This is a genomic window from Microbispora sp. H10949 (assembly GCF_014161435.1).
In the GTDB taxonomy this organism is placed as follows: Bacteria; Actinomycetota; Actinomycetes; order Streptosporangiales; family Streptosporangiaceae; genus Microbispora; species Microbispora triticiradicis.
This window is the reverse complement of record NZ_JABBWZ010000011.1, coordinates 112,419-168,285: the sequence shown is the minus strand read 5'-3', so window position 1 is coordinate 168,285 and position 55,867 is coordinate 112,419. Positions and strand designations below refer to the sequence as shown.

Below are 55,867 nucleotides of genomic sequence, written 5' to 3'. Positions count from 1 at the left end.
TGCCACTGCGCGCCCATCGCCAGGGGATGCGGCGGCGGCAGGGAACCGCCGGGGGGTGGTGTTCCGCGTGGGGGGCTGTCCCGGGGCTCTGGCAATCCGGCTCCTGCTGTCGAGATCGGCACACACTATCGTCTCGTTGGACGAACGGGACAGTCTGGTCCGAGGTTCCGGATCGGGGCACGCGGCGCCGGGTAGCGTGCCCGGTGTGGACCCAGTCGAGGCGCTCAAGCGCATCGCCTTCCTGCTGGAGCGGGCCGGCGAGCCGACCTACCGCGTGCGCGCCTTCCGCGGCGCCGCCGCCGCGATCGAGGACCTGCCCCGGGAGGAGCTGGTGCGGCTCGCGCGCACCGGCGGCCTCACGGACCTGAAGGGCGTCGGCAAGGTCACGTCCCTCGCCGTCGCCGAGGCGCTGGACGGCGCCGTGCCGACGTACCTGCGGCGGCTGGAGGACACCGCCGGCACCGACCTGGACGAGGCCGCGCGGGCCCTGCGGTCGGCGCTGCGCGGCGACCTCCACAGCCACTCGGACTGGTCCGACGGAGGATCGCCCATCGAGGAGATGGCCGCCGCGGCCCGGGAGCTCGGCCACGAGTACCTGGCGCTGACCGACCACTCGCCCCGGCTGACGGTGGCGCACGGGCTGTCCGCCGACCGGCTCAGACGGCAGCTCGACGTGGTCGCCGAACTCAACGAGCGGTACGCGGGGGACGGCGGCCCGCCGTTCCGCGTCCTCACCGGCATCGAGGTGGACGTCAACACCGACGGCTCGCTCGACCAGGAGCCCGAGCTGCTCGGACGGCTCGACGTCGTGGTGGCCAGCGTCCACTCGCTGCTGCGGATGGACGCCGGGGCCATGACGCGGCGGATGGTCACGGCGGTGGCCAACCCGAATGTGGACGTCCTCGGGCACTGCACGGGCAGGGTGGTGAAGGGCCGCGGACGGCCCGAGTCGAGCTTCGACGCCGAGATCGTCTTCGAGGCGTGCCGGAGGTTCGGGGTGGCCGTGGAGATCAACTCGCGGCCCGACCGGCTCGACCCGCCCAAGCGCCTGCTGCGCCTCGCGTACGAGATCGGCTGCGACTTCGCGATCGACTCCGACGCGCACGCCCCGGGCCAGCTCGACTGGCAGAGGTTCGGCTGCGAGCGGGCGGCCCTGTGCGGCATCCCGGCGGAACGCATCCGCAACACCCGGCCGTGGGGCTCTTGGGGTGATAGGGCTGTGGCCTCTGGGTGAGGGGTGTTGTACCGGTCTGTCCGGACCGATCGACGTAGCGTCGAATCATGAAACGCCGCGACGCGCTGGTGAAGGAGCTGGAGGCCGGCGGCTGCCTGCCGGCCCGCGAACTCGCCACGCGCCTCGGGGTCAGTAAGAGCACGGTCGTGCGCGACGTGGCCAGACTCCGGGAGGCCGGCGTCCCCATCCGGCTCGACCAGGGCGGGTACGCGCTCGCGGGGCCGGACACGGTGAAACGGGCGATCGACCGGGCGCTGCGCGGGCGGCATGTGCTGCGCCTGGAGTACGCCGACGGCAAGGGCGTGCCGACCGTCAGGGACGTCGAGCCCAGCGTCTGTCTCGGCGGCAGGGGCGGGCACTGGTATCTGGTGGCCTGGTGCCGGCTGCGTGAGGACGTGCGGGTCTTCCGGCTCGACCGGATCTCCTGGGCGGAGGTCGCCGAGGAGCGCTTCCCCGAGCCGGGCCGCGACCTCCTGGCCGAACTCGCCGAAGCCGCCGGCGGGTGACCGGGGCACCGGCCGGGACCTGATCGTCAGGTCGGGGAGCAGGCCCGATGCGGTTCGAAGCGGAGCCGGGGACGGCCGGAGTCGAACGGGTCAGCGAGAAATGTCGGTGGGGTGGCCTACCTTCGAGGGCGTGAACCGTACCGACCGGCTCTACGCGATCGTCGAGGACCTGCGGGCGATCTCCCCGCGCTGCCGGTCCGCGCGTGAGCTCGCCCAGCGTTTCGAGGTGAGCTCGCGGACCATCGAGCGGGACATCTCCGCGCTGCAGCAGGCCGGCGTGCCCATCTACGCCGAGGTCGGGCGCAGGGGAGGATACGCGCTGGACAGGAGCATGTCCCTGCCCCCGCTCAACTTCACCCCCGCCGAGGCCGTCGCGGTGGCGATCGCCCTCAGCCGCACCGAACAGCAGCCCTTCGCCGACGAGGCGCGCAGCGCGCTGCGCAAGCTCGTCGCCGCCATGCCCGGTCCGGAGGGGGAGCGCGCCCGTCAGCTGGCGGCCCGCGTCCAGATCCTGACCGACGAGAAGCCGGAGTCGCGGTACACCGGGTCCATCGGGCGGGTCATCGAGGAGGCCCTGCTCAAGGGCCTCGTCCTGCGCATCCGGTACGCCGACGCCCAGGGCGTGCTCACCATCAGGGACGTCGAGCCCGGGGCGTTCGTCGGCGGGCGGAGCGGGTGGTGGTATCTGGTGGCGTGGTGCCGCCTGCGCGACGCCGTCCGCGTCTTCCGGCTCGACCGGATCGCGGACGCCGCCCTCACCGAGGAGCCGGTGCCCGGACGGCCTCTGGAGGCCTTTGACGCCGACATACCGCACATGATCGCGCGAACTCCGGCACTGGACTGAGAGAATTCGAAAAAATGTTCGTGAGGAAGTGGAAACACCGACAGGGGGGTGTCGCGAGGCGCTGGGAGTCTCTACTCATGCGAACGGCGCACCGGTCCCGGCCCGATCCGGCCCGATCCGGTCCGTCCGCCCGCATCGCTCGACCCGCCGCCCGGCGTGCCCGCATGGAAACACGTGCGCTCGCACGGAAGCACGTGCGCTCGCATGGAAACACGTGCGCAGCAGCACCGGGAGGAGGCGCTGAGCGGCTCGACAGCACTCCACAGGACTTCGCAGGACTTCACAGGAAGAGAACGGACGATGACGACTCCCGCCGAGCCCGCAGTCAACACGGTCGCCTGGTTCGAGATCGCGAGCGACGACCCCGAGGGCGTCCAGCGGTTCTACGGCGACCTGTTCGGCTGGCGCTTCCGGACCGACGAGAACTCCGCCGCGATGGGCATGGACTACCGGCTCATCAGCTACGCGGGTGACGACGAGGTGCAGGGCGGAGTGTTCGCCACCCGTGGCGACATCCCCGGCCACGCCGTCTTCACCGTGCTGGTGCGGGACGTCGTGGAGACCTGCCGGCAGGTGGAGGCCCTCGGCGGAAAGGTGCTCAGCGAGGTCGTGGGCAACGAAGGCGGGCCCGACTTCGCCTACCTCCACGACACGTCGGGCAACCTCTTCGGCGTCTTCGCCCCCGCCGCCTCCTGACCACCCTCATGTCCACGCTCCCGGAGACGGGCGGCCCGGCGCCTGCGCATCGCCGCGGGATCCGCACCTCCCGGCAGGCGATGCCTGGCCGGTGGCCGACAGTGACGGGTGAGTGAGTGCCGAATCAGTGAGCTTCGCGACGGCCGGTGAGACCGGCCGGAGCGTACCGAGGCCGTCCGGACGCCCGCCGGGACTTCGTCCCGTGCTTCCCCTGCGGCGCCTTTCCCCCCGGGTCCTTCCCCTCCGGGCCGTCAAGGGCGCACGGACGGCCCTTCCCCGCCCCGGCCGCGCCTTCCGGACGGGCCGGGCGGGCTCGCCGGTCGTCCGCACGGGGTGCCCGTGCGGACGGCCGGCGGAGGCTTCACCTCGCGTGCCCGGCGGAGCTGAGGGCGTGGGGAAGACGCCCTCCTGCCCGGCGCGTCACGCGTCCGGCTGACGGTGCTGCAACTGGCGGCGCAGCTCGGCGATCTCCCGCTCCAGGTCGGCGACCTGGGGAGCGTCGCCGCCCGCGGGGGCCTGCGCCGGGCCGGCCTGAGACGGCTGCGGGCGGGCCGGCTGCTGCGCGTACGGCGAGGGAGCGGGGCGCACGTACTGCGTCGCGCCGTCGGGCCGCCGGGGCTCCGCACCCTCGCCCGGCCGCTGGGTGTCGTACCCGCCGGGACGCGGGGGCTCGTAGCCGCCGCCGGGGCGCTGGGCGTCGCCGCCGGCCGGCGGCAGGCTCTGCGGCTGCCAGCCCTGGGGCAGCACCTGGCCGTTCACCGGCTGCTGTCCGTAGCCGCCGCCCACCTGCGCCGGGTAGGAGGCGCCGTTCGGGCCGGGGAAGGGGCCCCCGCCGTACGAGGGCGTGGGCGCCTGGCCCTGCGGGGAGGCGGGCGCCTTCCCGCGCCTGCGCAGCACGAGCAGCAGCAGGAGGCCGCCGCCGACCACGACCAGGGCGCCGGCGCCGATCGCGAGCCACACCCACATCGGCTGCGGGGTCTCGTCCTTGCCCGACGAGATCGCCTGCTGGGAGTCGGTGATGTACTTCGCGACGTACGGGTGCGATGGGAACAACGCCTGGACCTCGCGGAACTTCGGCAGCGCGTCCTTGTAGTGCCGCAGGAAGAAGTCGTCGAGCGCCTCGTTGTACTTCGTCGTGGTCATCGACGCGGAGGGCCTGATGTTCTTCTCGTTGAGCTTCTCCTTGATGACCGAGACCGGGAGCACGAAGCTCTCGTTCTCCGACGCCTCGCCGTTCTCGCTGACGGTTCCGGCGATCAGCATGCCGACGACTTTGCCCGCACGGCTGAAGACCGGGCCGCCGGAGTTGCCGTGGTAGGAGGGCGCCTGCGTCTGGATGTACGGCACGCCCTCCTGCGTGGTGCGCTTGGCGTTGTACGGCCCCTCGGTCAGCGCGGGGTCGAGCTTCGACTCGACGCTGAACCACGGGGTGTTGGTCACCAGGCCGGGGAATCCGCTGATGTAGAGCGTGTTGCCGGTCTGCACGTCCGCGTCGTCGCCGAGCGGGACCGTCGGCAGGTTCTGCTGGCCGTTGACCTTGAGCAGGGCGAAGTCCTTGCCCGGGTAGCTCTCGCCCACCGACACGAGCTCGGCCGGGACCTCCTTGGCCGTCTTGTCGACGCCGCCGCCGGGGAGGCTCTGCAGCACCGACAGGCTCTTCTGCAGGCCGCGGATCTGCAGGTGGTTGGTGTTGAAGGTGACGTAGACCTGCTGGGCGAGTTCGAGAAGCTCCTTGTCGGCCTCGATGCCCTGCAGGCCGTTGATGATCTCCTTGGCGTCCTGCTTGTTGAACTTCTGCAGCGCCTGCTGCGCGAAGGTCTGCGTCAGTTCGTCGTCGCTCATCTCGACGCAGTGCGCGCCGGTGACCATGTAGCCGTCGGGGGTCACCCACCAGCCGGTGCACATGCCGCCGACCTGCGCCTTGGCGGTGCGTTCCGGGGTGACGGGCTGGAGGTACCGGTCGACGTCGGCCGCCATGCGCTGGAACAGGAATTTGGCGATGCTGCGTTCGTCGGAGGGGATCTTGCCGGAGATCACCGCCTGGGTGGCCTCGTCGACCAGCTGCTGGAACGGTCCCTGCTTGACCTGGCTGGTCGGGACGACGACCTCACCCGAGTAGGTGAGGCTGGTGAGCTGGACGGCCGGGTGCGTGCGCGCGGCCAGTTTGGTGCCCACGGGCACCTCGTCTGCGGTGTCTGCCGAAGCGGGAGCGGCGGTGACGACCACGGCGACGGCCGCCAGCGCGGCCATCCCTCCGGTCAGTCTGCCGAGATATTTTCTGAACGTTCCATCCACGGCAGCAATCGTGGAGGTTTGGTCTTGTTTCTTGCTTGGAGGTGGCTTGGGACTGCTTGGAACCCCTCCCGGAAGCCAACTGCAAGCCTGCCACACAGCGGCCGGTCGTCGCGCACGCGCCGGTGACACGCCGACGGCCCCCGCCGGGGGCGGAGGCCGTCGATCGTCGTTGTCGCGTCAGCCGTCGCGTCAGACGCCCATGGACTGGGTGTCGTTGGTCTCCGGCGTCTGCTGGGCCGTCACCTCGGTCACCCCGTTCTTGAGGTGATACCGGGCGATGGCCTCCTGCAGCGTCTCGGCCTTCACCTCGCCCCGCCGGGCGAGCTGGGTCAGCACCGCCAGCGTGATCGAGGCCGCGTCCACGTGGAAGTGGCGGCGCAGCGCCGAACGCGTGTCGGACAGGCCGAACCCGTCGGTCCCGAGCGAGGACCAGTCGCCGGGCATCCACTGGGAGATCTGGTCGGGGACGGCGCGCATGTAGTCGCTGACCCCCACGAACGGTCCCGGCACGCCGGACAGTTTGGTGGTGACGTAGGGCACCCGCTGCTCGGCGTCGGGGTTGAGCAGGTTGTGCTCCTCGACGGCGAGGGCGTCCCTGCGCAGCTCGCTCCAGGAGGTGGCCGACCAGATGGCGGCCGACACCCCCCAGTCCTCCGCCAGCATCCGCTGGGCCTCCAGCGCCCACGGGGCGGCGACGCCGGACACGAGGATGTTCGCCTTCGGCCCCTCGCCGGCGGCGGGAGCGAAGAGGTACAGGCCCTTGAGGATGCCCTCGACGTCGACGTTCTCCGGCTCGGCCGGCTGCGGGTAGGGCTCGTTGTAGACGGTCAGGTAGTAGAAGACGTCCTCGGGCCGCTCCCCGTACATCCTCCGCAGGCCGTCCTTGACGATGTGCGCGATCTCGAACGCCCACGCCGGGTCGTACGACACGGCCGCGGGGTTCGTCGAGGCGATCAGCGGGGTGTGGCCGTCCTCGTGCTGCAGGCCCTCGCCGTTCAGCGTGGTGCGGCCGGCCGTGGCGCCGAGCAGGAAGCCCCGTCCCATCTGGTCGCCGAGCTGCCACATCTGGTCGGCGGTCCGCTGGAACCCGAACATCGAGTAGAAGATGTAGACCGGGATCATGTGCTCGCCGTGCGTGGCGTAGGAGCTGCCGGCCGCGATGACCGAGCCCATCGAGCCGGCCTCGCTGATCCCCTCGTGCAGGATCTGGCCCTCGGTCGACTCCTTGTACGACAGCAGCAGCTCGCGGTCGACCGCCTCGTACGTCTGCCCGTGCGGCGAGTAGATCTTGGCGGTCGGGAACATCGCGTCCACGCCGAAGGTGCGGGCCTCGTCCGGGATGACCGGCACGAACCGCGCGCCGATCTCCTTGTCGCGGATGAGGTCCTTGAGCAGGCGGACGAACGCCATCGTGGTGGCGACGTTCTGCTTGCCCGAGCCCTTGCGCAGGCCCGCGTACACCGGGTCGCCGGGGAGCTTGAGCGGCTTGGCGCGGACCACCCGCTTGGGCAGGTAGCCGCCGAGCGCCGCCCGGCGCTCCTTCATGTACGCGATCTCCTCGTTGTTCTCCCCGGGGTGGAAGTACGGTGGGATATCGGCGTCGAGGTCCTTGTCCGGGATGGGCAGGTAGAGCCGGTCGCGGAACTCCTTGAGCTCGGCCTTGCTCATCTTCTTCATCTGGTGCGTCGCGTTGCGCGCCTCGAAGTCCTTGCCGAGCGTCCAGCCCTTGATCGTCTGGGCCAGGATGACGGTCGGCTGGCCGACGTGCTCACGGGCCGCCTTGAACGCGGCGTACACCTTGCGGTAGTCGTGCCCGCCGCGCGACAGCTTGCGGATGTCGTCGTCCGACATGTGCTCGACCATCTTGCGCAGGCGCGGGTCGCCGCCGAAGAAGTTGTCGCGGATGTAGCCGCCCGACTCGACCGAGTAGGTCTGGAACTGGCCGTCGGGGGTGGTGTTCATCTGGTTGACCAGCACGCCGTCGACGTCGGCCGCCAGCAGCGGGTCCCAGTCGCGGCCCCAGACGACCTTGATGACGTTCCAGCCGGCGCCGCGGAAGTACGACTCCAGCTCCTGGATGATCTTGCCGTTGCCGCGTACCGGACCGTCGAGCCGCTGCAGGTTGCAGTTGATGACGAAGGTGAGGTTGTCGAGCTCCTCACGGGCGGCCACGCCGATCGCGCCGAGCGACTCGGGCTCGTCCATCTCGCCGTCGCCGAGGAAGCACCAGACATGGCTGCGGCTGGTGTCCTTGATCTTGCGGCTGAGCAGGTAGCGGTTGAACCGCGCCTGGTAGATCGCGCCGATCGGGCCGAGGCCCATCGAGACCGTGGGGAACTCCCAGAAGTCCGGCATGAGCCGGGGGTGCGGGTAGGAGGGCAGGCCCTTGATCCCGTGGGACAGCTCCTGGCGGAACGCGTCGAGCTGGGCGGCGTCGAGACGGCCCTCCAGGAACGCGCGGGCGTAGATGCCCGGGGCCGCGTGGCCCTGGATGAAGATCTGGTCGCCCGACTCCCCGTGGTCCTTGCCGCGGAAGAAGTGGTTGAAGCCCACCTCGTACAGGGACGCGGCGGAGGCGTACGTGGCGATGTGGCCGCCGACGTTGGTCCGCGCGTTCGCCCGGGTCACCATGACCGCCGCGTTCCAGCGGATGTAGGCCCGGATGCGGCGCTCGACGTACTCGTCTCCCGGGAACCAGGGCTCGCGCTCGGGGGGAATGGTGTTGATGTAGTCCGTGCTGCGCAGGCCGGGTACGCCGACCTGGTGTTCCCGGGCGCGCTCGAGCAGCCGGAGCATCAGGTAGCGGGCGCGGGTGCGGCCCTCGGTCTTGATGACGTTGTCGAGCGATTCGAGCCATTCGTTGGTCTCGCTCGGATCGACATCAGGCAACTGGCTGGGTAGGCCGTCACTGATGATCGAAAAACGCTGGCGTCCGGAAGCCACTGGGTCTCGCCTTCCGAGAATGGACTTGGTCTCGTCGGATCTGTTACGTCGGTGTTGCCTGCAGCGATGCGCTCAGCGCTTGGTCGCGGCGTTGCGGTCGTCTTCCATCCTGTCTCGTCCCACCGGAAAGCGCATCTCTACTTCCCGGTAACCGAGTCGTCCCCGCTGGCAGCGGGTGCGGCTTGGCCTAGACCACCGATGGTAGGACGATTTTCGCAGACTGCACATTCCTTGTTGCCCCGGGGTTTCCCCCTGAGCGTACGAGCGACGTTCCCCCTGGTCACCCCAGGCGCCGTCCGCTGCCCCCTACCCCCTCCTGCGCCGCTTCACCCGGGCCGGCCGGTACGGGCCCGGCGAGGGGTGGATGGGCACCGTCCCAGGCGTTCGCCCCGGTCATGGGGAAGGCCCCGGCCGGTCTGTGGGTTTACGTAACGTTTTGGTATGAGTTGTCCCACCCTCTGTGGAGGGCAGGGTTTCTCCCCTTTCCAGGCGGCGATAGCCGTACCAGGCTCTGGAGAGAGGGAGGAGCGAGATGCAGGCAGCGGTAGGGGACCGGCTCGTGGTGCACAGCGCCGTCGTCGGCGAGCACGAGAAGCACGGCGAGATCATCGAGGTCCGCGGTCCCGAGGGCGGCCCGCCGTTCCTGGTGCGGTTCGAGGACGGGCACGAGGCGCTCGTCTTCCCCGGGCCGGACGCCGTCGTCGTCGCAGCTCAGCGTGGATCGTAATATCACGGTGTGAAATCGACGGTGATCGAGGTGCGGACGGGCGCGCGGGAGCGCGTACACGACATCACACAGGAGTGCGCCGGCTTCGTCCGCGACTGCGGGGGAGACGGGCTGCTGCACGTCTTCGTCCCGCACGCGACCGCGGGCGTGGCGCTGCTGGAGCTCGGCTCCGGCAGCGACGAGGATCTGCTGGCCGCGCTCGGCGACCTGCTCCCAGCGGACGACCGGTGGCGGCATGCCCACGGCTCCCGGGGGCATGGAAGGTCGCATGTCATGCCCGCACTCATTCCGCCGTACGCCACGGTTCCCGTCCTGGGGGGCCGTCTCGCGCTGGGGACCTGGCAGTCGGTCGCCCTGGTCGACCTCAACGTCGACAACCCCGACAGGCGGGTCCGTTTGTCGTTTTTGACCGATTAAGAGATAACGGTGCGGGTCACCCGTCGTGGCGACCGTTGACGACGACCGGTCGCAGCGTGTGGACTGTGCCGAAGCATGGCTCTCAATGAGCCGCGACAACCGCAGACATGGGCGGGGTCACCCCAAGCAGGAGGGATGAACGTGAGCGCGACCGCGGGTCAGGCGCAAGGCGAGCGCGGCCTGGCCGAAAGACTCGGCCTCAAAGCCGGTCAGGTGGTGCAGGAGGTCGGCTGGGACGAGGACTGCGACGAGGCGCTGCGCCAGTCCATCGAGGACCTGACCGGCAACGAGCTGGTGGACGAGGACTACGAGGACGTCGTCGACGTCGTGCTGCTGTGGTGGCGCGACGGGGACGGAGACCTCTTCGACGCCCTGAGCGACGCGATGACGGCACTCGCCGACGGCGGCCAGATCTGGCTGCTCACCCCGAAGGCGGGGCGCGACGGCCACGTGGAGCCCAGCGACATCGGTGAGGACGCGGCGACCGCCGGGCTTTCCCAGACGAGCAGCGTGAGCGCCGCGAGGGACTGGTCGGGCACGAGGCTCGTCGCCCCGAAGGCCCGCCGCTGAGCGTCGCCCTGCCGTACGGTTCGGGGATGCCGTACGGCAGGCTGATGGGCGGACACCTGGGAGGGACTGCTCATGACGGTTGAGGTCGGGCAGCGGGCTCCGGACTTCGCGCTGAAGGACCAGCACGGCGTCCCCGTACGGCTCTCCGACCTGCGGGGCAGGCGAGTGGTGCTCGTCTTCTACCCCCTGTCGTTCAGCCCCGTCTGCCACGGCGAGCTCGCGGCGATCCGCGACGGATTCGCCGGCTCCCTGCCCGCGGACGTCCAGGTGCTGGCGGTCTCGGTCGATTCGATGTTCACCCAGCGCGCCTGGGCCGACCAGGAAAATTTCACGTTTCCTCTGTTGTCGGATTTCTGGCCCCATGGTGAGGTCGCACGGGCGTACGGTGTCCTCGATGAGGACAGGGGGCTCGCCCTCAGGGGCACGTTCGTCATCGACGCCGAGGGCGTCGTGCGCTGGAAGGTCGTCAACCCGATCGGCTCCGCACGCGACCTCGACGAGTATCGCAAGGCGCTCGCGGCAGTCTGATCGTTTCATCGCCTGACTCCGGGCATTGACATATACGGTTCCGTCCCCCCCAACTCGCCCCATTGGAGGCCACGATGCCCTGCTACAGGTGCGGGGCCCGGCAGATCGACCCCGTCCGCGGCGCCAGCCCCTGGAAGCGCGCCGTACGCCGCGAGGCGCAGGTCCTCGTCTGCCCGGACTGCCAGCGTGTGCACGACCTCGACCTCGACACGTGCGCCTCGTGCGGCTCGATCGCGTTGATCTGCCGCCTGGGAGAGATCGAGTGCCGCTCCTGCGGAGAGATACGGCTCGCCCGCGCGGGTGAGCCCCTCGTCGCCGCCGGCTCCTCCGGCCCGCCGGGAGCTACCGGGTCTCCGGGCCCGTCCGGCCTGGCGGCGGAGGTGGAGGCCGCGCTCAGCCGCGTGCTCGGGCGCCCGTGACACATCCGCCCGTGACGTACGTGGTCGCGCTCGACGTGGGCGGCACCTCGATGAAGGGCGGGCTCGTCACCCGGACCGGCGAGGTCACCGTCCTCGCCGGTCGTCCCACAGGCCGGGAGAACGGCCCGGAGGCGGTGGTCGAGGCGGTGCGCGCCTACGTCGGCGAGATCGCCGGACTCGGGCGGTCGCGGTACGCGGGTCCCCCCGCCGGGGTCGGTCTCGCCGTCCCCGGCATCGTCACCTCCGCCACCGCGGTCTACTCGGCCAACATCGGCTGGCGGGACGTGCCGGCCGAGGCGTTCGTGCCCTCCGGCGTGCCCGTGCGGCTCGGACACGACGTCCGTACGGGAGGGCTGGCCGAGAGCGTGTTCGGCGCGGGGCGCGGCGTCGCCGACTTCCTGTTCCTGCCCATCGGCACCGGCATCGCCGGAGCGGTGGTGCTGCGCGGCGAGCCGTACGGCGGGGCGCGCGGCTGGGGCGGCGAGATCGGGCACGCGCCCGTCTGGCCCGCCGGGGAGAAGTGCGCCTGCGGGCAGATCGGCTGCCTGGAGACCTACGCCTCCGCCTCGGCCCTGGCCCGCCGCTTCACGGCCCGTTCCGGCCGTACGGCGACCGCCAAGGAGGTGGTGGAACTCGCGGTCGCGGGGGACGCGGCCGCCGCCGAGGTGTTCGGCGAGGCGATCGAGGCCCTGGCCATCGCCCTCGCGTCGTACGTGCTGCTGCTCGACCCCGCGTTGATCGTCCTCGGCGGCGGCCTCTCGGAGGCCGGCGCGGCGCTGCTCGACCCGCTGCGGGAACGGCTGGCGGGACGACTGACCTTCCAGGAGCCTCCGCCCCTGCGCCCGGCCGCCCTCGGCACCCGGGCGGGCATGCTCGGCGCGGCCCTGCTTGGCTGGCAGGCGGCGGGGGAACATGACGTGGGCGCGGACTGGCCTATCGATGTGCTCAGAGGCGGGTCCGTGTCGTAAGGTGTAGACCGGTCCGGGCGGTTAGCTCAGCGGTAGAGCACTCGCCTTACAAGCGAGGGGTCACTGGTTCGAACCCAGTACCGCCCACCAGCGAAAACGGCCCGTCCCCAAAATCGGAGACGGGGCCCGCTTGTCAAACTGCTTGACTAAGACTCCCGCTCGGCAAGCGGGAAGATGGCGTCCATCGCGGTCGCGCCCTCCTGGATCACGGGTCTGATCTGGTGACGGTAGACGGTCTCCGTGACCACCGTGTTGGAGTGCCCCACCAGGCGCGAGATGTCTTCGAGCGCGATGTCGTGGTCGGAGAGCAGCGACACGAAGCTGTGCCGCAGCTCCCTGGGCGCCCACTCCTTCCCCGTCAGGCCGGCGCTGTCGAGCACCTTCCGGAAGTCGCGGCGCATGTTGTGCGCCGACACGGGCGAGCCGCTTTCGGTCGAGAACACCAGCTCGCGCTCGTCGTCCTGAGCCGACTTCAGTGCCTTCAACGCCTCAACGCAGCGCTTGGGCAGGGCCAGGCTGCGACGGGACTTCGGAGTCTTGGTGTCGCCCTTCTTTCTCACGGAACGCCAGACGTAGAGGGCGAACTCGCTGTGATCCCATCCCGCCTCGGTGACCGGCGCCAGGCCTTGGCCTTCTCGTCGTATGAAACGAAGTGGCGCACCGTCTTGATCTACTTCCACCCGACATTCCTCGTGCGATGCCGGAACGTAAACCACGTTCCTTGGAAGAAGTGATTCGGATGTGCGAAGGGGCCTTGCTCTTGATCCGTGATTTAATTCTCGCAACTGCCGAAAATATCAAAGCAATCAGGCGAGTCGAATAAAATGAGCTCGCTCGGGCCCGGCGGCTGCTGACCCATCCCGAGGAGACCGAGTCAAGCATCGCGAAGCTTCTCGGGGTGTCCCGGGCGACGCTGTACCGCTATATTCCAGAACTCGGACTAGGAGCCGCCGGGGCGGGCGATGTAGACGCAGGCGAGGAGACCCCCTAGCCAGCCTGCTCGTCGGATATCTCGACACCAGCCTCTTCGGCCCAAGCCGTCATTAGGTTGCCGAAAGGCTGCCGAGACCAGTAGCGACGGCGAACCTGGCCGGCGTAGGTGATCTGGTAGGCCTCCGGAACTCCAAACCCCTGAAAGATCTCGGCCGACAGAAGCGCCGCGGCGGCAACCAGGCCCTGGCCATCTTGGAGGGAGTCAAGTGGCGCCGCTGCCTGAGCCAGCCGAATGTCGATCTGATTGACAGACTCGCTGAGCGCACCTGGGAACCCGTGGTTGCGGTCGTGGTAGAGCGCCCACTCTCGTCCAAGCGGGCCCGCCATGGAAACCTGCAGCGCTGCAGCGCCCGAAGCTCCGGCGGTTTCGCGCGCGTGGTTGCCGAGGAAGCGTAGGCCGGCCAGGATCGCGACGACCAACCCTTCATCGCTGATTCGGAGAGGTCCTGTATCAGGGTTGTGATGGAAGAGTGATACAGCCACCGCTATGACACCAGCACCATCCGTATGTAGATCGGCAGCCAGGTTGTGAGCGGTCCGCCCTTCTCTAAACGAGGCATCCAGCAGGAAACGGCGATGCCCGAGCCTCACCCGCTGCCAGGCGTACGGATACCCGATGAGCGGTCTGGTTCCCTGGCGGGCTGCCCTGAACGCCGAGAAGGTCGGCGCGTCGATGACGAGTTCACCTGGCTGATCCGGGACGAGCGAAACGATGACCCATGTGTCGTCGTCGCTGAGCCGGTCACGGATAAGGTTCTCGATCTGCGCGCAGCGGTCTTCTTGCTCCCTGCGGGCAGCGTCGCGGCGCCGGTACGCAGTCTCGATCTCGGGCTCGGCCATGTAGCCGGTCGTCGTGCCGGTGCGGCGGGGGTAACGGTAGCCCTCGTTGATCAGAACGCCATACGGGAACTGGGGACCTGCGGCGACAGCGATGACGTAACAACCCGCCCCTGGCTGGTTGGGGTTCTCCACAGGGATGATCTCGAAGCGTGGCCGGGGCGCAAGGCCAGAGACGAGCGTGGAGGTCATCCGTGTCACTTCGTCATCCGACAGGGACACTCCCGGTAGATCAGCGGCACGGCCCTGATCGTCCTCGTCGGCGCCCACAATGAGGACACCTCCACGTGTGTTGGCGAGCGCGGCGACGTCACCGCACAGGCTCTTCTTGCCTTTGTCGTTCCCCTCGTACAAGTCCCGTTTATAGTCCAGGTCTTCCGCTTCAGGGATCTGCCCGGCCACGAGTAGCGCGAGGTGCTGAAATGCCAACTCACCCGTCGTGATCAACGCCCCACCGAGGAGAGCCTCTAGGCGGCTGGAACGGAGAACGGTCAGTGCAGCGTAGCCACAATCGAGCCGCATCGCCTCACCGCGAACTGGCCGGCACTTTAACTGCCGTTGACCTGCTTGTTTCTACGATCAGCCCTATGCGGTGGGTCGGCGTGGACGGCTGGGAGGTAGAGGTCGTTACCCTGAACGGCCTCGCCCGGTACCGCGTCCGGCACCTCGGCTATCACATCGCGTACTGCCGAAGCGTGCGGGAGGTCGCCACTCATGTGGAGCTGGCCGATTCGGTCGAGGTAGTCACTCTCCCCGCGCGGCGCGCCTAAGCGCCATCCCGGCCTCATACCGGTTGCCGGCCTCGCCCCACCAGGGGTGGTGGTCCGCCCTGCCGAGGCCCCACCGGAGACGTCGAACAGCCGGAACTCGGGGCCAGGTCTCTGCGACCATTCGGCTATGTCGGAGAAAGCACCCACCACCCGAGGGACTGCGCCGGCTGATCGCTCAGCCCAAGCAGGTGGCGGTCTCCCAGCCGACCGTGGGGCCGCCGGTTCATCTTGCGGCGCGGCCGGCCACGGCGGTCGTCCCGAGCCCACGGGACCGATAAATGTCACAGACGCGATCCGCCAGTGGGCGAGCCAGGCGTCAGATACCTGGCAGAGGGACCTGGAGGTGCCCGTAGCCAGAGTCTTGCACCTGGCCATGCGCGCGATGAGGTTTGCACGGACATTGCCTGACAGACCGATCCGTCCGCGTCGGCGTTCCCCTGCATACAGGAACGCGGTGATGGCGTTCTATCGGTCGCGCCGCTTGGTCCTGGACGATCAGGCTGCCCTCGCCGGGGACGGGCTCGCCAGGTTCACCGAACTCGCGAGGCAATATGGAGCCAGCGAACGGGCCAAGTCCCGCGCGTTCGCGATCGTGATAACCCCGTGTATGGCGATTGTCCTCGCGGTGCCTTTCGTAGTCGGCATCCGAGTCTTCGACCTTGGATTCATAGGGTCATTCAGCTGTCTCTACATCGCGGCCGTTATCCCGGGAGCCGTAGAGTTCGCGGGCCTCGTGCGCACGTTCAAGCATCTGGCGATGTATCTGATCTCACTCATATTCGTTACCTTTATAGGCCTGATGCTTCTGGCGATAGGCCTGGCCTTATCAGGCGGTGTAGTCTCTATCGCGTCGCGACCGTTCCCGTGGATGGAGGCGGGAATAACCTCCGCCTCCTACTATATCTCGATGCTGCTCGTGGTGCTGGTCGGCGTCCCCCTGCAACTGATGGCGGAGATCCTGATAAACCGCAGATGGCCCGAGGCCATCGCGTTGCGGCAGATCCTATGGGCACTGGAGACGATGTCCGCGACACCCCATCGGGGACCGGACGAGCGAAAATATCTGTCCCAGATTTTCGGTCGAATCTCCCATCTGATCCGCCTGCACCTCCCCGCTGTCCTGCCTTCCTCCCGCCGGGCCGGTCACGACATGCTCAGGTCGCGGTGCAGGCTGGCGGCGCAGGCGGTGCGGGAGTACGAACTTGACGCCATCCTCGCCACCGGCGCCACCAGGGCAGTGCTCCAGGAGAACCTAAGGAAACTGGCCCTCGTGATCATATATGCCGACTATGGGGACCTCCCGCTGCCGAAGAACGAACCACACGTGACGACGAGGGGAGTGCTCAATTTCCTGGTCCGCACTCTCCGCCTCGTGTGTGTGGGACTGCTGGTCCCGGCGGCCGTGTGGGCGGCCGGCCGGATGCCGATGCCCGCCTGGTGGGATGCCTACCGTGACGGCGCCACAGTGGTTGCGGTCGCATGGGTGGTGACCACTCTCTTCGTGCTGCTCAACCCGCACTACAAAGATCCGCTGGAAGTGGCGAAGGAGTTTCTGTCGATGTTCTCCTCGAACCGGAGACAGGAATAAAGAGCTGACCGGCCTCCGACGTAGGTGTCGGGGTTGATCGACATCGGAACGGCGGATGGCGGCGGGTGTGCCCCAGGGGCGTTCGGGGTCTTGGCCGAGGCCGGCCGCCGGGAGCGCCAGCGGGAGGCGACGGCGTTGCCGTGACGGCGGCGCGTGCGGCCCGTCTTCGGGCCGCCTTGAAATGTACGGAAGGTGCGCCCGGGCGATCCGCTCCGCAACCGCGACAAGATCCCGTTGATAACCTCGCGGTGATCACACCAGGGCCGTCCCCTGCCGTCCGTCTCGGGCAGCAGGGGCTCGATCCGTTGCCAGGCCTTGTCGGTCAGCTCGCCTCGTCGCACCACGAGCGATTGTCTAGCCGCATCCACCGTGATCATTTGTCAGCCAGGCCTTAGTTGCGTCACCACTGTCGGGTTGATCAGTTCGTCCATGGTGCCCATGGCTGGTCCCCTGTTCATGGCCGGGCAGCCCTCAGGCCACCCCGGCCTGTGATGAGTCAGACGGGGTCGATCGCGAGGTCGGTGACCTGGTCGTCCTTGATGCCGAACACGAACGCGAAGGACAGAGGCCCGCCGGGGAACTCACCGTCCCCGGAGGCCACCAGACGGTCGCCCGCGAACGAGGTCGGCGTGATCACGATCTTGGGGTTGATCAGGTGCCCCTGGATCCACTCGCGGATCTCGGCCTCGCCGACGTAGGTCGTCCCGTCATCGCGCACGGTGGCCCCGTCGGCGAAGACCGCGGCCAGCGCGTTCGCGTCGTGCGCGTTGGTGGCCGCGATGAAGTTCTCGACAGCCTTGGGAAGGGTGATGTCGTCCATTTCTGCTCTCCGGTCTTCTCGGGTGACAGGACGCGGGCGCGTCCTGGTACGTTCCTGCAGCACCTCAGCAGCACGATGACGATGCGGACGGCGATCCACCACAGGCCGTGCAGCGCGGTGACCAGCTCGAGGTGTCGAGCAGGGGTCAAGTCGGCATAGACATGCGCGGGGCGCATACTGACGAAGGATTCGTCGGGTCGGTTGTGTGTGGTAACTCAATCCACCCCGACGAGGCTCCTCACGTTCCGGCAACAGGCTTAGAAGTCCGCACCGCGCGAGAGCTTTTCGTTCGCGCGCAGCTCCGCGAGTGCGTTCTCGTGCATCGCAACAACGACGTCGTAGCCAGAGTTGCCGAGCACGATCCGTTGCGGCGGAACGGGTGCGTTCATCGCGCTGATCACGGCCTGCACTCCGCGTTCGGGGTCACCCTCTTGCTTGCCGTTATGTTCCACGAACGCCGCCTTGACGCCCTCGACCAGCGGCACGTAGGCATCGACGGTCTCGTTGACGGGCTCGTTTTGGAAGCCGGCGAAAGCCTTGGTTCGGAACGCTCCCGGCTCTACGACGAGCACGCGCACACCGAACGGCTCAACTTCATGGCGCAGTGTCTCCGACAGTCCTTCGAGCGCGAACTTCGCCGCTGAGTAGTAGCCGAACCCCTGTGCGCCGACGAGGCCTGCCACCGATGACATGTTCACGATCCAGCCGTCGCCGCGTGCCCGCATACCAGGCAGGACCGCGCGTATCACCTCGACCACGGCGAATAGGTTGAGGTCGAACGTGCGGCGGATCGTCTCGTCGGGGGCCCCCTCGACCGAGCCGAACCAGCCACGGCCCGCGTTGTTGACGAGCACGTCGATCCCGCCAAACCGCTCCTCTGCCGTCTTGACCGCCGCACGCACCTGCTCGGCATCGGTGACATCGAGCTGGAGAATCAGCACACGGTCGCCGTGCGGTTCAGCCCATTCCTGCAGTTCAGATGGCCGACGTGCTGTCACCACCACCTGATCGCCCTGTCTCAGTGCAGCCTCGGCATAGACCAGGCCGAACCCTCCGGGTGTCCCGCCAGTGACGAACCAAGTCCTCATGGGCTTCTCCTATCGCTATACCAAGCAATGTAGCGCTATATGGGCTACTGTAGCAAGCATGCAGAACGCACGGGATCGACTCCTGCTCGTCGCGGCGGAATTGCTGGAGAGCGGCGGCACGGTGTCCACGAGGGCGGTGTGCGAACGCGCCGGGGTGCAGGCCCCGACGCTGTACCACCACTTCGGCAGCAAGCAGGGCCTGATCGACGCTGTGCTGAACCACGGCTTCACCCAGTACACCGCGGTCGAGAGCTCTGGCGACCCGCTGGACGACCTGCGCGAGGGCTGGGACAGGCACGTGCGGTTCGGGCTGGAGCACCCGTCGTTCTACGGGTTGCTTTACGGCCGCGCCGAGCCGGGAAAGCCCTGCGCCGTCACCGCTCCAGCGCACGCCGCGTTGCGCGAGCGGTTGACCGCCGCCGCCGCCCAGGGCCTGCTCAAGGTGCCAGCAGACGATGCCGCCGAACAGGTGCTTGCCGCCAACGTCGGCATCACGCTCACCTTGATCAGCCAGCCGGAGCCGGACTTCAGGCTGTCCGGACGCGTCCGCGAGGCCGCGCTGGCCGGAGTCCTGCACACTCCCTCCGCCGACGCCCCCGCGACCCGTGCGAGCGCCGCACTGACGTTGCGTGCGCTGGTCGGCAACGACCCGGGCGACCTCACCCCTGGCGAACGCGCGCTGCTCGGCGAGCTGCTGGACCGCCTGGCCCGCTAGGTCCTGTTTCTCGGATCTCCTGATGTGATCACGGTGTGGCTCCCACCCTGGTGGGTGTGGGAGGCCGAGGGGACTTGACCAACGCGGAGTGGGAGCGGCTGAAGCCGTTGCTTCCACCCGCGGGAACACGCGGTGGCAGGTGGAGTGATCACCGCAAGGTCATCAACGGCGTGCTGTATCGGACGCGGACCGCAGTGCCATGGCGGGACCTGCCAGAACGCTTCGGGCCGTGGCTGACGGTGTACAAGCGGCATCGCCGCTGGTCAGCTGGCGGAACCTGGGCGCATCTGCTCGCGCAGGTCCAGGCCGTCCAGGATGTGAGTGACCGTTATCCGTGGCCAGTTGCCGTACCCGTATGCCGTCTAGGACACCGGAAGGTGACCACCACCTCGCCCGGAAATCAGTAGCTGATGTTGACCTGTGCCCTGTGGTGGTCGCCTTTCTCGATCAGATCGACGAACCCGAGGGCGTAGTCGCCGGCGGAGATCGCGCCGCCGTCCTCGGGCTGAACTGCGACGTCGTCGCCGAGCCGATAATGGCCGAGTCGTTCGCCGGGCACATGTGCGCCGAACCTGAGCGCGGGGCTCACAAAGACCCAGTCGAGTGTCGCGGGCGTAGCTGGGAGGTCCTCGATGATGAGCGCCGCCCCGGCGCGGATCTCGTCATGAAGCTCTGCCGGGATGTCGCTGAGGTCGGTTACGAAGCGAGCCGCCCCGGGCGCAGGGCGCAGCGACGAGTAGCCGCCGACGACGTACAGGGGTACGCCTGCGCCATCTGCCAGACGCGCGAGGGTGCGGTAGACGTCGCGGAAGATACCGGCCAGCGGGCCGCGTGGGGCGAGTGCGGCCACCAAGACATCCGCACCCTCAATGGCTGCCGAGAGCGTTGCTTCGTCGGTGGCGTCACCTTGGGCATAGGTCACGTTCGGGATCGGCGCGTCGGGGAGCGAGCGGCTCAGTGCGGTGACCTGATGACCGCGAGCGGCGGCCTCCGCGACGATCGCAGAACCGGCATAGCCGGTGCCGCCGATGACGGTGATGCGAGACACGAGGTGCCTTTCCATGGGTCGGATGGCGTCGGACGACGCTCTGCGATTACCGTATGAGTGCAGCTCTCCTATCGGAAGAAGGCACCTTGTGGTAACCACCCAGGGCGAGTCGGTGCTCCGCGGTAGCCCCTACCGCGCGGACTGTCCGACCCGCCACATCCTGGATCGCATCGGCGACCGTTGGACGGTGCTCATCGTGGGTGCCCTCTGGGACGGCAGCGCCCGCTTCTCAGAGTTGCGCCGACGCATTGAGGGAATCTCGCAGAAGATGCTCACCCAGACTCTCCGCGGCCTCGAACGGGACGGGATCGTGCGCCGCACCGTCTACCCCGAAGTTCCTGTCCGCGTCGAGTACGCACTTACCGAGGCGGGCCGCTCCCTGCGCGAGCCCCTGCGCGCGCTGGAGGAGTGGTCGATCGCACACCTCGGCGACGTGTCAGCGTCGCAGGAAGCCTACGACCGCGCGGATTGAGCCTTTCCGGGCGAGCTAGTGAGGTTTCTCAGCGAAATGATCTTCGCGGGGGCTGTGAAGTGCTCGTGAGCGCTACCTGCACGAAGGCATCAGCATCCTCGCCGAGAAGGCCCCGGACCTGCACGACGTGCTCGACCACTGCCGGCGGGAAGGCATGACACACGTCATCCTGGACGGCACCCTCATCGCCTCCGACTGCCTGGCGGGCGTCCGCGACAACGGTAACGACCTGTGGTTCAGCCAGAAACACAAGGCGTTTGGAGGCAATGTGCAGTTCCTGTCCGCTCCCCGCACTCAAACACCTCACTCTCAGCCCGAGCCGGATCGGCGACATCGCCCGCGCCGCACTCGTCCTCAATGCAACTTGGAAGTGATCTGCACTGAGAAAACGTCAGTGACCACTCGCCTCGGCCGGTAGGACTTGCGCGATCTTGTGGTCTGCCTCCGCCTTGCGGTGCTGGCAGAACATCGCGGTGCGCACGCTGTTGTGGCCCACGCATGCCAGGTCGCGGTGAGCTGCTTGGCGACCGCGTCGACCGCTGCCCGCGCGATGGCTCTCGGATGGGGTCATCACCAGGCGGCGTTCGGGGAGTCGCCCTCGCCGGGGTGCTCATCGGTCTTGATCGGCATCGGCGTGGTCGAACCATCGGCAAGATCGACTCGAAAGCCCCGCCATCGGTGCACGTAGAGCAGGTATCGGCCGCTCCCATCAAGGCTGAAACGGAGGGTGAGTGACGCGTCGGCCGGCAACGTCACCCGCGCGAGAACCCGCGGTTCCTCCCCGCCCTCGATCTTGTGGTGTCGGATACGTCGTCAAGGTCCAGGAATCGCATGCAGAGTAGGTAGGGTATTGCGATCTGAGCATCCGGTTTTGTGCAGCCCGTGAATTGCCTGACGTTTCTGTCTACGAGCGATGGCAAGCAGTGCAAAAGAGGGGCCATACCAGCAACCTGGGGCTCCTGTTACGGCACTTCGCCTCTCATGCGGCTGCCCGGCCGAGCGAGCTCAGTCGCTCTGACGGTCCTCACCGACCTCATTTGGGCCGGGCTACGCCCAATACTTGGACCTGATTGGGTTTGAACCCTGGGCAGGTGGCCGACGAGATGGGCGCGACGGCGGTCTAGGCGTCGCGCTTCCGCCAGGCCGGGCGCCAGATGTTGACGGGTCGGCGGCAGCGCGGATGATTCAGATGCCTCCTGGTCGCATGCCTACCGACCGAGATCCCACATCAAGACCTTCTCGGCTTTTCCCCCGGCAAGCACGACGGTGTGCCCGTTGACGTAGCCGAGCGCCATGACGACCAACCGGTTGTGAGCCCTTAGCGGATCGCCGATCTGCCGTCCGTCGAGCAGGTTCCACACACGGATTTCGCCGCCCAGGGCGGCGGTCACCGCGATCGGGATGTCGCCGAGCCGTCCAGTCAGGATTTGGAGGACGCGTGTGCCATGCCCCCGGAGAGTGGGTGTCAGTCTGCGACCGGTCCGCAGATCCCAGAAATAGAGGCGACCGCTGCGTCTGGTGAGGACACCGGTCGTACAGCGTACGCGGGCCACCGCGATCGGGGATTCACTGGAGCTGACCCCGCTCACCTCGCCGAGGAGGTGGCCGCTCTGGAAGTCCAGAATGCGGGTCGTTCCCTTCAGGCTGACGAGGAGAACCGGCCTGCCGTCGATTTCGGCCAGAGTCGTGAGCTGTAGCGGAGTAGTGGCACCGATCTTCACCGGGGCTCCGATTCCCGCACCCGTGGCGAGGTCCTTGATCCATGCTCTGGCTCCATCCCTGCCGAACAGCACGGTGCGATCACCGACCTGGGTGACCCACGGCGCTGTCCTTTCGTCCCTGGTGCGGAGGGCCTCCTCCAGGCTGGAGGCGACGAGATCCCGGAATCGTCCGCCTCCCGCTCGGTCCGCGACGACAGTGCGATCACGCAGGCGATCGGCCGGGATGTCTTCGAGGGAGCCGTAGGTGTCTGGCGGTGGAGCGGCGACCCTCCGACCCGTGGCGAGATCCCATTGGATCGTCTGGCCGTCCCAGCCCTGGGTGATCGCCACCGGTCGGCCGGCCGACTCGCTGACCGCGATCGCCAGAATGGAGTCGGTGTGACCGGGCGGAACGGTCGCGGCAAGCTGCCGGGCGGTGCCGAGGTCCCAGAGCCGGACGGTGTTGTCACCGCCTCCGGTGATCGCGATCGGCCGGCCGGCCAGTTCTCCCACGGCCAGTGAGACCTCGATGAAGGCCGGCCGCGAAAATCCGTAGGATTCGCCGCCCAGAGCACTGGGTGCCGGTGGATTGCCGGGCAGGAGCCCGATCTGCTTGCGCGAGACGGGGTCCCATATGGAGATGCTGCCCGCGGGCCGGTTGACGGTCAGAAGTACGGTCTTCCCGTTCACCCTCGCGTTTCGCACGGTGGTGAAATCACCGTCGATTCCCACGAGTCGTCTACCGCTGGCCAGGTCCACGAAACGAAGGGGATCCGGTCCCGGTTCGTTCTCGTCACCGCCGTTGTCGTTGACCACAGCGGTGAGTCTGCCGTGCAGAGTGACGAGTTCGAGCGCGTTGACTCCGTTGTCCTCTCCCAGCAGGATGCGCGGCCCGATCTCCCGCCCGGTCCCCGCGTCGACCACGTGGAGCTCGTCACCAGCGGTGACCTTCACGGTGCGACCGTTCAGGCGGCCGATCGCGGCACCTTCGGCGTCCCCGCTGGTCCCTCTGAGCGGCTGCCCCTGGAACCGTCGTACGATGATCGTCTTTTCTGAACGGCCCACCTTGACGAACAGCGTCAGTGGGTGTTCCGGAAACGAACTCGTAGTGATCGCCCTGATCGGTCCACCGACCTTGACCGGCTCTCCGATCGGGGCGAGGGTCGGAAGGTCCCAGACCCGCAGACTGCCTTCGTCCCCGGCGCTGACCGCGACGGGACGCGACCCCAGCAGGCCGATGGCCACCCCCGTCACATTGGTGTGCCCGTCACCCCCGAGGGCCACCGGAGGCCCGAACGAGCGAGGAACAGGCGTTCTGGCCGTCTCCTCGCACGGTTTCGACGCGTACGGCCATTTCGGCGGTCCAGCCGCTGACGCATGGAGTGCGGGTCCGGCCAGCAGCAGGCAGAGGACCAGCAACAAAGGCCTGCGAATCGCACTCAACCTCAGCAGCTCCCCATAAACGGAGGGTTCGACACATCACGGTAGGGCTTTCCCCCAGCGAACATCGAGTGAGTAGGAGCTGAGGCCGGCGCTGAGCGGGCGGGACAAGGGCGGGAATGCCAGGATGGCCGTACCTGACAGAAGATCGGAGCCGGGATGGGCATTCGCGCGGAGGTGGAGTGGGTGGACTCACGGGAGAGGCTGCCGGGGGACGGCGTGCCCGTGGCCGCCGCGATCACGGGCCGTTTCGCGTCCGACGATGCGGACGAGCGCGATCCGGGCGCCGGGCAGGAATTCTGGCTGGTGAGGCCGATGTACTTCACCACCCGTCACTTCGCCGAGGACGGGCGTGAGTACCGCGACTGCTTCGTCGACTCCGATGGTGTCGTCCGCCTGCCCTACGGCCGGGATCGTGATGAAACGCTGGAATTCGACGATCCGATCACCCACTGGGCGGAGCTGCCCACTCTGCCGGGCACGAACGTGCATTACCTGCTGGGCGAGAAGGCGGAGGCCGCTCGCGCGAACGCCTTGCGTGAGGGGACATGACGGCGTGACCCACGCCTCGCGCGAACGGCAGGGAAAGCGCGGGCGAGGTCACCGAGGCCGGTGGCCCTTTCTTTTACGGCTGGCCGGTACGGCACGGCGGCCGGAGCCGTTCTGTACGGGTTTCTGTGCCTGCCGCCGTGCCGGTTTCGCTGCTTGGGAGTCGGGGGTACGACCCCGCGAGCTGTTCACCGTCCGGCCGCGGACGATGCCGATGAAATCCTCCACCAGGTCGGTGGTCGCGTCCGTGGGCCAGGCCAGCGCGACCTGGGACTGCGGCGCGTCCGGCACCGGCCGGTACGTGAGGTCCCTGCGGTGGTGGAGGCGCGCCAGCGAATGCGGGACCAGGAGGAGCCCGGTGCCGGCCGCCACCAGTTCGACCGCGTCCGCCGTCGTGGCCGGGCGGGTGAACGCGGGCAGCCCGGGCCGGTCCGTCCACTCGATGGTGTCGTCCAGAGGATGGAGCACCTCGTCGTCGGTCAGGTCGGCGGTGGCCACCTCGTCGACGGCGGCCACCGCGTGGTCCTTGGGCACTACGACGACCGTGGTCTCCACGTAGAGAGGGATCACGCTGAGCCCGCTCCGGTCGACCGGCAGCCTGACGAAGCCGGCGTCGGCGCCGCCGTCCCGCAGGAGGTCCACCACCTCGGCGGCGGGAACCGCGACCAGGTCGACCGGCACATGGGGCATCCTCTCGGTCCAGATGCCGACCCATTTCGCGGGTGTCACCCCGGGCACGTACGCCAGCCGGAACACCCTGCCGGTCTCCCCATCATTCACTTGCCCAGGGTATCGATGTCAGGGGAACCCGTTCCGACTGACTACGCTTGGCGCCATGACCTCGTCCAGACCGAAGACCATCCAGACGATGAAGCCCGCGACCGCGGCCAAGAAGCTGGGTGTTCTCCTCTCGGCCACTCCCGCCGAGTTCCAGGCGGGTGTCGTCTCCAGGGACGAGCTGAACGAGTTGCAGTCGACGCCACCCGCTTGGCTCACCGAACTGCGCCGCAACGGCCCGCACCCCAAGCAGGTCATCGCCGCGAAGCTCAGGATCTCCATCTCCGGCCTGATCAGAGGCGGGATCACCGGACCGCTCACCACCGCTGAGATCGAGGCGCTGAAAGCGGAGAACCCACCGTGGCTGGAGCGCGAGCGGGCCATCCAGGCCGAGACCCGCAAGGAAGCGCTCCGCCTCAAGCAACGCGACGGCTGAGACCCTGCTCGTCTCTACCCCGAGACGAGCCCCTGGCATCTCGGCGTGATGGTTCAGTCGAGGATCTGGACGTACCCGTCGGTTCCGCGGACGCGGATCCGCTGGCCGTCGCGGATCAACCGGGTGGCCTGCTCCACTCCCACGACGGCCGGCAGGCCGTACTCTCGCGCGATCACCGCCCCGTGCGTCATGAGGCCGCCCACCTCCGTCACCAGTCCGGCGACGGAGACGAACAGGGGGGTCCAGCTGGGGTCGGTGTAGGTGGTGACCAGGATGTCGCCCGCTTCGAGGTCGGCCCGCGCCATGTCCGTGATGACACGGGCACGGCCTTCGACGGTCCCGGCCGAGACCGGGAGGCCCACCAGCGCGCCGGGCGGGGCGTCGTCGCGCAGGTACCGGCCGGTGACGACCTCGCCGTCCGACGTGAGGACCCGGGGCGGCGTGAGCGCCTCGTACGACCGGAACGCCTCCCGTCTTTCCAGGATGAGTTCGGCGTCCACGGCGCCGGTGCGCACGACCTCACGCAGCTCCTCGAACCGGAGGAAGAAGATGTCGTCCTTCTCCCGCAGGACGCCGGCCTGGACGAGGCGATCGGCCTCCCGCAGCAACGCCTGCTTGTAGACGAAGTAGCGGCTGACCATGCCGTACTTGGGGTACTCGCGGTATCCGGCGAAGGTGCGGACGCGGTCGATCATCCGCTTGGTCTCGTCGGCCTTCTGCTCCCCGTCGGGCAGGGCGCGCAACCGCGTCAGCAGCTCCTCTTCCTTCCGCAGTGACTCCTGGAGTCCTTGTTCGAAGCGCCGCTTGCCGGCGCCCGGCTCGAAGTTCCTGACGTTGCCGAGGATGCTGGGCACGAGCGTGGCGGGTTGCTCGCTCCAGCGCGTCCTGGTGATGTCGATCTCACCCGTGCAGCGCATGCCGTACTCGTCGAGGTAGCCCCGGATGGCGTCACGTGCTTCCCGTCCGCCGGGCAGCCCGGCCAGCTCGTCCAGGAAGCCGTCTCCCTCCCGGCCCTCGTCCGCGACGCGGTGCAGGAACGCCACGACCTCCGCGTGCGGCCGGACCGCGTCCGCGACGTCGAGGAGCGCCAGCCCCATCTCCGACGTGACGTTGTGGGGGACGGATTGCGTGAGCACGTCGGCCGCGTTCTTCTCGCCCAGCCATGCCTCGAGCTGGTCGTTCAGCCACCAGGCCGCCTCCATCCCCGCCATGATCACCTGGAAGCCCCGCCGGTCGAACAGAAGGCGCCTCAGCTCTTCGATGTCGGTGCGGATGAAGTCGAGCAGCGCCGGGCCGGAGAGGCCCTGGATCTCGCGACGCAGGGTGGCGACGGACGTCTGGTTGTTCCGGATCAGCTCGGTGACGACGGCCGGATCGGTCTCGATCGGAGCGGGCGCGTCACCGGCCGGTGCGGGGCCGGCGTCCTCGTCGGGAATCAGGCGGAGGAAGTCGCCGCGGTCGACGACGGTCTGCAGCGCGTCCCGGATCAGCGGGTCGGACCTCCCCAGCGTCCCGATGAGGTTCGCGCGGCCCGCGGACGTCGCCAGGACGGGGGCGACGTCGACGAACAACCGTCCGCCCGCCTCGTGCATCGGCCGGGGGGTCGTCAGCTGCCACAGGGACAGTCCCAGCGGCTTCATCGCGTCGGTCATCATCTGCTGGTGACCGACGGAGACGTAGAGGTGGTTGTCCTGGTCGTCGGTCGCGGGGACGGGGAACAGGGTGGTGATCGGCCGGCTCTGGACGATGTGGAACTCGTCGCCGGCCAGGCACCACTCGATGTCCTGGGGCCGGCCGAAGTACGCCTCGATCCGCCGGCCCAGCCGCACCAGACGTACGACCTGCGCGTCCGTCAGAGCCGGCTGCGTCTGCCGCTGCGGCTCGACCGGTGCGTCCTGGGTGCCGCCGCCGGGTGACGCCCGGACGATCCGCGGCTTGGTGGCGATCGTTCTGGTGACGACCTGGTCGTCGCGCACCGCGTAGACGTCGCCGGAGACCAGGCCGGAGACGAGCGCCTCGCCGAGCCCCCAACCGGCTTCCACGGTGGCGATCTTCCGGTTCGAGGTCACGGGGTCCGCGGTGAACAGGATCCCGGCCGCGTCCGGGAACACCATCCGCTGTACGACCACGGCCATCCGTACCTTCCGGTGGTCGAAGCCGTTACGGCGCCGGTAGGTCACCGCCCGTTCGGTGAACAGCGAGGCCCAGCACCGCCGGACGTGCCGGAGGATCTCCGCCAGGCCCACGATGTTCAGGTACGAGTCCTGCTGGCCGGCGAAGGACGCGGACGGCAGGTCCTCGGCCGTCGCGCTGGACCGTACCGCGTAGGCGTCCTGCTCGCCGAGCCGGGCGAGCGATTCGCCGATCGCCGCCACGAGATCGCCGGGCATCGCGACGTCTTCGACGACGCGGCGGACGTCCGCGCTCAGGGCGCGGATCGCCGCGCGGTCGTCCGGTTGTACGCGGGACAGCAGATCAAGCTGGGCGTCGATCGACGGCACCTCGGCCACGACCCGCTGGAAGGCATCCGTCGTGACGCAGAAGCCGTCCGGCACGCGGACGCCGTCGATTCGCGAGAGCTCCCCAAGGTGCACCCCCTTTCCGCCGACGTTCCCGACATTCGCCGAGTCGATTTGCTCGAAACCCATCACGTAGCGCATTTCCGCTGCTCCATCGCTCGTCGGATCGGTTCGCAACGGGCAGTATGAAGCAATTTTTTGCGCCTCATGAGGTCCGCGGATCTGATATACAGTGAAACTGGAGGGGAGTGGTGGTGCGCATCTCATGCGCGGTCCGCCCCGACCTCCTCCGGCACCCGCACCGAACCCCCGGTGCTGACCGGTCCGAGAGCCTCGGACATCTCATGCGGTGACCTCGCTTGACCTTGACACAGTGGCAGGGCCTTCACTGTGGCCGAGGAGGTGGTCCCGATGACCATGCCCGAAGAGGACACGAACACCATGCGAGCTCTCCAGGGGCTGGAGAACGGCAGCGCGTCGGTGCGGCTGCAGGCGGTGCTCGCGGCCGGCACGACCCCGGACCCGAGGTTCATCGACAGGCTCGTCGAACGGTGCGCGATCGAGCCCGATTTCTACGTGCGTGACATGCTTACCTGGGCACTCACCCGCCACTCGTCATCGATCACGGTTCCAAAGCTCGTCGACGAACTCCGCTCGGAGCGCGTGCAGGCACGAAGCCAGGCGTTGCACACGCTGTCCAAGATCGGGGATCGGCGGGCGTGGCCGGCGATCACACGAGGCCTGCTGACCGACGGCGACGACGAGGTGGCGCGGAGCGCCTGGCGAGCGGCGGTCGTACTCGTGCCCGAAGGCGAGGAGTCCGAATTGGCGGGAGTGCTGGCGACACAGCTCGGACGCGGCGAGCGTGAGACGCGGTTGAGCCTCAGCCGGGCGCTGGTCGCGCTCGGTGAGGTGATCATGCCGATTCTGCGCGTCGCGACGACGGATCCCGACCCTCGCGTGCGTCAGCACGCGATCGCCACGGAACGGCTGCTGCGCGACCCCGACGCGGGATTCGAGTTCGCGATCGAGGAGGCGAAGCGCGTCGCGGTCCTCGGCGCGCCCGGCCAGGAGGGGTGACAGGCGGTGCTGATCGGGGATGTGGCTCGACGGTCCGGGGTCAGCGCCCGGATGCTCAGGCATTACGAGTCGCTCGGCCTGGTGCGGCCGACGGGCCGCACCGAGGCCGGCTATCGGGAGTACTCCGCAGAGGACATCCGGCGGATCTTCCATGTCGAAAGCCTGCGGTCGTTGGGGCTGTCGCTGCGTGAGGTCGGGCGTGCGCTGGACGATCCCGGCTTCACGCCCTCGGAGCTCGTCGAGGACCTCATCCGCCAGTCGCGAGAACGTATCGCGGCCGAGACGGAACTGCTCACGCGGCTGCGCCGGATCGGTGCCGCGGAACCCTCCGGCTGGGAGGACGTCCTGCGAATCGTGGCGCTCCTCCAGGCTCTGGGGTCGGACAGCGCCGGAAAGCGCCAGCGCGCGGCCCTGTCCTCGGCCGACGAGGTTGCGGTGCCGGTGGAAGCCCTGGCCGAGGCCGTGTTGAGCGAGGCGGACCCGAACGTCGCCGGAGCCCTTCGATGGGCTCTGGCGCGATCGGGCGACGGCGCGCTGGGACTGCTCGCGGAGGGCCTCGGCTCACCGGTGGCCGAGGTGCGGCGACGTGCCGTCCAGTCCATCGCCGAGATTCCGGACGATGCGGCGACCACATTGCTGCGGGACGCCCTCACGAGCCCCGACGCCGTGGTCCGCGGGTGCGCGGCTCTGGCGCTCGGGGCACGTGGAGTGGCCGACGCGGTTCCGGCACTCACCGACATGGTCGTCGAGGGGACGAACGACGTCGACGCGGCCGATGCGCTGAGCGCCCTTGCGGCTGATCCCGCGCTGGCGGATCGGATCGCCACCGGGCTCGCCGACCGCATCGCCCACGGCACCCAGGACGCGCCCGTACGTCTACGGCTGGCGCAGGCGCTCGCGGACATCCCGGGACCCACGACGTCACGCGTCCTCGCGGACCTGTCCCATGACGACGACCGTGCCGTCGCGCTCACCGCGGCCTACGTTCTCAAGCTGCGCAACGAGACGGGGGACGGCTGCTGACTGCGGAGTGCGATTCGCGCCGCCCACGCCCTGGCTCGCACAGCGGCTCACAGGTGGGCCAGCAGTGCGTCCAGTGGGCGGGGGACGCGAGCGGGGTCCAGCGCCGCGACGAGCGGGCCCGAGTAGCGGATCTTGCGGCCGCTGCCTGATCCCATGAAGCGGCGTAGCTGGTCGTGCGTGCTGCGCCCGCGCCACCCGGGTTGCTTCTGGAGCGTCCGGAACGAGCCGAGCTCGCCTCCGGCGTCGATGACGCGTTCGACCGCGGCGGTGCCGAGGGCGCGGATCAGTTCGTCCTCCAGGTCGGCCACGCAGACGAAGAACCCGAGCGCCTCCAGGTCGCTCCGGTCGAGACCGGACCCGAGGCCGGCACGTTCGAGCGCCCTCTGGAAGGCGCCCACTTCGCCGGCGTCGCACAGGCCGGCCAGCCGCAGGTCGCGCCCGGAAGGGCCGAACCTGCCGATGTACGTCCCGATGTTCGTGGCGCCACCCATCGCCACCAGCGAGATGCCCTCGGCGTCGAGGTCCCGGCCCCGGCGGCCGGCCAGGGCTTCGACGGCCGCCTTGTCGCTGAGCCCTTCGACCAGGACCACGGTATGCGTACGGGTCATCCGCCCAGCCTCGCACCCCGTGTGGGGGGTTTCGTAGCTATTTTCCAGGCCAACGCGCAACCGATGGCTGGTCTCCCGCACGCGTCATGCGGATCGCCGAGGCGATCCGGCGCACCCGGCAGGAGTGACGAGCGGCGGGCGGGCCGGGCGCCGGCGTCCCCGGCCCGCCCGCCGTACGACGGGTCGCGGCCGACGTCAGCGCAGTGCGGGCAGGACCTTGGCGCCGAAGGCGTCGATGAACGGCAGCAGGTCCTGGCCCACATGGTGCAGGTAGACGCGGTCGAAGCCGAGGTCGGCGTAGCCGCGCAGCCAGTCGACGTGCCGGTCGAGGTCGGCGGAGACGTTGACCACACCGCGCACCTGCTCGACGGTGACGTGCTCGGAGACGACGTCGAAGTGCTCCACCAGTTCCAGGTCCCAGGAGACGGGCGGGCCGAAGACGTTGCTGCGCCACTGGTCGTGGGCGATCGCCTCCGCCTCCTCCTCGGTCGGCGCCCAGCTCAGGTGGACCTGCAGGCAGACCGGTCCGCGTCCACCCGCGTCACGGTACGCCGCGATCATCTCGCGCAGGTGGTCCTCGGGGGCGTTGACCGTGACCAGGCCGTCCGCCCACTCCGCGCACCGGGCCGCCGTACCGGTGCTCACCGCCGCGCCGATCAGCGGCGGCGGGGTGTCCGGGCGGGTCCAGAGGCGGGCACGGTCGACGGTCACCAGGCCGTCATGGGTGACCGTCTTCCCGTCGAGCAGGTCGCGGATGACGTCCACGCACTCGCGCAGGCGGGCGTCGCGGACCTCCTTGCGCGGCCACTGCTCGCCGGTGATGTGCTCGTTGCTGTACTCGCCGCTGCCGAGCGCGGCCCAGAACCGGCCCGGGAACATCGCGCCGAGGGTCCCGATCGCCTGGGCGACGATCGCCGGGTGGTAGCGCTGCCCGGGGGCGTTCACGACGCCGAAGGTGAGGCCGGTGGCCTGAAGCGCGGCGCCGAGCCAGGACCAGGCGAAGGCCGACTCGCCCTGCCGTTCGCTCCAGGGGGAGAAGTGGTCGGAACACATGGCGGCGTCGAAGCCGGCACGCTCGGCGGCGATCATCGCGGTGAGGAGGTCGGCGGGCGGGATCTGCTCGTGGGAGGCGTGGATTCCATACTCCGTCATGCGCCACGCTGCTACCCAGGCGGAGGCGAGGCCAACCGCCGCCGGGGCCACTGTGGGCTGACCGGCTAACCGGCGCAGTGGTTCTCGGCCATGGCCGTGTTCCCCGCGGTGCTGCCGAGGGACGCCGCCGTGTTCCAGTCGGCGCACGCGGCGCGGGTGTCGCCCAGGCGCGACTCGGCCACCCCGCGCTGGTGATAGGCGTCGGCGTATCCGGGAAACAGTCCGATCGCCGTGTTCAGATCGGATACGGCTCCCCGCGGGTTGCCCAGCTCGGTCCCGGCCACACCGCGGAGGTAGTACGCCTCCGCCAGTTGCGAGTCGTACTGGACGGCGGCGGAGAGGTCCGCGTACGCCCCCTGGTAGTCGCGCAGGGCGATCCTGGTCTTCCCGCGCTCGTTGTAGCCGGCGGCGAAGGTCGGCAGTCGCGACACCACGTTGTCGAGTTCGGCGAGCGCCCCCGAGTAGTCGCCGTTGTGATACCTGGTCATGCCCAGGTAGTGGTGCGCGAGCATGAAGTCGGGGTCGAGTTCGACGGTGCGCTCGAAGTCGGCGGTGGCGCCGTCGTACCGGCCCTCGCGGAACCTGGCGATGCCCCGGGCGTTGTACGTGAACGCCACGCCCGGTTCCTTGGCGATGGCGTCGCTCATGATGGTCTCCGTGTTCCGCCAGGCGGTGTTCCGGACGACCGTCAGCGTGGCGAAGAACGCGACGAACACCGCCATCACGCCGATGACGCAGGCCCGCAGCCTGCGGTCGCGATGCAAGAGCGCCTTCTCCGCGAAACAGGCCGCGACCAGGAAGAGACCCAGATAGGGCAGGTACGCGTACCTGTTCGCGTGGTAGCCGTCGATGAGGAGCACGGCCTGGGCCGGGGCGACGCCGGCCAGGAAGAACCCGAGCCCGAACACCACGACCCTGCGGGCCGGCTTGACCAGCAGGAGAAGGGCGGCCGCTGCCACGAGGGCGAGCGGGCAGAGGAAGAAGAGCCAGGACAGCGGTTTGCGGGGGTACTCGTACGCGAGGGAGAGGTGGAGCGGATAGACCACCTGCACCAGATGGTTGCCCACCGCCGAGCAGGCCAGAAGGAACCGGTCGAGGATCGTGTACCCCTGCGGCGGGACCACGTCGTCCCGCACGTTCAGCGCGACGAGAATCGCGGCCGCGGAGACGGCGAGAAAGGGAATCTTCTCGAACAGCACGCGGCGGGACAGCGGGCGGCCCCGGAAGAAGTCGACGAGGAACAACATGAGGGGAAGCACGACCGCGGTCGACTTGGAGAGCACGGCCAGCCCGAAGAGAAGCAACGACCAGACCAGCGGCGGCCACCGCTCCGACTCCAGGTGACGCAGGTACGCCAGCAGTGCGGCCAGCGTGAAAAGCGTGGCCAGCAGGTTGCTGCGGGTGGATATCCAGGCGACCGAGTCGACGTTCACGGGATGGATCGCGAACGCCGCCGCCACGAAAGCGGCCGGGAAGAGGCGCTCGGTCAGCCGGCGGATCAGCAGGAACACCAGGACCACGTTGACCAGGTGCAGCACGACGTTGGTGAAGTGGTACACGCCCGCCGCGCCCTGGCCGAACAGATAGTCCACCGCGTACGACACGTATACCAGTGGTGTGTACATGAACTGGAGCGGAGTGGTGAACCAGTGGCCGATGTTGGCCGCGCTGAACTCCCGGATGGAGATGTTGTCGATCACGCCCTCGGGGTCGTCGAAGTAGACGAAGCCGTTGCCGATCCCGTTGGCGTGCACGGCGAAGGCCACCGCGACGATCGCGAACAGGATCTGCCGTCGCAGGGTCCGATCCTGCCGTTCGTCCGAGGCCGCGCGAGCGGCGGCGATGCGAGCGTTCCGGCGGGCGGCCGGGCGGGCGGGCGTCATCGCACCTCTCCAGCGGCCGACGGGCACCGGGCCCGCCCGGACGGCATGTCGGGGGAGGGCCGGGAGGGGAGGCCGCCCGGACTCCATCCCCTGGTGCGCGGTCTTCTCAACATCACGCATCTTCCTGTGCCATGCACATGGGGGGCTTACGCGGACGTGAAACCGGCCACGGCGCACGCGCCTGTCACCGCGATGTGCAGCGGAGCAAATATGACGCGGTGGGACGTGTCAAGATCCCGGCTCGCCTCCACGCGCACCGCACGCAGGCGGCAACCGGGGTTCTCCCGTTCTTGACCAGGGCTCCGGTGCGGCCCTCTTCGAGCCGCCTAGATGAAAATTTCACCTGTGCCGCCGTCCGACGCGGCCCGGTCGCCCCGGCACGGCGGCACGTCGTCCGGCCGATCCCGCCTCGCGCGGTGAACGAGGGCGGTCTTCGCGATCTCCGGCGATGGAATTTTCAGGCCGGGCGCGGGCCGTCCCGTCCGATGCCGGAGCGAACCCCGACGTCAGCGACGGCCGCCGGACGCGGGGGGTGTCGACAGTGGCTTTCGTACGGATTCGGACTGGCGCCCGGGCTCAGGACCTTGACATCATCTCCGATCATGGGCGCGTCCGCGCTCGCCCGTACGGCCCCCGGTGCGGCAGGACCCCCGGCGTGCCCGCGGCCGCGCGGAGCAGGACCGGTCCGGCGGCAGACTCCGCCGGAGGCGGAAGGACGTACGGCCACCGCGTACGCACGGCGGTGCCGGCAGGGGCGAGTGGAGGGGCGGCACGTGACGGCTTCTGTCCAGGAGACCGGCCGCGACCCGGAGCGCGGGGAGCGGCCCGGGACGGACCCGGAGGATCGCGGGCCGGACGCGGAGGAGCCCGGGCACGGCGACGAGAGTCCTCCACCGGAGGGCGCCTCCGCCGAGGCGGCGGAGCGGAACGCCACGGTCCGGGACGCGCTGCTGCTGTGGGTCGGCACCAGGGCCGGGATCGTCCTCATGGCGGTCTACGGCGTCCTGGCCGTCTCCGGCACCAACAGGGCCCCGCTGCTGGAGCGGTGGCACTACTGGGACGTCGACCTGTTCCGGGAGATCGCGGAGTTCGGCTACGGCGGCGACCCGAACCAGGACCCCGACCCAGGGCTGCCGGCCTTCTTCCCCGGCCTGCCGCTGGCGCTGCGCCTGGTCCACCTGGTGGTCCACGACTGGACCCTGGCCGGACTGATCATCTCGTTCCTGGCCGGCGCGGTGGCGATGGTGGCGCTGGCCAAGCTCGCCGACCTGGAGGCGCCCGTCGGCGCCGGGCGCTGGGCGGTGCTGGCCCTGCTGCTGTGCCCGCCCGCCGTCTTCCTGTTCGCCGGCTACTCCGAGGCGCTCTTCCTCGCCTTCGCGCTGCCCGCCTGGCTGGCCGTACGGCGCCGCAACTGGCCGGTGGCCTGCGCCCTGGCCGCCGGGGCGTCCTGCGTACGGGTGACCGGCCTGTTCCTGGCCGCGGCGCTCGTGACGGAGTTCGTCGTCAGCAGGATCCGCAGGGACGGCTGGACCGGCTGGCGCGACGCGCCCTGGTTGCTGCTGCCGTTCGCGCCGATCGTCGCCTACTCCGCCTACCAGCACTCCCGTACGGGCGACTGGCTGGCCTGGAACCACGCCCAGGAGGCCGGCTGGGGCCGGAGGATGGTCTGGCCCTGGGAGTCGTTCCGCTCGACCTGGGACATGACCGGCGACGCCACGTTCGGGCCGATGTTCCGCCTGGAGCTCGCGGTGGCGATCGTGGGGCTGCTGCTGCTCGTCTGGCTCCTGGTCACCCGCCGCTGGGCCGAGTTCGTCTACGTCGGGCTCCAGGTGGCCGTGCTCACCACGTCGACGTTCTACATGTCGATGCCCCGGGGAGCGCTGCTGTGGTGGCCGCTGTGGGTGCTCGTCGGCCGTACGGCCGCCCGGCACAGATGGGTGATCATCCTCTACGCCACCGTGATCGGGCCGCTCACGGTGCCGATGGTCATCTCCTTCATGAACAGCTCCTGGACCGGCTGACCACCACCCCGGGGCGGGCCGAGGGCTCCGCCTAGAGTGGGAGCATGCTGATCCATCCGTGGGACGCCGCGACGGAGGAGGAGGCGCTGGCCTTCGTCCGGGCGAGCGAGTTCGGCCACCTCATCGCCTCGGGACGCGGTCGCGACGTGCCGGTCGTCGTGCCGACCCAGTTCCTCCTCGCCGACGCCTCGACGGTCCTGCTCCACCTGGCCCGGCCCAACCCCGTGTGGGCCGCGATCGAGGAGAACCCCGCGGTCCTGCTCTCCCTGGCCGGCGACTGGGCGTACGTCAGGGGCGCGTGGAAGGTGCTGCCGGACAGCGGCGAGGACCCCCGGCTCGGCATCCCGACCACGTACTACGCCGCCGTGCAGCTGGTCTGCCACGCGGAGATCGTCGACGACGCCGAGGGCAAGGCGGAGATCCTCCGCGCCCAGCTCGCCCGGCTCGACGACGGGCTCGCCGATCCCGCCGAGCACCGCAGGTCCCTGCCCGGGATCCGCGGCCTGCGGCTCGCGATCCAGAAGATCGACGGCAAGTTCAAGTACGGCGGGAACGTGGACGAGGCCCACCGCCGGTACGTCGCCGAACGGCTCGCGGAACGCGGCGGCCCCGGGGACGAGGCCGCCCGCGGTCACCTCCTCCGCAGGCTGGGGTGACCGGCCGGGGTGACCCGTCGGTCAGAGCGCCGCGACGATCTCCTCGACGCGCTGCCGCGCGTCGCCGAAGAGCATCCGGGTGTTGTCCCGGAAGAACAAGGGGTTCTGCACGCCCGCGTAGCCGGTGGCCATCGACCGTTTGAAGACGACGACGCGGTCCGCCTCCCACACGCGCAGGACGGGCATGCCGGCGATGGGACTGTCCGGGTCCTCGACGGCCGCCGGGTTGACGGTGTCGTTGGCCCCGATGACGAGGACGACGGAGGTCCCGGCGAAGTCGTCGTTGATCTCGTCCATCTCCAGCACGACGTCGTACGGCACCTTGGCCTCGGCGAGCAGGACGTTCATGTGGCCCGGCAGGCGCCCGGCGACGGGGTGGATGCCGAAGCGGACCTCCACGCCGCGGTCGCGCAGCCTGCGGGTGAGCTCGGCCACGGGATACTGCGCCTGGGCGACCGCCATGCCGTACCCGGGGGCGATGATCACCGACTTGGCGTCCTTCAGCAGCTCGGCGGTGTCGCCGGCCGTGACCTCCTGGTGCTCCCCGTAGTCGGCCTCGACGGCGTGCCCCGCCTCGACGCCGAAGCCCCCGGCGATCACCGACAGGAACGAGCGGTTCATCGCCTGGCACATGATGTACGACAGGTAGGCGCCGGACGAGCCGACCAGTGCGCCGGTGACGATCAGCAGGTTGTTGTCGAGCAGGAAGCCGGACGCCGCGGCCGCCCAGCCGGAGTAGCTGTTGAGCATCGAGACCACGACGGGCATGTCGCCGCCGCCGATGGAGGCGACCAGGTGCCAGCCCAGCGACAGCGCCACGGCGGTCAGCGCGACGAGCAGCCCGAGGCCGGGGGAGGCCACGAAGAGCACGGTCAGGACCGCGAACGCGGCGAGCGCGCCCAGGTTCAGGTAGTTCTTGCCGGGCAGCGTCATGGGCCTGGAGTCGATCCGGGCCGACAGCTTGAGGAACGCGACGACCGACCCGGTGAAGGTCAGCGCCCCGATGAACACCCCGATGGACACCTCGGCGTGATGGATGCCGAGCAGCGAGCCGGCGGCCTCCGGCCGCGCCGCGCCGCCCTCCTCGACCTGGAGGAAGCCGTTCCATCCCACCAGGACGGCGGCGAGGCCGACGAAGCTGTGCAGGATGGCGATTAGTTCCGGCATGGCGGTCATCTCGACGACCCGGGCCCGCCAGAGCCCGACGGCGGCGCCGATCGCCATCGCGGCCACGAGCAGGGCGACCGCAGGGACGTCGCCGCCGTCTGCGGCGAGGGCGACCGTGGCGGCGAGGGCGACGACCATGCCGGCGACGCCGGACACGACACCGGAGCGCGCGGTCTCGTGCCTGGACAGGCCGGCGAGGCTGAGGATGAACAGCAGGGCCGCGACGATGTAGGCGGCCTGCGCGGCGGTGGTGAGAGTCACGGTCAGCTCCTCGTGAACATGCCGAGCATGCGCCGGGTCACGGCGAAGCCGCCGAAGATGTTGATGCTCGCCAGCAGGATCGCGACGAAGGCCAGGGCGGTGACCACCCCGCCCCCCTGCCCGATCTGCAGCAGCGCGCCGACGACGATGATCCCCGAGACGGCGTTGGTGATCGACATCAGCGGCGTGTGCAGTGCGTGGTGGACGTTCCCGATGACGTAGTAGCCGATCACGATCGACAGGACGAAGACGGTGACGTGCTCGATCAGCGCGTTCGGCGAGAGGGCGGTCAGCAGGAACAGCGCGGCGGCGACGGCGGCGACGAGCAGGTGCCGTCGCCGGCCCGGCGGGGGTGACGGCGTCGCCACGGGCGCCGGAGGCGGCGGCGCCGCGGTCGCGGCCGGTGCGGCGGGGGCCGCGCTGACCGCGATCGGCGGGGGCGGCCAGGTCTTCTCGCCGTCGCGGACGACGGTCATCGCCCGCTGCACGGGATCGTCGAAGTCCAGCCTCACGTGGCCGTCCTTGTCCGGCGTGAGCAGTTTCATCAGGTTGACGAGGTTGGTGCCGTACAGCTGCGAGGCCTGCGCGGGCAGCCGCCCGGCGAGGTCGGTGTATCCGATGATCGTCACGCCGTTGGCGGTGACGACCACCTCCCCGGCCCGGGTGCCGGCGACGTTCCCGCCCTGCGCGGCGGCCATGTCGACGATGACGCTGCCCGGGCGCATCAGCGCCACGTGCTCGGCCGTGAGCAGCGTGGGGGCCGGGCGCCCCGGGATGAGCGCCGTGGTGACGACGATGTCCACGTCCGCGGCCTGCTCGGCGTACATCTCGGCGGCGCGCAGGTCGTAGTCCCGCGAGGTCTCCCTGGCGTACCCGTCCGCGCCCGACCGCTGGGCGACCCCGACGTCGAGGAACTCCGCGCCGAGCGACCGCACCTGCTCGGCCACCTCGGGCCGGGGGTCGGTGGCCCGCACGATCGCGCCCAGGCTGACCGCCGTGGCCGTCGCCGCCAGCCCGGCCACGCCCGCCCCCGCCACGAGGACCTTCGCCGGGGGGATCTTCCCGGCCGCGGTCACCTGGCCGGTGAAGAACCGCCCGAACGCGTGCGCCGCCTCGATCACCGCGCGGTACCCGGCGATGTTCGCCATCGAGCTCAGCACGTCGAGCGACTGCGCTCGGGAGATCCGGGGCACGGCGTCCATCGCCAGCACGGTCACCGGCCGCCGCGTGAGCGCGTCCAGCAGGTCCGGGTTCGCCGCCGGGCCGATCAGCGAGACGAGCGTCGCGCCGTCGCGCAGCGCCGCGATCTCCTCCTCCGTCGGGGCGTTCACCTTCAGCACGACGCCGGCGCCCCACGTCTCCTCCCGGCCGCCGATCCGCGCGCCCGCCCGGACGTACGCGTCGTCCGTGAAGCCCGATCTCTCGCCGGCGCCGGCTTCGACGATCACCTCGTAGCCGAGTGAGAGCAGTTGCGGGATGGTGGCCGGGGTGGCCGCGACCCGGGTCTCACCCGGCGCCGATTCGGCGACGACGCCCAGGCGCTGATCTGCATGACTCATCGCGGAAATGGTCCTTCCTGTCACGCGGGTCGCCGGGTGGCCGGCCCCGCTGCCGCGCCGCCCGCCGCTCGCTCGTGGCTCGCGGTGGTACGGCGTGACGGTGTGCCGGGCCGTGGCCGGCCGGACAGCCATGAAAGGGGCGGATGCGGTGTGATGCGACGTACGGAGGAAGTCTCCCCAGTTTTCCCCTTTGGGATCAAGGCATCGCCGCAGTAGTTCCGTCATCGCGAACCACCGGACCTGCTCACCCGCCCGTCGCCGATGATCCGGTGGTCGTACGGCCGGGAGCGGGGCGCCCTGTCGTACGCAGGGTGTAGAAGGGTGGCGTGATTCCTGAGACGACCTGGGCGCGGGTGCTCGCCTGGAGGCTGAGGCGGCAGTACGTCGAGCCCGTGAGCGGCGGCGACGCGGTGGCCGTCGTCCGGCGGCTGTGCGGGGTGCAGGCGCAGGTCGCCTCGTCGGCGGCGCTGGCGGTCGCCGTGCGGCAGCGGAACCCGGTTCCCGGCGAGATCGACGGCGCGCTGTGGCGTGACCGGACGCTGGTCAAGACCTGGACGATGCGCGGCACGCTTCATCTGCTGCCGGCGGACGAGTTCCCCGCCTACCGTGCCGCCCTCGGGACGCACCGGTTCTGGGAGAAGGGCTCCTGGCAGCGCGGCCACGGGGTGTCCGCCCGGGAGATCGAGGCGGTCGTGGAGGCCGTGCCACGTGTCCTGTCCGGCCGGGTGCTGACGCGGGAGGAACTCGTCGAGGCGGTCGTCGACGCGACGGGGGAGGCGCACCTGAGGGAGGCGCTCACGTCCGGCTGGGGCGCGCTGCTCAAGCCGCTCAGCTTCCTGGGCGAGCTCTGCTACGGGCCGCCGCGCGACGGCAGGGTCACCTTCACCACCCCGGCGGGCTGGCTGCCGGACGGCGGGGGTGAGCCGCTGCCGGCGGACGAGGGGGGAGCGCGCCTGCTCCGCGCGTTCCTCGGCGCGCACGGCCCGGCCACGCCGGCGATGTTCGACGCGTGGCTCTTACGGGGCACCACACCGAAGGCGGTCCTGCGCGGCTGGTTCCACCGGCTGCGCGACGAACTCGCGGAGGTCGAGGTGGACGGCGTGCCCGCCGTGCTGCCGGCCGAGCACCTGGACGACCTGCTGGCGTGCCCCCCGTCCGAGGAGGTGCGTCTGCTGCCCGGCTTCGACCAGTTCATCCTGGGAGCCCCGCGCGACCTGGAACCTCTCCTGCCGAAGGCCGTGCGCCCCAGGGTGAGCCGCGCGGCCGGATGGATCTCGCCCGTCGTCGTGTACCGGGGCCGGGTGGCCGGGGTCTGGGAGGCCAAGGAGGGGCGGCCGGTCGTGGAGCTCTTCGAACCGGTGCCGGAGAACCTCCTCGCCGCCGAGGCCGAGCGTACGGCCGCGCTTCTCGGAGGCCTCCAGACTCCGGGCGCCGGCCTGGCACCGAGAGGATAATCACGGGCGAAGCGCCGCGAAGCCTGCCACTGTGGACGGCATGGATCTCACCGACGCCGAGAACCTGGCTCGGGCGCTGAGCGGCCTTCTGAACGAGGCCCGCCGGAGCATCGACGAGGGCCGGGAGTCTCCCGAGCTCGTGGCGCGGGTCACCGGGCACCTCGGGTGCGACCTGCGGCGCGTCGTGAACGTCGCCGAGAGCTTCCCCAGCTGGGAACACGTCAACCTGCAGCGCGGCACGGACGCGTACCTGGCGGCGTACAGCCCCGGCGCCGAGTGGGCAGGCGTCACCGGCCAGGGGCGCGAGCACACCGAACTCGTCGACATGCTCGTCAGCGCCGCCCGCGGGTGGGAGCGGTTCGAGCCGGGTGCGGTCGACTACGCGACGGCGGCGACCGGACCCGACCGGACCACGGAGGTCGTCTCGCTCGGCCTGGTCCTGACCCGGTCTCCGGAGGGCGTTCCGGTCGTGCTGAGCCTGCGGGGCCCCCACGAGCACGGCGCGCCGGAGTGCCGGCTCGTCGTGCTCGCCCCCGACCAGGCGAGCGCGACCGCCACCCGCGACGAGGTCGAGCGGCTCATGCGCGCCGACGACGTCTACCGGGGGCAGGTCCTGTCGTTCCAGTGGAGCGAGCACCGGGGCAACGACCTCGTCACCTTCCTGCCCCGGCCGGACCTCGACGCCGAGCAGGTGATCCTGCCCGAAGGCGTGCTCGGCACGATCGAACGGCACATCGTCGGCATCGGCGAGCAGGCCGACCGGCTGCGCGCGCACGGGCAGCACCTGAAGCGCGGCCTGCTGCTGCACGGCCCGCCCGGCACCGGCAAGACGCACACGGTCCGCTACCTCATGGGCCGGATGACCGGCTGCACGGTCATCGTGATGACGGGCGCCGCGATCCGCTTCGTCGCGCAGGCGGCCGGTCTCGCCCGGCGGCTGCAACCGGCGATCGTCGTGCTGGAGGACGTGGACCTGGTGGCCCGCGACCGCTCCTTCACCGAGGACGGCAACCCGCTGCTGTTCGCCCTGCTGGACGCCATGGACGGCGTGGGGGCGGACGCGGACATCACATTCGTGCTCACCACGAACCGCGCGGACGTGCTGGAGCGGGCGCTGGCCGACCGTCCGGGCAGGGTGGACCTGGCCGTGGAGATTCCCCGGCCCGACGCGGCCGGCCGGGCCGCCCTGCTGCGCCTGTACGCGCGTGACCTGCGGCTGGAGGCCGACCTGGAACCGGTCGTCGCGAAGACCGAGGGCGCCACCGCGTCGTTCTTCAAGGAACTGCTGCGCCGGGCCGTGCTGTCCGCGCTGCGCGCCGGGGACGGGACACCCGTGCTCACGGACGAGTACGTCGGGCGGGCGCTGGAGGAGATGCTGGGCGAGCGCGAGGCGCTGACCAGGTCCCTGATCGGCGCGGGGGAGCGGGGCCCTGACGGCTACGAGGACGAGGAGGACGCGGCGGAGTTTCCGGTCGTCACCGGTGGAGGCCCGGTGCCCGGCGCCTACGTCTCGAGGCTCCGTCTCGATTTCGACGGGCCCTGACGGCAGCGCCGCGCCATGCCGCCCCCGCCCCCGCCATGCCACGGCCATGCCACGGCCACCGGCGCCGGCCGGGCCGCCGCGGGAAGGCCGCCGGTCAGATCACCTCCTTGCGGAGCACGCGGATCAGACCGGCGGTCATCGGGACGACGATCCACAGGGTGGCCGACGCCGCGAGCCGCGCGCCGTCGCTCCAGGTCAGGTCGCCGGTCATCAGGGGCGCGGACGTGGTGCCGAGATCGAGCCATCCGGCGAGGGCCGCGCCGCCCGGGCCGAGCCGGGCGGCCGCGCTCCAGAGCATCGGAGCCGTCAGGCAGATCACGATCGCGCTCGGCGCGTTCAGGAGCAGGGCGCCGAGGGCGAGCCCCGTCGCGGTCACCAGGACGTTCGCCCCGGTCCAGCCGAGCAGCGCGGCGGGATCGACGTCCCAGACGGGGGGAGTGTTCCGGACGCCCGCCGCGACGGCCGTCACCGGGACCGCGACCAGCATGGCCAGCAGCGAGAGCAGCACGGTCGCGGCCAGGGGCGGCACGCACTTGGCCGCGATGACGCGATGACGCCGTGGTTCGAGCGCGAAGGTGGTCAACGCGGTGCGGTGCGTCCACTCGCCGGTCATCGTGAGGATGCCGAGCACCGGGAGCAGGGTGCCGAGGGCTATCCCGGCGGTGAAGATCAGCCTCTGCGGTTCCGGGCCGGCCACGGTGGCGCGTGCGGCGACGGACGCGACCACCAGCGCGACCAGGAGCACCGCGATGACCTTTCCGCTGCGGGTGTCGGCGAGCTTGCGGGTCTCGGCCCGCAGCAGCCTGCGAAAGGGGATGGGCAGGTCCTCGGTCGTCGTGCCGTCCTCCGCGGCCGTGGCGTGCGGGCCTTCGGGACGGTGCGTGCGGGTGGTCATCCTGTGGTCCTCCGTAACCGGGCCGTGCGTCACTTGGGGGGCGCCGTGCGGGCGGTGTTCGCGGTCAGTTCGAGGAAGGTCCGTTCGAGGCCGCCGCCCCGGCCGAGTTCTGCGGCCGTGCCCTGGGCGAGCACGCGGCCCCGGCCGATCACGACGATGTGGTCCGCCACCTGCTCCACCTCGTGCAGCAGGTGTGAGCTGAGCAGCACCGCGCACCCGGCGCCGGCGAGGTCGCGCAGCAGGTGACGCATCCAGTGGATGCCCTGGGGATCGAGACCGTTGACGGGCTCGTCCAGGACGAGCACCTCGGGACGGCCGAGGAGCGCGTGCGCGATCCCGAGCCGCTGCCGCATGCCGAGTGAGTAACCGCCGACCCTCCGCCTGCTCTCCCGCTCGGTCAGCCCCACCAGGCCGAGCACCTCGCCGACCCGTGCGCGCGGCAGCCCGAGGGTGACCGCGCCGAGCGTCAGCACCTCTTTGCCGGTGTGGCCCGGGTGCCGGGCCCCGGCGTCGAGCAGCGTGCCCACCCGCAGCCCCGGGCAGGCCATCTCGGCGTACGGGCGGCCCAGAACGGTCGCCGTGCCCGAGGAGGGGCGGGCGAGCCCGACCAGGATGCGCAGGGCCGTCGACTTCCCGGCGCCGTTGGGGCCGAGGAAGCCGGTGACGCTCCCGGGTTCGGCGGTGAAGGACACGTCGTCGAGCGCCTTCACCTTGCCGTAGTCCTTGCTGACGTGCCTGAACTCGATCACGATGCCAGTTCATCGCGGGCCGGGCGGCCGCCGCATCAGACCCGGGGCCGCCGGCGGCCGACGTGAGGCGGTATGCCGGCGCTGGCAATCGATACCTTCGGCTGTCCACACGTCGACCCAGGTCGCTGAACACCAGCTCAGCGCGGTCTCTAGGCTGTGGGGCTGTGCGTGCCCGACCGGAGTACCAGCCGCCCCTGGACAGGAGGGGCGTCGCGCTGCGCTACCTGTGCGCCGTGGTGCCCATGCTGTTCCACGGGGTGGTGCTGGCCTGGCTCGTCGCGCAGGACGGGAGCCGCCTCGCCCAGGCGCTGACCGACGTGGGGCTGGGCGTCCTCGGTCTGGTCCTGATGCGGTGGCGGCGCCGGTGGCCGTGGCAGATCGCGGTGGCGACCGTCCTGCTGACCGCCGTCTCCGCCACGGCGACCGGTCCCGCGCTGGTCGCGTACGTGTCGCTGGTGACCCATCGCCGGTGGAGCCGGACGATCCCCGTCGCGGTCGTGTCGGTGCTGTGCCTGCTGGCGGGCGCCGTCCAAGGCGGGATCACCCAGGCCACCTACGTCTCCACGGTGTCGGGGGTGACGATCCTCGGCGCGCTCACGGTCTTCGGCCTCTACCTGCGCGGACGCCGCGACCTGGAGCTCTCGCTGCGGGAGCGGGCGCTGGCCGTCGAGCGCGAGCAGCGTCAGCGGATCGAGCAGGCACGGCTGGCGGAGCGCGTCAAGATCGCGCAGGAGATGCACGACGTGCTCGCGCACCGGATCTCCCTGCTGGCGATGCTGGCCGGAGGACTGGCGTACCGGACGGACCTCACACCCGAGCAGACGCGTGAGGCCGCGCTGGCCGTTCAGGAGAACGCGCACCAGTCGCTCAACGAGCTGCGCACGGTGCTGGGCACCCTCCGCGACGACGGCGAGCTGGAGGCGCCGCAGCCCGGCCTTGACCACCTGGACGCGCTGTTCGGCGAGGTCCGCGCCGCCGGTCAGCGGGTGGAGGTGGACGACAGCGTCGACGGCCGCGACCGGCTTCCCGCGCCGACGGGCCGGCACGCGTACCGGATCGTGCAGGAGGCCCTCACCAACGCGCGCAAGCACGCGCCGGGCAGCCTGGTCACCGCGGAACTCGGCGGCCGGCCGGGGGAGGGACTGCGGATCCGGGTGACGAACCCGGCCAGGCCCGGCTCGTCCCCCGGGCCGGGTGGCAGGCTGGGCCTGGTGGGTCTGGCGGAACGGACCCGGATGGCCGGCGGCACCCTCAGCCACACGATCCGGGATGGTCGTTTCATCCTCGATGTCCGATTGCCATGGGAGAGTGCGGAGCGTGACCCGACTGGTGCTGGTGGATGACGACCCGATGGTGCGGACCGGCCTGCGCCTGATCCTCGGCGGAGAACCCGACCTGGACATCGTCGGCGAGGCGGAGGACGGGCGGCGGGCCATGGAGGTGATCCGCGACCTGCGCCCCGACCTCGTGCTGCTGGACATCCGGATGCCCGGCCAGGACGGGCTGACCACCACCGAGATGCTGCGAGCCTGGCCGGAGCCGCCGCGGATCCTCGTGCTCACCACGTTCGACGCCGACGAGATGGTGCTGCGGGCGCTGCGGCTCGGCGCGGACGGCTTCCTGCTGAAGGACACCCCGCCGCCCCGGATGATCGAGGCGGTCCGCGCCGTCGCGAGGGGCGAGCCCGTGCTGTCCCCGAGCGTCGCCAGGCAGGTGATCGCCGCGGCCACCGCCGGACGGGAACCGCCCCGTCCGCAGGCGAGGACGGAACTCGGCAGGCTGACCGAGCGGGAACTGGAGGTCGCGGTCGAGGTGGCGCGGGGCAGCTCCAACACCGAGATCGCCGAGCGCCTCTACATGAGCGTCGCCACCGTGAAGGCGAACGTCACCAGGATCTTCGCCAAGCTCGGCGCCGAGAACCGCGTGCAGGTGGCGATGAGGGTACGCGACGCGGGCCTCCTGGGAGACATCGCGGATTGAGAGTTCCGCCCCGGTGAGCGGGGAACTTCACCGGGGAAGCCTCAACCAATGGTTCAACGATACCGTTGAGATCATGGACATCAATGACTTAGCCCGGCCGCTCGACGGCGCGGCCGTCTCGGCGTTCCTCCGGTCGCTGCCGGCCGAACCCCTGCTGCTCGGACTGGGCGAGGCCAGGCACGGGGTGGAGGCGTTGCTCGAACTGCGCAACGACATCTTCCGGCATCTGGTCGAGCACGAGGGCTACCGGTCGTTCGCCATCGAGAGCGACTGTCTCATGGGCCTGGTGGTGGACGACTACGTCGCGACGGGCGCGGGCAGTCTCGACGACGTCATGGAACGCGGCTTCAGCCACGGCTTCGGCGCCTACCCGGCCAACCGCGAGCTCGTCCGCTGGATGCGCGCGTACAACGAGGAGCACGACGAGAGGCTCCGGTTCTTCGGCTTCGACGGCCCGCTGGAGATCAGCGGCGCCGCGAGCCCGCGCGAGGCGCTCACCGGCCTGTACGGCTATCTCGCCGAGCGGCTGGACCCCTCGTTGCTCCCCTGTGCCCCCGAGACCCTGGACGAGCTTCTCGGCCCGGACGACCGGTGGACGAACCCCGCCGCAGCCCTGGATCCGTCCCAGTCGATCGGACGGTCCGCCGAGGCGCAGCGGCTGCGGCTGATCGCCGACGACCTGGTGGCGTTCCTCGACGCGCAGGCGCCGCAGCTCGGCGGGCCGGACGAGGACCTGGCGGCCCTGTACGGACGCACCGCCACCGGCCTGCTCCGCTACCACCACTGGATCGCCGACACGTCACCGGCCCGGCTCACCTGGCTGATGAGCCTGCGCGACCAGATGATGGCCGCCAACCTGCGGGCCGTCGCGGGGCACGGCCCTGCCCTGGTCTTCGCGCACAACCGTCACCTGCAGCGGGACAAGAGCTTCCTGCTCCTGGGCGACGCGCCGGTGGAGTGGTGGAGCGCGGGGGCCATCGCGGGCGTGGGCCTGGGCGACCGGTACGCCTTTCTGGCCTCTGCCTTCGGCACGGTCGGCGGCGACGTCCCGCCCCCGGACACCGTCGAGGGCCTGCTGTCGGAGGTCCCGCCGGGCCGCTCCCTCGTCGACGCCCGCCGCCTGGCCGACACCCTCCTCGAACCGAGCCCGCGCATCTCGCGGGACTTCGCCTACTTCCCCCTCGACCCCGCCCAGCTCCACACGATCGACGGCATCGTCTTCCTGAAGGAGACCGGCGACCTGGACTGATCCGCGCGCACTGAGAACAGCCCTCTCGCGCGTACGCCGGGGGAGTCACCGTCTCGCGGCCGCGGCCCGTCGTTCAGGCGGCCAGGAGATCGAGGATCCGGGTGGCGTACGCGCGGGGGTGGGTCGTGTTCCCGTTGTGGCCGCCGGGGAACTCCCGCGCCTCCACGCCGAGGAGGGTGGCGAGCTCGTGCGCGCACCGGTAGTCGAAGACGTGCCGGGGCGTGGTGCGCCCGAAGGCCGGGATGACGCGGACCGGCGTGTCCCCGAGCGCGGCGACGTCGAGCGTGTCGCGGACCACGGCGCCGAAGTCGTTGCGGATGAAGAAGTCGAAGCCGGCCCGCCTCCGGTCGTCCAGCGGATGCGGGGTCAGTCCGGGCTCGGTGTCCTGGGCCACGGGGTCGATGCCCAGCGCCGCGGCGATCTCGGCGAAGGCCTCGGCGAGGCCGCGCTCGCGGTAGAGGTCCTGTAGTTCCTCCAGCTCCCGGATGTGGCGGACGCGTTCGGGAGCCGGGAGGAGGCCGGGAGCGACCGGCTCGTGCGCGATCAGGGTGTCCAGCTGCTCCGGATGCTCGACGGCCAGGTGCAGCCCGATGACGGCGCCGAAGCTGCATCCGAGCATGTGCGCCGGCCGGTCGGTCACCGCGGCGAGCAGGCGATGGACGTCGTCCACGTGGTCGGCCATGCTCGCCCCCCGGTCCGGGTCGTCCAGCGCACTGCGAGACAGCCCGCGCCGGTCATAGGTGATCACAGTGTGGTCGCCGGCGAGGTGCCGGACCAGGTCGGTGGTGCGATCGGCGTCGCCCTCCCCGCTCTGCGAGATCAGGAGCACGGGACCGGTGCCGTGCACCTCGTAGTACAGAGTCGCGCCGTTCGCGCGCAGCAAGCCGCTCATCTGGTCATCCCTTCAGGACAGGTGGCCTCGACGCACACCATAATCCATCAAATCTGATGCATCAAGGATGATGTATTGTGGGAGAGTGAACGGAGTCGACCTCTTCCTGCTCGGCAGGACCCTTATGAAGATCGGCGAAGAGGCCATGCCGGTCGAGGACATCACCCCGTCGAGAACGACGCAGGCCGCGAGTCTCCGGACGGTGCTGGTGGTCGTGGCCGATCTTCGCGCCCACCCGGAGACTTCCGTCGGGGAGATCGCGACGCGGACGGGACTGCCACAGAGCGCTGTGTCGGCGGCCGTCGCCCGGCTGAAGGAGGCCGGGGCGGTCGTGACGGCCCCCGATCCGGCCGACCGCCGCCGGGTCGTGATCAGGACGGCCCCCGAGGTCTCGGACCGGGTGGAGGCCGTGCGGGCGGCCGGTGTCGAAGGACCCCTGGCGGCGGCTCTGGGTACGGAGGATCCGGCGCGGGTCGCCGAGGTCGTCGCGGCGCTCGAGTTCCTCGCGGGCCGCCTCGCTCCGGGATCGGCCCCGCGCCGCCCCTGACGGCGGGAGGCCGGCGGTCGCCGGGCTCTGCCCCGTTCGTCGTCGCGTTCACGCCCGAGCGCGGCATCATTCCCGGCCGCTACCGGGCCACGTACCCGCCTGCCACCAATGCCGGTGGTCACGGGCCGCCATCGAATGGTTTCGGCATTCCCGCCTGGATATGAGTTCCGAGTTCGCGGGCGAATCACCTTCTGTTCGGGATCGCCTCGGCTTTCAGTACGACGCGCTTCTCCTCCTGCCGGACCCGAAAGGCCGGCGCGAACTCGTGGGCTTCGACGCGGAGAGCCGGGACGCGCAGGAGCCGCTGAAGCGATTTCGGGCTGCTGAGTGCAGGTGTGACAGGCCCTGATATGGGCCGACGCCGCTGCCGTCCGGGACCGGAAATATATCGGTCTTTCTTAGTCCGCCATTTCCGGATGAGTCCGCGATTCGCCGCGAAGCGTGACGGAATGCGACCTTCCCGATAGTGCTGCCATCGACGATTGCGGTGGTCCGTTGCCTTTTCGAGCGCCGGGTTGACTGATCCTTACACTCAATATTAAGGTATATGTCAGGATTGTCGGTTTCGTTCCCATCCCTTCGGTCCGCGTGGCGCGGCAGGGCTGTCGAAGTATTCGGGGGTTCCATGACGAGGGAAAAACGCGTGCGTCGGCGTCCGTACGACGATGAATTTCCTGAATTCCCTTCCGCGACGCGCCGGGGCACGGCCCCCGTGATCCACCCTGTCCGTGCGGAGGGGGAGATCTGATGGCCGGGAACCGGCTGACGACCTCGCTCGGCTGGGACGACGGCGCGGTGGTCGCCGTCGACCAGCGCGCGCTTCCCCATGAGTACCGGTTGCTGCGGCTGGAATCGGTCGAGCACCTGGTGGAGGCCATCCGGTCCCTCGCGATCCGCGGGGCCCCGGCGATCGGGCTGGCCGGAGCGCTGGGAGTGGCGCTGTCCGTGTGGCGGCATTCCGACGGGAAGACCGTCGACGTGCGGGCCGTCCACCGCGACGCCACGCTCCTGGCCGAGGCGCGGCCCACCGCGGTCAATCTCCGCTGGGGGGTGAGCCGGGCGTTGCGCCGTCTCCCGGACGGCCCGGAAGGCGTTCTGGCCGAGGCGTTGGCCATGCTCGACGAGGACGCCGCGACCAACCGGTCGGCCGCCGGCCGGGCCGCGGATCTGGTGATCTCCCTGACGGCGGATCGCCCTGCCCGGATTCTCACCCACTGCAACACCGGCCGCCTGGCCACCGCCGCGGTCGGCACCGCTCTCGGCGCCATCCTCGAACTGGCCGGCCGGGGCCGGGTCGAGGAGGTGCTGGTCGACGAGACCAGGCCCCTGCTCCAAGGGGCGCGCCTCACCACCTGGGAGCTCGGCGAGGCGGGCGTGCCCCACAGGCTGTGCGTGGACGCCGCCGCGGCCGCCGCCATGGCGCGGGGACTGGTCGACTGCGTGCTCGTGGGGGCGGACCGGATCGCGGTGAACGGCGACGTCGCCAACAAGATCGGCACCTACGGGCTCGCCCTGGCCGCGGCCCGTCACGGTGTCCCCTTCATCGTCGTCGCGCCGGAGTCCACGTGTGACCCGACCCTGGCCGACGGATCGGGGATCGTGCTGGAGGAGCGGGGCCCCGAGGAGGTGACCGGCTTCGGCGGGGTCCAGGTGGCCCCCGCCCGCTCCGCGGTGTTCAACCCCGCGTTCGACGTCACACCCGCGGAGCTGATCACCGCCATAGTCACGGAACGGCGGGTGATACGCCCCCAGGGAGACGGCGACCGGGATTCCCTGGCGGAGCGGGTGGCGGCACAGACCCGGGAGGTCGCCGACTTCCCCTTCCCCGGAGTCCGCTTCCAGGACCTGTCGGGCGTCTACGCGCAGCCCCGGTTGGTGCGGGACCTGGCGCATGCTCTGGCCGGCGCGTACAGGGGGCGCTTCGATCATGTTCTCGCCGTCGAGGCGCGCGGATTCCTGCTCGGCACGGCGGTGGCACAGGCGTCGGCGAAACCGCTGACGCTGTGCCGCAAGCCCGGCAAACTCCCCGGCCCCCTGCACACCGTCTCCTACGACCTGGAGTACGGGACCGACACTCTGCAGATACAGCGCGATCGGATCCCTCCGGACGCGCGGGTGCTCGTCGTGGACGACGTGCTGGCCACCGGGGGGACCCTGGCCGCCGCGGAGAAGCTGGTCACGGCCGGCGGGGGACGGGTCTGCGGGCACGGAGTCGTACTGGAGATTTCCGCGCTGGCCGGGCGGCGGCGACTCTACCCGTCGCAGGTCTTCGCGGTGCACACGGTGGGTGGTGCGCAATGATCACGAACGTGGACCACGACGTCGCCGCCCGGTCCCTGGCGGAGACGGCCCGTGAACTGTACGCGCGAGGCTGGATGGAGGGGACGGCGGGCAATCTGTCCACGCGCCTGCCCCACGAGGCCGGCCATGCGCTGATAACGGCCAGTGGCCGCGGCAAGGGCAGGCTCACGGCGGCCGACACGGTGGAGGTCCGCATCGCGACGGGGGCGCCGGTCAGGCCGGACGCGCCCCGGCCCTCGGCGGAGACCGCGATCCACATGGCGCTGTTACGCCTCTTCGGCGATTGCGGCGCGGTCGTGCACGCGCACCCGCCCTACGCCACCATCGCCGCGGCCCATGCGTGGGAGAGCGATACGGAGGCGGAGATTCCCCTCATCCGCTTCCGCGACTTCGAGCTCATCAAGGGGTTCGGGGTCCGTGATCCGGCCGAGGTGGCGGTCCCGGTGTTCCCCAACTGGCCTCGGGTCGCCCGGATCGGCGAGGACATCGAAAGGCACTTCACCGGCCTGCCGCCGGGATTCCCCACCGTGCTGCTGATCGCCCATCACGGGGCGACAGCCTGGGGGCCCGACCTGGACAGCGCCCGTGACCGGCTGGAATGCCTGGAGGCACTGTGCCGGCTCCGGTATCTGAACTCCGTGGCTACAACGATTCAGGAGACTCCATGACCATGCTCCGCGTCTTCGCCGAAGACGGCCGTCCCCTCTCCCGGACCAGGGATCAGAGCGAGATCGCCCGGCAACTGGCACCTCTGGGAATCCGATTCGAACAGTGGGCCGCCGCCGCCCGGCTGTCCTCCACCGCGGGCCAGGACGAGGTGCTGGAGGCCTACCGCGCCGACGTCGACCGGCTCAGCGCGGAGAACGGCTACCGGTTGGTGGACGTGGTGCGCATGCACCCCGGAGAGGCGGACGCGTCCCGGGAGGCGGAGATCGCCCAGGCGAGGGAGAAGTTCCTCAGCGAGCACGCCCACGCCGAGGACGAGGTGCGCTTCTTCGTCGAAGGGCGCGGCTGCTTCTACCTCCACCTGGACGACCGGGTGTACGCGGTGGTCTGCGAGGCCGGAGACCTGCTGGGAGTGCCGGCGGGCACCCGGCACTGGTTCGACATGGGCCGGGCGCCGCATTTCTGCGCCATCCGGTTCTTCCAGGAGGAGGACGGCTGGCTCGCCGAATTCACGGGGAACCCGATCGCCACCCGGATCCCCTACCTCGACGAGCTGCTCGCGCCGGTCCCGTGAGCGACGCCATCGTGGTGGACATCGAAGGAACCACGAGTTCCGGCTCCCATGTCCACACCCAGCTCTTCCCCTACTCCCGCAGGCGCGTCCCCGAGTGGATCCGGAGACCGGACCCCGGCGTCGCCGCGATCGTCGAGGAGGTTCGCGCCGTGGCCGGTCGTCCGGGCGCGTCCCTCAGCGAGGTCGCCGCCATCCTTCGCGGCTGGATCGACGCGGATGTCAAGGCGGCTCCGCTCAAGACCCTGCAGGGGCTCATCTGGGAGGCCGGATTCACCTCCGGCGAACTGACCTCGCACCTCTACCCGGACGTGCCCCACGCCCTGCGGGACTGGCACGCGCACGGGCGCCGGCTGTACGTGTACTCCTCGGGGTCCGTGCTCGCGCAGCGCCTGTGGTTCCGCCATACCCCGTACGGCGATCTCTCCCAGTGCCTCTCGGGGTACTTCGACATCCGCAACGCCGGCCCCAAGCGAGAGGCGGCCTCCTACGCCGCCATCACGGCCGCCATCGGCGTGCCCGGCCCGCGGACGCTGTTCCTCTCGGACACGCCGGACGAACTGGACGCCGCCCGGCGGGCGGGCTGGCGGACGGCACAGGTCCTCCGTCCCGAGGAGGGGGCGCCCCCGGCATCGGGGCACGTCCAGGTGACCGGCTTCCACGAGGTGGCGGAGGCGGCGGCCTGGTAGCCGCGCCCTCCCCTCCCCGCGACGGCGGCCGCATCCCCTCCACCCTCGGGCCGCGTCCAACGACACCCTTGGAAAGGTGATCATGGTTGACCACACCACTGCGCGGGGCTCCGGCGAGGCTCCCGTCGCGGAGATCGCCGTCATCGGCGGCAGCGGCTTCTACTCCTTCATCGAGGACCCGCGGGAGTTCCGGCTGGCGACCCCGTACGGCGAGCCCTCCGACGCGGTCGCCGTCGGAAGGGTCGGCGGACGAATGGTGGCCTTTCTCCCGCGCCACGGCCGCGGCCACGAGCATCCTCCGCATCGCATCAACTACCGCGCGAACATGTGGGCGCTGCGGTCGCTCGGGGTCCGGCAGGTCCTCGCGCCCTGCGCGGTCGGCTCGCTCCGGCCCGAGCACGGCCCCGGCACGCTCGTCGTCCCCGACGGACTCGTCGACCGCACCAGCGGCCGGGCCCAGACCTACTTCGACACCGGCGCCGTACACGTGCCGTTCGCGGATCCGTACTGCCCGGTCGGCCGCGGCATCGTGGTGAAGACGGCCACCGAGTCCTGGGGCGAGATCGTCGACGGCGGCGCCATGGTCGTCGTCGAGGGGCCGCGTTTCTCCACCCGCACGGAGTCCCAGTGGTACGCCCGGCAGGGGTGGTCCCTGGTCAACATGACCGGCCACCCGGAAGCCGTCCTCGCCAGGGAGCTCGCGCTGTGCTACACGCCCGTCGCGCTCGTCACCGACTTCGACGCCGGCATCGATGCGGAGAGCGCGGTGAGCCAGGCGGAGGTCTTCCGTGTCTTCTCGGCCAACATCGAGCGGCTGCGGGGTCTCCTGCGCGAGGTCGTGCGGGCGCTGCCCACCGAGAGGAACTGTCTCTGCGCGCACGCCCACGACGGCATCGAACTTCCCATCACGCTGCCGGGCCGGCACTGATCGCCGCGTGGTCGCCGGGCGAGGCATCGCCCGGGGTGCCGGTCGTGACGGGATCGATGTGACCGTGGTGACCCACCCGCACCCGTCCGTCCCAACTGAGGAGTGTCGATCTCACGTGTCCACGCTCGACCTGGATCAATCCTCGATCGAGTTCCACCGGATGATCGCGCGGAAAGACGTCGTCGGCCTCGAACTGCTGAGCACCGCCGAGGCCGTGCAGGCGCACCTCGCCGACGCCGCGAAGCGGTGCACCGGCGAGGTGCTGGCGGTCTACGCCTGCGGCTTCCCCTCGCAGAGCGTCCTGCGCGGCTCGGCCGAACGGGACTTCGGCGCCGTCGCGCGAGGCGCTCGGATGAAGGTCTGCTGGCAGCACTCGATGATCGCCAGCACCCGCCTGACCTGGTACGTCGACGCCGCCCGCGGCCTGGGTGCCGAGATCCGCGGCTGCGACCAATCGCCCCACCGTTTCGTCATCTACGACGACGTGGTCTTCTTTCCCCGGGACGCGCTGGCCGAGGACGAGCCCGGCGCGGTCATGACGCGGGCTCCCGCCGCGGTCGAGTACTTCCGGGCGCAGCACCGCTTCTACTGGTCGGGAGGCAGGCCCGTCGCCGCGGCGGGGGAGGGGGGCGAGGCGGACGAGTTCATCGAGAGCGACCTCGCGCGGGACATCGTCCGGCTGCTGGCCCAGGGTGAGAAGGACGAGGTGGTCTCCCGCAAGCTCGGGATCTCCCTGCGTACCTGCCGGGCGCACGTCGCACGGATCATGAAGGTGCTCGGCGCCAGGAGTCGCTTCCAGGCGGGGGTGTACGCGGCTCGGACGGGACTGGCCGGGGACTCTTCCCGCCGGCGGTGAGGCGGTCGCCGGCGCGACGGACGGCCGCCACCGCGATGCCCGCCGCGATCAGCGCGGCGCCCGCCACGTGGAAGGCGTGGATGCGCTCCCCGAGGGCGAAGAAGGCCAGCACCGCTCCGAAGACCGGCATCAGATGGAGGAACTGCCCCGCCCGAGCCCCGCCGACGAGCTCGACTCCGCGGTTGTAACAGAAGTAGGACAGGATCGAGGGGATCAGAGCCACGTAGGCGACGGCGGCGACGGCCCCCGCGGTGACGTGGACGACGTGCCCGCCGGCGGCTTCGGCCACGGCCAGAGGCGCCAGCATGAGAGCGCCGAGGCCGAACGTGACCGTCAGGAGGCTCACCGGGTTCACCTGGGGCCTCCGGCGCAGCAGGGCGGTGTAGAGGGCGTAGCTCACCACGGCCACGAAGATCCATCCGTCGCCCGCCCGCAGCCGCAGGCCACCGGACCCCAGCGGGCTGCCCTGGGTGACCACGAGCCAGACCCCGGCCAGGGAGACGACGAGCCCTGCCACCTGAGCCACGCCCGGCCGCTCGCGGAACAACGCGAACGCGAACACCACGATCAGCAGCGGCATGACCGACTGCATCAGCAGCGCGTTGATCGCCGTGGTCGTCTGCAGCCCGGTGTAGATCAGGGTGTTGTACGCGGCGACGCCGAAGATCGACAGCGCCAGCACCGTCACCCAGTGCCGGACGAGGATCCGCCGATCCTGCCGCAGCTTCCGCCATCCGAACGGGAGGAGGACGACGAACGCCGTCAGCCAGCGCAGGAAGGCCAGGGTCGCCGGCGGGACCGAGTCGTGGACGAGCCTCCCGACGATGAAGTTGCCCGACCAGCCGAGCACGGCGAGACAGAGAAGCGGAACCGGGGATCCGTAAAGCCTGCCTGCCAGCCCGCCCGGTCGCATCCGTCTCCTCCATCCCTCGGCCGGCGGCTCGGCCGCGAGCCCCGTCGGCACGCGTCCGGTCACCCGCCGGCGGCTCCGTACGTCAGGGAGCGGTGCTCGCTCGTCAGGAGCCGCTCTAGGACCGCGACAGCGTCCCATACATCGACATAGCGATTGAACAACGGAGACGGGGCCAGACGCAGGAGTTCGGGCGACCGGAACTCCACCGCGATTCCATGGGCCGCGAGGCCCCGCGCGAGCCGCTCCGCGGCCGGGTGCCGGAGCGCGACGTGTCCGCCCCGGCGGGCGGGGTCGGCGGGGGTCGGCACCTCGACCGAGAGCGGGC

At 70.2% G+C, this 55,867-nt stretch carries 53 protein-coding genes, 1 tRNA gene and 3 pseudogenes (2 of these 57 only partly in view); 35 read left to right on the top strand and 22 right to left on the bottom strand.

The window, feature by feature from the left end:
• Positions 1-17 carry the start of a hypothetical protein gene (locus tag HHX40_RS27415; RefSeq protein ID WP_117410431.1) on the bottom strand. The gene continues 400 nt to the left of window position 1, outside the view, so the window shows 17 of its 417 coding nt (coding positions 1-17); it begins with the start codon at positions 15-17; the stop codon falls past the left edge of the window.
• 188 nt (positions 18-205) lie between these two features.
• Between HHX40_RS27415 and HHX40_RS27410 the strand changes: the two genes are divergently transcribed.
• The 4 genes from HHX40_RS27410 to HHX40_RS27395 all read left to right on the top strand — a co-directional run bounded on the left by HHX40_RS27410 (position 206) and on the right by HHX40_RS27395 (position 3,280).
• Positions 206-1,234 carry a PHP domain-containing protein gene (locus HHX40_RS27410; protein WP_310738313.1) on the top strand — a complete coding sequence of 343 codons (1,029 nt, stop codon included), beginning with the start codon at positions 206-208 and terminating at the stop codon, positions 1,232-1,234.
• Positions 1,235-1,281: 47 nt separating this feature from the next.
• The gene (locus HHX40_RS27405; RefSeq protein WP_182876500.1) at positions 1,282-1,740 is read left to right on the top strand and encodes a helix-turn-helix transcriptional regulator; all 459 of its coding nucleotides are present in this window, start codon (positions 1,282-1,284) and stop codon (positions 1,738-1,740) included.
• Between the two features lie 130 nt (positions 1,741-1,870).
• A complete protein-coding gene (locus tag HHX40_RS27400) occupies positions 1,871-2,584 on the top strand; it encodes a helix-turn-helix transcriptional regulator (RefSeq protein WP_182882884.1) in 714 nt (237 codons plus the stop codon).
• A gap of 300 nt (positions 2,585-2,884) precedes the next feature.
• Positions 2,885-3,280: a VOC family protein gene (locus HHX40_RS27395; protein WP_182882883.1), complete on the top strand. Its 396-nt coding sequence runs from the start codon at positions 2,885-2,887 to the stop codon at positions 3,278-3,280.
• A gap of 420 nt (positions 3,281-3,700) precedes the next feature.
• On the opposite strand, the gene HHX40_RS27390 is transcribed toward HHX40_RS27395, so the two are convergent.
• Complete coding sequence (locus tag HHX40_RS27390) at positions 3,701-5,575, bottom strand: S1 family peptidase (RefSeq protein WP_310738312.1); 1,875 nt, start codon at positions 5,573-5,575, stop codon at positions 3,701-3,703.
• Between the two features lie 189 nt (positions 5,576-5,764).
• Positions 5,765-8,518, bottom strand: coding sequence for a pyruvate dehydrogenase (acetyl-transferring), homodimeric type (aceE, locus tag HHX40_RS27385; RefSeq protein WP_182882882.1), 2,754 nt, complete (start codon positions 8,516-8,518; stop codon positions 5,765-5,767).
• 532 nt (positions 8,519-9,050) lie between these two features.
• Here aceE and HHX40_RS27380 point away from each other — a divergent pair.
• The 7 genes from HHX40_RS27380 to HHX40_RS27350 all read left to right on the top strand — a co-directional run bounded on the left by HHX40_RS27380 (position 9,051) and on the right by HHX40_RS27350 (position 12,237).
• Positions 9,051-9,245, top strand: a complete 195-nt coding sequence (locus HHX40_RS27380; RefSeq protein ID WP_111701638.1) for a DUF1918 domain-containing protein — start codon at positions 9,051-9,053, stop codon at positions 9,243-9,245.
• Positions 9,246-9,254: 9 nt separating this feature from the next.
• Positions 9,255-9,662, top strand: coding sequence for a secondary thiamine-phosphate synthase enzyme YjbQ (locus tag HHX40_RS27375; protein ID WP_111701639.1), 408 nt, complete (start codon positions 9,255-9,257; stop codon positions 9,660-9,662).
• A gap of 141 nt (positions 9,663-9,803) precedes the next feature.
• A complete protein-coding gene (locus tag HHX40_RS27370) occupies positions 9,804-10,232 on the top strand; it encodes a DUF3052 domain-containing protein (protein ID WP_182876494.1) in 429 nt (142 codons plus the stop codon).
• A gap of 72 nt (positions 10,233-10,304) precedes the next feature.
• Positions 10,305-10,760 (top strand): peroxiredoxin, encoded by a 456-nt coding sequence (locus HHX40_RS27365; protein ID WP_111701640.1) that lies wholly within the window; start codon positions 10,305-10,307, stop codon positions 10,758-10,760.
• Between the two features lie 74 nt (positions 10,761-10,834).
• Positions 10,835-11,179 (top strand): hypothetical protein, encoded by a 345-nt coding sequence (locus HHX40_RS27360; RefSeq protein WP_182876492.1) that lies wholly within the window; start codon positions 10,835-10,837, stop codon positions 11,177-11,179.
• A gap of 11 nt (positions 11,180-11,190) precedes the next feature.
• Entirely contained in the window at positions 11,191-12,147 is a 957-nt protein-coding gene (locus HHX40_RS27355; RefSeq protein ID WP_182882881.1) for an ROK family protein, read from the top strand.
• A gap of 15 nt (positions 12,148-12,162) precedes the next feature.
• Positions 12,163-12,237 (top strand) — tRNA-Val (locus tag HHX40_RS27350).
• Between the two features lie 56 nt (positions 12,238-12,293).
• Here the strand turns inward: HHX40_RS27350 and HHX40_RS37930 are convergent.
• Entirely contained in the window at positions 12,294-12,827 is a 534-nt protein-coding gene (locus tag HHX40_RS37930; RefSeq protein ID WP_310738311.1) for a tyrosine-type recombinase/integrase, read from the bottom strand.
• 158 nt (positions 12,828-12,985) lie between these two features.
• On the opposite strand from HHX40_RS37930, the pseudogene HHX40_RS38335 reads away from it, so the two are divergent.
• Positions 12,986-13,138, top strand: a pseudogene (locus HHX40_RS38335) (helix-turn-helix domain-containing protein); the annotation flags it as partial.
• Here the strand turns inward: HHX40_RS38335 and HHX40_RS27335 are convergent.
• Positions 13,135-14,424, bottom strand: a complete 1,290-nt coding sequence (locus tag HHX40_RS27335) for a helix-turn-helix domain-containing protein (RefSeq protein ID WP_182882879.1) — start codon at positions 14,422-14,424, stop codon at positions 13,135-13,137. The pseudogene HHX40_RS38335 and the gene HHX40_RS27335 overlap by 4 nt on opposite strands.
• Positions 14,425-15,204: 780 nt before the next feature.
• Between HHX40_RS27335 and HHX40_RS27330 the strand changes: the two genes are divergently transcribed.
• Complete coding sequence (locus HHX40_RS27330; RefSeq protein ID WP_182882878.1) at positions 15,205-16,335, top strand: hypothetical protein; 1,131 nt, start codon at positions 15,205-15,207, stop codon at positions 16,333-16,335.
• Here HHX40_RS27330 and HHX40_RS38330 read toward each other — a convergent pair.
• The 3 genes from HHX40_RS38330 to HHX40_RS27315 form a co-directional block, all read right to left on the bottom strand.
• On the bottom strand, positions 16,266-16,712 hold the full coding sequence (locus HHX40_RS38330; RefSeq protein ID WP_220499639.1) for a transposase: 447 nt from the start codon (positions 16,710-16,712) through the stop codon (positions 16,266-16,268). The two genes, HHX40_RS27330 and HHX40_RS38330, sit on opposite strands and share 70 nt — an antisense overlap.
• A gap of 119 nt (positions 16,713-16,831) precedes the next feature.
• Positions 16,832-17,155, bottom strand: a complete 324-nt coding sequence (locus HHX40_RS27320; protein ID WP_182882877.1) for a nuclear transport factor 2 family protein — start codon at positions 17,153-17,155, stop codon at positions 16,832-16,834.
• 257 nt (positions 17,156-17,412) lie between these two features.
• Positions 17,413-18,243: an SDR family NAD(P)-dependent oxidoreductase gene (locus HHX40_RS27315; RefSeq protein ID WP_182882876.1), complete on the bottom strand. Its 831-nt coding sequence runs from the start codon at positions 18,241-18,243 to the stop codon at positions 17,413-17,415.
• Between the two features lie 58 nt (positions 18,244-18,301).
• On the opposite strand from HHX40_RS27315, the gene HHX40_RS27310 reads away from it, so the two are divergent.
• Positions 18,302-18,958, top strand: a complete 657-nt coding sequence (locus HHX40_RS27310) for a TetR/AcrR family transcriptional regulator (RefSeq protein ID WP_182882875.1) — start codon at positions 18,302-18,304, stop codon at positions 18,956-18,958.
• Between the two features lie 56 nt (positions 18,959-19,014).
• A pseudogene (locus tag HHX40_RS27305) lies at positions 19,015-19,296 on the top strand (transposase); the annotation flags it as partial.
• A 62-nt stretch (positions 19,297-19,358) separates the two neighbouring features.
• On the opposite strand, the gene HHX40_RS27300 reads toward HHX40_RS27305, so the two are convergent.
• Positions 19,359-20,006: an NAD(P)-dependent oxidoreductase gene (locus tag HHX40_RS27300; protein ID WP_182882873.1), complete on the bottom strand. Its 648-nt coding sequence runs from the start codon at positions 20,004-20,006 to the stop codon at positions 19,359-19,361.
• Between the two features lie 88 nt (positions 20,007-20,094).
• On the opposite strand from HHX40_RS27300, the gene HHX40_RS27295 reads away from it, so the two are divergent.
• Both HHX40_RS27295 and HHX40_RS37200 read left to right on the top strand, forming a co-directional pair.
• Complete coding sequence (locus HHX40_RS27295; RefSeq protein ID WP_310738310.1) at positions 20,095-20,478, top strand: helix-turn-helix domain-containing protein; 384 nt, start codon at positions 20,095-20,097, stop codon at positions 20,476-20,478.
• Positions 20,479-20,548: 70 nt separating this feature from the next.
• Positions 20,549-20,767 (top strand): annotated as a pseudogene (locus HHX40_RS37200) (IS5/IS1182 family transposase); the annotation flags it as partial.
• A gap of 919 nt (positions 20,768-21,686) precedes the next feature.
• Here HHX40_RS37200 and HHX40_RS27290 read toward each other — a convergent pair.
• Complete coding sequence (locus HHX40_RS27290; protein ID WP_182882871.1) at positions 21,687-23,423, bottom strand: WD40 repeat domain-containing protein; 1,737 nt, start codon at positions 23,421-23,423, stop codon at positions 21,687-21,689.
• Positions 23,424-23,777: 354 nt separating this feature from the next.
• Here HHX40_RS27290 and HHX40_RS27285 point away from each other — a divergent pair, with 354 nt between their 5' ends.
• The gene (locus HHX40_RS27285; protein WP_182882870.1) at positions 23,778-24,170 is read left to right on the top strand and encodes an AQJ64_40280 family protein; all 393 of its coding nucleotides are present in this window, start codon (positions 23,778-23,780) and stop codon (positions 24,168-24,170) included.
• Positions 24,171-24,218: 48 nt separating this feature from the next.
• Here HHX40_RS27285 and HHX40_RS27280 read toward each other — a convergent pair whose 3' ends face one another.
• Entirely contained in the window at positions 24,219-24,947 is a 729-nt protein-coding gene (locus HHX40_RS27280) for a LysR family substrate-binding domain-containing protein (protein WP_310738309.1), read from the bottom strand.
• A 55-nt stretch (positions 24,948-25,002) separates the two neighbouring features.
• Here HHX40_RS27280 and HHX40_RS27275 point away from each other — a divergent pair, with 55 nt between their 5' ends.
• Positions 25,003-25,380, top strand: coding sequence for a DUF5997 family protein (locus HHX40_RS27275; RefSeq protein WP_182882869.1), 378 nt, complete (start codon positions 25,003-25,005; stop codon positions 25,378-25,380).
• A gap of 53 nt (positions 25,381-25,433) precedes the next feature.
• Here the strand turns inward: HHX40_RS27275 and rph are convergent, their stop codons facing one another.
• Positions 25,434-28,040, bottom strand: coding sequence for a rifamycin-inactivating phosphotransferase (gene rph, locus HHX40_RS27270; RefSeq protein WP_182882868.1), 2,607 nt, complete (start codon positions 28,038-28,040; stop codon positions 25,434-25,436).
• Positions 28,041-28,310: 270 nt separating this feature from the next.
• Here rph and HHX40_RS27265 point away from each other — a divergent pair, with 270 nt between their 5' ends.
• Positions 28,311-28,979: a HEAT repeat domain-containing protein gene (locus HHX40_RS27265; RefSeq protein WP_182882867.1), complete on the top strand. Its 669-nt coding sequence runs from the start codon at positions 28,311-28,313 to the stop codon at positions 28,977-28,979.
• A gap of 6 nt (positions 28,980-28,985) precedes the next feature.
• Positions 28,986-30,002, top strand: a complete 1,017-nt coding sequence (locus HHX40_RS27260) for a HEAT repeat domain-containing protein (protein ID WP_182882866.1) — start codon at positions 28,986-28,988, stop codon at positions 30,000-30,002.
• A gap of 47 nt (positions 30,003-30,049) precedes the next feature.
• Here HHX40_RS27260 and HHX40_RS27255 read toward each other — a convergent pair whose 3' ends face one another.
• From HHX40_RS27255 to HHX40_RS27245, 3 genes are all read right to left on the bottom strand, one after another.
• Positions 30,050-30,610: a TOPRIM nucleotidyl transferase/hydrolase domain-containing protein gene (locus tag HHX40_RS27255; RefSeq protein ID WP_182882865.1), complete on the bottom strand. Its 561-nt coding sequence runs from the start codon at positions 30,608-30,610 to the stop codon at positions 30,050-30,052.
• Between the two features lie 195 nt (positions 30,611-30,805).
• Entirely contained in the window at positions 30,806-31,762 is a 957-nt protein-coding gene (locus tag HHX40_RS27250) for a TIGR03885 family FMN-dependent LLM class oxidoreductase (RefSeq protein ID WP_182882864.1), read from the bottom strand.
• 65 nt (positions 31,763-31,827) lie between these two features.
• Entirely contained in the window at positions 31,828-33,645 is a 1,818-nt protein-coding gene (locus HHX40_RS27245) for a glycosyltransferase family 39 protein (RefSeq protein ID WP_182882863.1), read from the bottom strand.
• 773 nt (positions 33,646-34,418) lie between these two features.
• On the opposite strand from HHX40_RS27245, the gene HHX40_RS27240 reads away from it, so the two are divergent.
• Both HHX40_RS27240 and HHX40_RS27235 read left to right on the top strand, forming a co-directional pair.
• A complete protein-coding gene (locus tag HHX40_RS27240; RefSeq protein ID WP_220499637.1) occupies positions 34,419-35,666 on the top strand; it encodes a mannosyltransferase family protein in 1,248 nt (415 codons plus the stop codon).
• A 44-nt stretch (positions 35,667-35,710) separates the two neighbouring features.
• A complete protein-coding gene (locus HHX40_RS27235) occupies positions 35,711-36,322 on the top strand; it encodes an FMN-binding negative transcriptional regulator (RefSeq protein ID WP_182882862.1) in 612 nt (203 codons plus the stop codon).
• A 21-nt stretch (positions 36,323-36,343) separates the two neighbouring features.
• Here the strand turns inward: HHX40_RS27235 and pntB are convergent, their stop codons facing one another.
• The gene (gene pntB / locus HHX40_RS27230; protein WP_182882861.1) at positions 36,344-37,750 is read right to left on the bottom strand and encodes a Re/Si-specific NAD(P)(+) transhydrogenase subunit beta; all 1,407 of its coding nucleotides are present in this window, start codon (positions 37,748-37,750) and stop codon (positions 36,344-36,346) included.
• A gap of 2 nt (positions 37,751-37,752) precedes the next feature.
• Positions 37,753-39,309 carry a Re/Si-specific NAD(P)(+) transhydrogenase subunit alpha gene (locus HHX40_RS27225; RefSeq protein WP_182882860.1) on the bottom strand — a complete coding sequence of 519 codons (1,557 nt, stop codon included), beginning with the start codon at positions 39,307-39,309 and terminating at the stop codon, positions 37,753-37,755.
• Between the two features lie 326 nt (positions 39,310-39,635).
• On the opposite strand from HHX40_RS27225, the gene HHX40_RS27220 reads away from it, so the two are divergent.
• Entirely contained in the window at positions 39,636-40,763 is a 1,128-nt protein-coding gene (locus HHX40_RS27220; protein WP_310738308.1) for a winged helix DNA-binding domain-containing protein, read from the top strand.
• Between the two features lie 40 nt (positions 40,764-40,803).
• Complete coding sequence (locus HHX40_RS27215; RefSeq protein WP_182882859.1) at positions 40,804-42,306, top strand: AAA family ATPase; 1,503 nt, start codon at positions 40,804-40,806, stop codon at positions 42,304-42,306.
• Positions 42,307-42,400: 94 nt separating this feature from the next.
• On the opposite strand, the gene HHX40_RS27210 is transcribed toward HHX40_RS27215, so the two are convergent.
• Both HHX40_RS27210 and HHX40_RS27205 read right to left on the bottom strand, forming a co-directional pair.
• Positions 42,401-43,201: an ABC transporter permease gene (locus tag HHX40_RS27210; RefSeq protein WP_182882858.1), complete on the bottom strand. Its 801-nt coding sequence runs from the start codon at positions 43,199-43,201 to the stop codon at positions 42,401-42,403.
• A gap of 29 nt (positions 43,202-43,230) precedes the next feature.
• Positions 43,231-43,950 (bottom strand): ABC transporter ATP-binding protein, encoded by a 720-nt coding sequence (locus HHX40_RS27205; protein WP_182882857.1) that lies wholly within the window; start codon positions 43,948-43,950, stop codon positions 43,231-43,233.
• A gap of 164 nt (positions 43,951-44,114) precedes the next feature.
• Between HHX40_RS27205 and HHX40_RS27200 the strand changes: the two genes are divergently transcribed.
• From HHX40_RS27200 to HHX40_RS27190, 3 genes are all read left to right on the top strand, one after another.
• Positions 44,115-45,293, top strand: coding sequence for a sensor histidine kinase (locus HHX40_RS27200; RefSeq protein ID WP_182882856.1), 1,179 nt, complete (start codon positions 44,115-44,117; stop codon positions 45,291-45,293).
• Positions 45,268-45,930 carry a response regulator transcription factor gene (locus HHX40_RS27195; RefSeq protein WP_310738307.1) on the top strand — a complete coding sequence of 221 codons (663 nt, stop codon included), beginning with the start codon at positions 45,268-45,270 and terminating at the stop codon, positions 45,928-45,930. Before HHX40_RS27200 ends, HHX40_RS27195 begins: the two co-directional genes overlap by 26 nt.
• Before the next feature lie 73 nt (positions 45,931-46,003).
• Positions 46,004-47,179, top strand: coding sequence for an erythromycin esterase family protein (locus HHX40_RS27190; RefSeq protein ID WP_182882854.1), 1,176 nt, complete (start codon positions 46,004-46,006; stop codon positions 47,177-47,179).
• A gap of 73 nt (positions 47,180-47,252) precedes the next feature.
• Here HHX40_RS27190 and HHX40_RS27185 read toward each other — a convergent pair whose 3' ends face one another.
• Positions 47,253-48,071 (bottom strand): alpha/beta fold hydrolase, encoded by an 819-nt coding sequence (locus tag HHX40_RS27185; RefSeq protein ID WP_182882853.1) that lies wholly within the window; start codon positions 48,069-48,071, stop codon positions 47,253-47,255.
• Positions 48,072-48,156: 85 nt separating this feature from the next.
• On the opposite strand from HHX40_RS27185, the gene HHX40_RS27180 reads away from it, so the two are divergent.
• The 7 genes from HHX40_RS27180 (at position 48,157) to HHX40_RS37925 (ending at position 54,629) form a co-directional block, all read left to right on the top strand.
• A complete protein-coding gene (locus HHX40_RS27180) occupies positions 48,157-48,618 on the top strand; it encodes a MarR family winged helix-turn-helix transcriptional regulator (protein ID WP_310738306.1) in 462 nt (153 codons plus the stop codon).
• A gap of 747 nt (positions 48,619-49,365) precedes the next feature.
• The gene (mtnA, locus tag HHX40_RS27175) at positions 49,366-50,919 is read left to right on the top strand and encodes an S-methyl-5-thioribose-1-phosphate isomerase (RefSeq protein ID WP_182882852.1); all 1,554 of its coding nucleotides are present in this window, start codon (positions 49,366-49,368) and stop codon (positions 50,917-50,919) included.
• The gene (gene mtnB / locus HHX40_RS27170) at positions 50,916-51,587 is read left to right on the top strand and encodes a methylthioribulose 1-phosphate dehydratase (RefSeq protein WP_182882851.1); all 672 of its coding nucleotides are present in this window, start codon (positions 50,916-50,918) and stop codon (positions 51,585-51,587) included. The genes mtnA and mtnB overlap by 4 nt, the downstream gene beginning before the upstream one ends.
• On the top strand, positions 51,584-52,159 hold the full coding sequence (locus tag HHX40_RS27165; RefSeq protein ID WP_182882850.1) for a 1,2-dihydroxy-3-keto-5-methylthiopentene dioxygenase: 576 nt from the start codon (positions 51,584-51,586) through the stop codon (positions 52,157-52,159). The genes mtnB and HHX40_RS27165 overlap by 4 nt, the downstream gene beginning before the upstream one ends.
• Positions 52,156-52,845, top strand: a complete 690-nt coding sequence (gene mtnC, locus HHX40_RS27160) for an acireductone synthase (protein ID WP_182882849.1) — start codon at positions 52,156-52,158, stop codon at positions 52,843-52,845. The genes HHX40_RS27165 and mtnC overlap by 4 nt, the downstream gene beginning before the upstream one ends.
• An 82-nt stretch (positions 52,846-52,927) precedes the next feature.
• Positions 52,928-53,773, top strand: coding sequence for an S-methyl-5'-thioadenosine phosphorylase (locus tag HHX40_RS27155; protein WP_182882988.1), 846 nt, complete (start codon positions 52,928-52,930; stop codon positions 53,771-53,773).
• A gap of 115 nt (positions 53,774-53,888) precedes the next feature.
• Positions 53,889-54,629, top strand: coding sequence for a helix-turn-helix transcriptional regulator (locus HHX40_RS37925; RefSeq protein ID WP_182874395.1), 741 nt, complete (start codon positions 53,889-53,891; stop codon positions 54,627-54,629).
• On the opposite strand, the gene HHX40_RS27145 is transcribed toward HHX40_RS37925, so the two are convergent.
• Positions 54,538-55,542 carry a DMT family transporter gene (locus tag HHX40_RS27145; RefSeq protein ID WP_182882848.1) on the bottom strand — a complete coding sequence of 335 codons (1,005 nt, stop codon included), beginning with the start codon at positions 55,540-55,542 and terminating at the stop codon, positions 54,538-54,540. The two genes, HHX40_RS37925 and HHX40_RS27145, sit on opposite strands and share 92 nt — an antisense overlap.
• Positions 55,543-55,601: 59 nt before the next feature.
• Positions 55,602-55,867, bottom strand: partial view of a kynureninase gene (gene kynU, locus HHX40_RS27140; RefSeq protein WP_182882847.1) — the 3' end only. 964 nt of this gene lie beyond the right edge of the window; 266 of the gene's 1,230 nt are visible here — the last part of the coding sequence; its start codon lies off the right edge, out of view; its stop codon occupies positions 55,602-55,604.

What these genes read in the sequence shown, in the direction of transcription:
- HHX40_RS27245 (WP_182882863.1), bottom strand. Translation starts at nt 33,645, where the DNA reads ATGACGCCCGCCCGCCCGGCCGCCCGCCGGAACGCTCGCATCGCCGCC.
- HHX40_RS27360 (WP_182876492.1), top strand. Translation starts at nt 10,835, where the DNA reads ATGCCCTGCTACAGGTGCGGGGCCCGGCAGATCGACCCCGTCCGCGGC.
- HHX40_RS27330 (WP_182882878.1), top strand. Translation starts at nt 15,205, where the DNA reads ATGGCGTTCTATCGGTCGCGCCGCTTGGTCCTGGACGATCAGGCTGCC.
- HHX40_RS27155 (WP_182882988.1), top strand. Translation starts at nt 52,928, where the DNA reads ATGGTTGACCACACCACTGCGCGGGGCTCCGGCGAGGCTCCCGTCGCG.
- mtnA (WP_182882852.1), top strand. Translation starts at nt 49,366, where the DNA reads ATGGCCGGGAACCGGCTGACGACCTCGCTCGGCTGGGACGACGGCGCG.
- mtnB (WP_182882851.1), top strand. Translation starts at nt 50,916, where the DNA reads ATGATCACGAACGTGGACCACGACGTCGCCGCCCGGTCCCTGGCGGAG.
- HHX40_RS27190 (WP_182882854.1), top strand. Translation starts at nt 46,004, where the DNA reads ATGGACATCAATGACTTAGCCCGGCCGCTCGACGGCGCGGCCGTCTCG.
- HHX40_RS27255 (WP_182882865.1), bottom strand. Translation starts at nt 30,610, where the DNA reads ATGACCCGTACGCATACCGTGGTCCTGGTCGAAGGGCTCAGCGACAAG.
- HHX40_RS27225 (WP_182882860.1), bottom strand. Translation starts at nt 39,309, where the DNA reads ATGAGTCATGCAGATCAGCGCCTGGGCGTCGTCGCCGAATCGGCGCCG.
- HHX40_RS27395 (WP_182882883.1), top strand. Translation starts at nt 2,885, where the DNA reads ATGACGACTCCCGCCGAGCCCGCAGTCAACACGGTCGCCTGGTTCGAG.
- HHX40_RS27380 (WP_111701638.1), top strand. Translation starts at nt 9,051, where the DNA reads ATGCAGGCAGCGGTAGGGGACCGGCTCGTGGTGCACAGCGCCGTCGTC.
- HHX40_RS27235 (WP_182882862.1), top strand. Translation starts at nt 35,711, where the DNA reads ATGCTGATCCATCCGTGGGACGCCGCGACGGAGGAGGAGGCGCTGGCC.
- HHX40_RS38330 (WP_220499639.1), bottom strand. Translation starts at nt 16,712, where the DNA reads ATGATCACGGTGGATGCGGCTAGACAATCGCTCGTGGTGCGACGAGGC.
- rph (WP_182882868.1), bottom strand. Translation starts at nt 28,040, where the DNA reads ATGCGCTACGTGATGGGTTTCGAGCAAATCGACTCGGCGAATGTCGGG.
- HHX40_RS27265 (WP_182882867.1), top strand. Translation starts at nt 28,311, where the DNA reads ATGACCATGCCCGAAGAGGACACGAACACCATGCGAGCTCTCCAGGGG.
- HHX40_RS27275 (WP_182882869.1), top strand. Translation starts at nt 25,003, where the DNA reads ATGACCTCGTCCAGACCGAAGACCATCCAGACGATGAAGCCCGCGACC.
- HHX40_RS27285 (WP_182882870.1), top strand. Translation starts at nt 23,778, where the DNA reads ATGGGCATTCGCGCGGAGGTGGAGTGGGTGGACTCACGGGAGAGGCTG.
- HHX40_RS27405 (WP_182876500.1), top strand. Translation starts at nt 1,282, where the DNA reads ATGAAACGCCGCGACGCGCTGGTGAAGGAGCTGGAGGCCGGCGGCTGC.
- HHX40_RS27310 (WP_182882875.1), top strand. Translation starts at nt 18,302, where the DNA reads ATGCAGAACGCACGGGATCGACTCCTGCTCGTCGCGGCGGAATTGCTG.
- HHX40_RS27320 (WP_182882877.1), bottom strand. Translation starts at nt 17,155, where the DNA reads ATGGACGACATCACCCTTCCCAAGGCTGTCGAGAACTTCATCGCGGCC.
- HHX40_RS27315 (WP_182882876.1), bottom strand. Translation starts at nt 18,243, where the DNA reads ATGAGGACTTGGTTCGTCACTGGCGGGACACCCGGAGGGTTCGGCCTG.
- HHX40_RS27145 (WP_182882848.1), bottom strand. Translation starts at nt 55,542, where the DNA reads ATGCGACCGGGCGGGCTGGCAGGCAGGCTTTACGGATCCCCGGTTCCG.
- HHX40_RS27215 (WP_182882859.1), top strand. Translation starts at nt 40,804, where the DNA reads ATGGATCTCACCGACGCCGAGAACCTGGCTCGGGCGCTGAGCGGCCTT.
- HHX40_RS27165 (WP_182882850.1), top strand. Translation starts at nt 51,584, where the DNA reads ATGACCATGCTCCGCGTCTTCGCCGAAGACGGCCGTCCCCTCTCCCGG.
- HHX40_RS27210 (WP_182882858.1), bottom strand. Translation starts at nt 43,201, where the DNA reads ATGACCACCCGCACGCACCGTCCCGAAGGCCCGCACGCCACGGCCGCG.
- HHX40_RS27185 (WP_182882853.1), bottom strand. Translation starts at nt 48,071, where the DNA reads ATGAGCGGCTTGCTGCGCGCGAACGGCGCGACTCTGTACTACGAGGTG.
- HHX40_RS27365 (WP_111701640.1), top strand. Translation starts at nt 10,305, where the DNA reads ATGACGGTTGAGGTCGGGCAGCGGGCTCCGGACTTCGCGCTGAAGGAC.
- HHX40_RS27250 (WP_182882864.1), bottom strand. Translation starts at nt 31,762, where the DNA reads ATGACGGAGTATGGAATCCACGCCTCCCACGAGCAGATCCCGCCCGCC.